This window comes from Streptomyces sp. NPDC051664 (genome assembly GCF_044453545.1).
GTDB lineage: Bacteria > Actinomycetota > Actinomycetes > Streptomycetales > Streptomycetaceae > Streptomyces.
In genome coordinates this window covers 56,649-111,799 of record NZ_JBITCU010000006.1, presented here as the reverse complement: position 1 = coordinate 111,799, position 55,151 = coordinate 56,649, and the positions used below count along the sequence as shown (strand labels likewise).

The following is a 55,151-nucleotide window of genomic DNA, read 5'->3' as shown; positions in this document are numbered from 1 at the left end:
AAGGTGTTCCTCGTGTCCACGGTCAGGTTCCTGGTGGCCGGTGACGAGCCGTGCGCCTCGGCGCGGATGCGCTGCTTCATCGTGGGTGGCAGCGCCCTGTCACGCGGAAGGGTCCATCGCACCGACGGGGTGGTCGCGGTTGCGGTGGCAGCACCCGTGTGCTCCTGGTTCGTGGCCGTCGGCTGCTGCGCGTTCGCGGCGGGGGCGCTGATGAGCCCCATCGACGCGAGAAGCGCGAAGAAGGCGGTGATGAAGGCGGTCCAGATGCTCTTGACCTTGAAGGCGCTCATGGCCCCTCGCTTTCGGGTGGTCCGGTTTGCTTACCTTTCTGATGATGTGGATCCGGCTCGCGATTTCAGGGATCGACGCCACGGATCCGCCGATCTTCAGATGAACACCACTCGTATGGTTCAACCGGGCTGGACGAGTCGGCGCGGGCCGGTCGGGATGGTCGGTTTTGCCCGGGTGCCTGCTGGGCCGCAGGGAGGTAACCGATCGATATCGGCCGGTGTGTATAGTCGGGCGGCAGAAGTCTCCTACGTCAAGGAAAGACGAGGTCGCGCGGTGAAGAAGCTTCTCCTGGTCGCACTGGCAGCCATCGGCGGGCTCCTCGTGTACCGCCAGATCCAGGCGGATCGCGCCGAGCAGGATCTGTGGACGGAGGCGACTGACTCCGTGCCCGCAGGTTCGGGTGTGTGAGACGGAACAGCCTTTTGCGGGCCCCGGTCGCTGAGCGGCCGGGGCTTCGTGCTGTTGCGGGACCGTGACACCTGTGCTCTTGAGTTCACCTACGCAAATCAATAAGTTGCGTGAGCAAAGGAGTTGGTATCTCGGTCGAGGGGGCACGGGTGAGGGGACTCAATCACCGCCGGACTGCAACAGCAGTGGGGGCATTGGCAGGCGGGGCACTGCTCGCCCTGATGGCAGGAGCGCTGCCGGTCGCGGCGGCCGGGTCCGGAGCCCTCGGCGCCCGTGGTGCAGCTGCCGCGCCGGGCACGGCTGCCCCGGACAGCAGCAGCCTCGTCATGGTGCTCGACTCGTCCGGATCCATGGCGGACGACGACGGCACCGGCCGGACCCGGATGGAGGCCGCACGTAGTGCCGTGGGCACGGTCGTGGACGGTCTCCCCGACCACTATCCGACCGGGCTGCGGGTGTACGGCGCCGATCGTCCTCAGGGATGCACGGACACCCGGCTCCTACGGCCGGTGCAACCGCTCGACCGTGCCGCCGTGAAGCAGGCCGTGGCGGGCGTGCGGCCGAAGGGCGACACACCCATCGGTCTGTCCCTGCAGAAGGCAGCGGAGGACCTTCCCGGTCCCGGCGGCGCCATGGGGACGCGCACGATCCTGCTGATCTCCGACGGTGAGGACAACTGCGGCACGCCGCAGCCCTGCGAGATGGCCGAGCAGCTCGGCAAGGACGGGGCCGGGCTGCGGATCGACACCGTCGGCTTCCAGGTGAAGGGCAAGGCTCGCGAGCAGCTCGAATGCATCGCGGAGGCGGGCAACGGCCGATACTACGACGCGCCGGACGCCAAGTCACTGGCGAGGCAGTTGCAGCGGGCATCGCAACTCTCCGCGGACCGCTACCGGTTCCGCGGCAAGCGGGTCGAGGGCGCTGCGACCGGCGACCGGGCACCCTTGCTCGCACCCGGGCAGTATCTGGACGCCATCGGCCCGGGTGAGAAGCGGTACTACGCCGTCGATCTGGACGCGGTGTCCACGGCGGACTTCTCGGCGACGGCTGTGCCGCAGCCCGGCGCGGCTGTCGACACCTTCGATGCGCTGCGTACCAGCCTTGCGTACGGCGCCGACAGTTCCTGCGTGACGAACACCGAGCACTTCGACCAGAAGGAGGGTGCGGCCCCGCTGACCTCGGCGGTTGCCCGCATCCCCGCCCCGGAGGGAACCCGCGTCTGCGACAGGGCGGGCCGCTACTGGCTGGTGGTGGAGCGGGAGAGCAAGAAGGGCTCCGATGCCGCGCGTTGGCCGCTGGAGCTTGTCCACGGGGTGGAGGCGCCGCTGAAGAAGGGTGTCACGCCCGCCGCCTCGGAGCCGGAGTACGGCGTGGGTGGCAGGAGCGCCGCGGTGCCCTCCGGTGACCCCCGTGATGTGCGGGGCGGCACCGGATTCAACGATGCCAAGGAGCTCGGCCGGGGCGTGTGGCGCGACCGGATCCTGCCGTCGCAGACGCTCTGGTACAAGGTTCCGGCCGGCTGGGGCCAGCAGGTGCGCTACGACGTCGAGTTCGCCAACGAGCCGACCGTGGAGCAGGTCTCCTCGTACTCGTACGGGGCGACGCAGCTGTTCACGCCGGCCCGCTTCCCGGTCGGCGGTGGCAGCGAGTTCACCTCGACGGCCATGTACAACGGCCGTCCGGCCGCAATCAGGATGGGGTCGGTTCCGGTCGCCTGGACCAACCGCTACGAGTACCGCTCCACGGTCCAGCCGGTGCACACCAGGGGCGAGTTCTACATCTCCGTGACGCTGGGTGCGCGGGCCGCCGAGATCGCCGAGAACCCGCAGATCGGTGTGGTGCTTCGGGTGTCGGTGCTCGGCGACGAGTGGGCCGGACCGGAGCACGGTGCGCCCGCCCTCGGGAAGAAGACGGACAACGAGGCGGACAAGAGGGGCAATTCGCCTGCAGCCGCAGACAGCGATGGTACGGGCGGGGCAGGATGGACCGGCATCGCGGCCGCTGCCGGGGCGGGCGCCGTGGTGGCTGTGATCGCGGGGCTGGTGTTCGTGCGCAGCCGCCGCAGGGTGGCCACCCAGACGACGAGGGGAAGCGCGTGATGAGGCAGCGCAACAGGGGCCGGGCGACGCTGGCCGCGTTCGCGGCGATGTGCGCGGTGGCGGCGCTGCCGGGGCAGGCGTACGCGGCCGGGGAGCCCGCTCCGTACACCTTCGACCCCGAGGCCAGGACGGTCCGGGGCGCGGAGGTCAGCACCGACGCGTCGGCGCTGACCCCCGGATCCGTGTACAAGAGCTCGATCAAGCCGGGTGAGAAGCTCTACTACCGCCTCGACCTCGATGCCGGCACGAATGCATATGTCTCGGCGGTGGCGGTGCCCAAGCTCGGCGGCCAGGTCGCGTACGGGGACGGCATCACGGTCAGCATCCGGGACAGCACGGACCTGCAGTGCAGCTCGGAGGATGCCAGGTTCGAGTCGGCGGAGTTCCCCCGTCCGATCGCCGCGTACGCCTACCGGGTCCCGGAGAAGGGCAGCACCACCTGCGACGAGGCCGGTACGTACAACGTGCTGGTCGAGCGGGAGGGCAAGGAGACCTCGACTCCGGAGGAGTGGGACCTGGAGCTCCGCTACGAGTCGGAGCCGAAGCTGAAGCAGAGCGGGTCGGTACCGACCGAGGCGCCGGAGAACTGGCCGTCGGCGTCACCGTCACCGCCCACCCAGGCCGCGCAGAAGCGGCCGGGCGGCACCAGCTATTACGACGCCACCAGCCTGGAGACCGGCGAGTGGGATGACAGCATCGAGCCGGGGCAGACCCGCTTCTACCGGGTGCCGGTGGACTGGGGACAGCAGATCTTCGCCACCGTCGATCTCGGCAACAGCGTCGACGGCTCGGACGAATACGTCGGCAGCGCGCTCGCACTGTCCCTGGACAATCCGGCGCACGGCCATGTCGACGAGGCCTCGCCGCTGTCGTACTCGGGTAGGCCGGCCTCCGTGTCACTGGATCCGCTGCCTCCGGTGGCGTACGAGAACCGGTTCGCCTCCAGCGCCGATGTCAGCGCCATGCGGTTCGCGGGCTGGTACTACCTGTCGGTGACGCTGAGCCCGGAGGTCGAGAAGGCTTACGGCAAGAAGGCGATCCCGATGACCCTCAAGGTGAAGGTCGAGAACTCCGCGGGTCCGTCGCCGTATGGGGGTTCCGCCGGGGTCTTCGGTGTCACACAGGATGACAAGGACATGGCCAGGAACGGGCAGAGCGCCCCGCAGGCCGCCAAGAGCGACACGATGGAGGTGGTTGCCGCCGCCGGGATCGGCGCGGGCGCCGTGCTCGTGCTCGCACTCGGGGCGTGGACGCTGCTCGCGCGGCGACGCGTGGCGACCGTCGCGGGCGGGCAGGCAGCCGTGGGCACGGCCGGGCAGCCGCCGTACGGAGGACCGCCGCAGGCCTGGTGATTCCGGGGGCGGGCCTGGCGGGCCGGAGCCGTCAGCGGCCGAGGCCGGTGAACTCAGGTCTGAGTCAGTGCCCAGATACCTACGGCGAAACAGATCAGCGCCACCAGCAGGACCGGGACCGCCACCTTCGGGGGCGGTCCCGGACGCTTCTGAGGAACGTGCGCGGGAACTCCCGCTGTGGGATGGGGAACCTGCGGCTGCTGAGCGGTGTAAGCACGAGTGAGAGCTTGTTCGTGCTGCACCGCGGCTGTCGGGGCCTGGGAGGGATCCGGTGCGGCGGCAGGGAAGGGGGAACCAGTATGCGCCGGGAGCGGATGGGGGAAAGCGGCCGGTTGCACCGGATGGGGCTGGGGCTGAGTCCGGGCCTGTGGCTGGGGGGTGGGTGGCTGCTGCGGAGGCGGGGCGAGGTGGAAGCTGCCCGTCTCCGACATCGGGGAGGGCGACGGGGTGTGCGGCTGCTGTACGGACGGCTGTCCGGGCAGGTGGGCGTCCTGCTGGAGTGCCTGGCCCGCGGGTGTGATCTGTGGGTGCTGCGCGGCATGCGCGGGTTGGGCGGGAGTCCGGGGGGCCGCGAGGGGGCCTGCGGGACCGAATCCGGCGGGCAGCGGGCCGATCTGGTCGAAGACCTCCACCGGTTCGTCGTCGACGCGGGGCTCCGGCAGCATCTCGACGGCGGCGGTCAGGGCCTTGCGCGCGCCCGTGGCCGTCCGGAACCGGGCCTGGGGATCCGGCTGGAGCAGGCCTGCGAGGACCTGCCACAGCGGTTCCGGGATGCCTTGCGGGGCGCTGGGTGTGCCGTGCGACGCGAAATGCTCGACGAGAGCCCTGGAGTCGGGCTTCTGACCCTGCAACAGATACAGCGCGACGAGACCGACGGCGAAGAGGTCGGCGGGGAAGTCGGGCTCCGCACCCATCATCTGCTCGGGCGCGAAGTAACCCGGCGTTCCCACCACATAGTTGGTCTCGGTGAGGCGCGGCTCGCCCTTGCGCATGGAGATGCCGAAGTCGGAGAGCCGCAGATGCGGCCGGCCGGTGCCGGTGGCCTCCATCAGGATGTTGGCGGGTTTGATGTCGCGGTGCACGACCCCCTCGGCGTGCACCGTCGACAGCCCGGACAACAGCTGGTCCAGCAGCGTGCAGACGAAGCGCGGGGGCAGCGGGCCGTAGTCGCCGATGACATGTGCCAGCGAGCCGCCGCTGACCAGATCCATGGTGAACAGGACCTTGTCGTCGTCCGCAGCCCAACTGGCCGGGGCGAGCACATGCGGATGCTCGATCCGCAGCGCCTGCTCGCGGACGAAGCGCAGCAGCGTGTGCGCGTCGCTCTGCTGGAGCACCTTGGCCGCCACGTACCGGCGGCGCCGGTGGTCCCAGGCACGCCACACGGCGCCGACGCCACCACGTCCGATCGGATCGATCAGCTCGTACCGACCCGCGAAGACCTCACCCATTGCGCTGCGCCCGCTCCCAGTTCCTGTTTCGGCTCGTGCCCGGCTCTCGGGGGTAGTGCCCTAGGACTTGTCGGACAGGCCCTAGCCCTGGTGTCCCTCGTAGTGCGCGACCGCGTCCGCGGTGCGCCCTGCCCCGTACACCTTGAGGAACTCTGCCAGTTCCGGGTGGGTCGGGGCGAGGGAGTCGGCGGCATCGATGATGTCCCCGGCGGCCGCGACCGACCGCAGCAGCGACTGGATCTCGCGGACCACGCGTCGGACGGTGGGCGCCCCGCCCGTGGTCGAGGTCTGACCGGTGCCGGTGAGGACGGAACCACCCTGGGACTTCTTGATCTCTTCCATGCGGTCGGTGGCCTCCCCCGCGCTGACGCTGCCGTCGGCGACATGGCCGGCCAGCTCCTGCAGGGCCTGGACACGCTGGACGACCGCCGGGTTGCCGATCTTCGCCCGCTGGCCGCTCATCAGCTGGGAGAGCATGGGGGCGGACAGACCGAGTACGGCGGCGAGCCGGGCCTGATTCAGGCCGAGATCATCGATCAGCCGACGGAAGAGCGCCCCCAGTGGCTCTCCGTACCAACTGCGCTGAAGCTCCCTGGCTCTTGCCGTTGCCTCTTGCTGAGCTGCGTCCATTGCGTCTCCCCTTCGCTGCGGCTTCGCTGCTGCGAACCTCGACGAGCATCTTACGGAGAGTGGTTGCTGACGGGGAGCCCCAATCTTTTTGGAAGTTTCAGGGGGTCACCCGGTACTCTGGTCTGCGGCGGTGACCGAGACGCTGATGCGTCCATTGCTGTCCATTTTTTGGGGCCTTAGCTCAGTTGGTAGAGCGCTGCCTTTGCAAGGCAGATGTCAGGAGTTCGAATCTCCTAGGCTCCACATCTGTAGAGACTCCCCCGGCCTGTGGAAACGCAGGCCGGGGGAGTCTCTGTGTTTCTGACGCCAGCGCCGTGTCAGTGCGGTTCTGCTGTAGCGCCGCCGTATGGCATCCATCGGCGCGCGGGACAAGAGTGAGTCCGCGGCAGCGGGTGACGCGGACCGCACGAGGCCGGCTACGCGAGTCCGGCGTCCGCGTCGCTCCAGCGCCGCTGGATCAGCCTCGCCTGTTCCGTGAGGGCGTCCACCAGCTCGCGAATGCTGCGCGCGGCGGTGGTGCGGAGTACGGCAACGCTGATCTCCCGTGCCAGTGGGGCGCCCTTGAGTTGTCGTACGGCGACGTCCTCGCGCGGGCCGAGGGCGAGCCGGGGGATGAGGGCCACGCCCGCGCCGGCGGCGACAAATCCCTGGACGACTGCGTAGTCGTCCGTACGCAGGGTGTGCACAGGTTCGAAGGAGTGCTGGGCGCAGGCCCAGGACAGGAGGCGGTCGCACGGGTCGCGGGGGTCGGCCGCGCCGATCCAGTCGTCGTCCCTGAGTTCTTCGAGGGTTACGTGTGTCCGGTCGGCGCACCGGTGGTCCTCGGGCAGAACCAGCTGCAGTGGATCGTGCAGCAGTGGATACAGCTCGAAGTCGTCGTCGAGATCGAGTCGGTCACCCGGCTGGGAGAAGACGAGCGCGGCGTGGAGCTCCCGTGCGCGCAGTCCTTGCAGCAGGGTCGGCAGTTCGCCTTCGGTGAGCGAGATGTGCACCCCGGCGTAACGGAGAGCCTTCACCGCGGGCGGCAGCAGCAGTGCGCCGGCCGTGGGGAACGTGCCGATGTGCAGCGTGTGCGCGCCCCGTTCGGCGAGGTCCCGGACTTCCCTCTCGGCGAGTCTCAGCCGTTCGAGCACTGCCTCCGCGTGCGGCAGCAGTGCCACGCCGAGCTCGGTCAGTGCGGCCCCGCGCGGCCCGCGCTGCACGAGACGTGCGTCGAAATGAGACTCGAGCACCGCGAGGTGGTGGCTGATCGTCGGCTGTGTGTAGTGGAGGGCGCGGGCGGCTGCGGCCAGGGAGCCCTCCTGCGCGATCGCCTTCAGTACGTGCAGCTGACGGAGCTCAAGCATATAGACATTATATGGAGGGCTGCAGGGAACTCATGTATTCCTCGATAGCTCGGGGGGTGCGACGCTCACCGGCGTGAACAGCACAACCACCACATCCACTGATGCGCGACGGCCGACCGGATCCGGACAGCACCGTGCTCCGTACGCCGAAGCCCTACGGGCCCACGCACGCCGCAGCTGGGTTCGACTGAACGTCCCCGGACACGCGGCGGACACGCTCAGCTTCGAACCTCTGACCTCCCTCCTGGGGGCCGAGCCGCTCCGCCTGGACTTCCCGCCGCTCCTCGACGGGATCGATCTCGGCGCCAAGGCTCCGCTGCAGGAAGCACTCGCCCTGGCCGCGGACGCCTGGGGCGCCCGGCGTACGTGGTTCCTGACCAACGGCGCCTCGCAGGGCAACCAGATCGCGTCCCTCGTGGCACCGGCACTCGGCCGCGTTCTGGTCGTGCAGCGCAGCGTCCACTCAAGCGTCATCGACGGGCTCGTGCTGTCGGGGCTGGACGCCGCCTTCGTGCAGCCGTCGGTCGACACGGACCAGGGCATCGCTCATGGAGTCACCGCCGGGGACCTGGCCAAGGCCCTCGCCGCGCACCCGGACGCGGCGGCCGCGTACGTCGTCACACCCAGCTACTTCGGCGCGGTCGCCGATGTCCGCGCCCTGGCCGAGACGGCCCACGCCGCAGGCGTTCCACTGATCGTGGACGAGGCGTGGGGCTCGCACTTCGGCTTCCACCCCGGCCTCCCCGACAACGCGCTCTCCCAGGGCGCCGACCTGGTCACGTCCAGCACACACAAGCTGGCGGGCAGCCTCACCCAGTCGGCGATGCTCCATCTCGGCCACGGCCCGTTCACCGACCGCCTGGAGCCGTTCGTGGACCGTGCCTTCCGCATGGTGCAGTCGACGAGCGCGAGTGCGCTGCTGATGGCGTCGCTCGACGTGGCGCGGGCGAGCCTGGTGACCAACCGCGAAGGCGTCGGCGCATCGGTGGAGGCGGCCGAGAGCGCCCGCCGGGTGATCCGGAGACTCGGCCGGTACGCGATCGTCAGCGACACCTTCGAGCTGTTCCCGGACATCGTCGCCGCCGATCCTCTGCGGATCGCCATCGACACCCGCAGTGGCGGCATATCCGGGCACGAAGCACGTCGGCTCCTGGCACGCGACCACCAGATCATGGTGGAGGTGGCGACCGATTCCGCGGTCGTCGCCGTGGTGGGCGCGGGCGCCGTGCCCGACATGGACCGCTTCATCGAAGCCCTCCACTGCCTTCCCACCCCTCTGGTCGGCGTTGGCGAGGGCGACTGGCGCCGCCTGCGGCTGCCGTCTCCCGGCCCGGCCCGGCTCACCGCCCGCGATGCCTTTCTCAGCCCCTCTCGGTCCGTGCCGGCCTCGGATGCGGTCGGCATGATCTCGGCGGACACCCTGGCGGCCTACCCCCCGGGCATCCCCAACGTGCTGCCGGGCGAGGTCATCACGACCGAAGTGATCGATTTCCTCCAGCGCACCGCCACGGCTCCCAGCGGTCATGTACGCGGAGCGCTCGACCCCGCCGTCTCGCGCCTTCGTGTCGTCGACCCCGACGCACGTCTCCCGCACTGAGCCGACTTCCCCTCCCGGTCCGAATCCACGGAGAAAACACCATGACCAGACCACTCGCCGCACGCCGAGCCGTGGCAGCCGTCGCCACGGCAGGACTCCTCTCCCTCCTGGTCGCCTGTGGCAACCAGACGAACGACGAGTCCGACGACTGCGTCCCCGGCGTCACCTCCGCGGCCCCGCTCGCGGACAAGCTGCCCCCGGCGATCCGCGACAAGGGCGTGATCAAGGTCGGATCGGACATTGCGTACCCGCCGGTCGAGTTCAAGGACAGCTCCGGCAAGGTCGTCGGGATCGACCCGGACATCGCGGACGCCCTCGGCAAGCAGCTGGGTGTGAAGTTCGAGTTCGAGAACGGCACCTTCGACGCGCTGATCACCGGTCTGCGCGCGAAGCGGTACGACCTCGCCATGTCGGCCATGACGGATACCAAGGACCGGCAGAACGGCGTCGACCCGGAGACCGGGAAGAAGGTCGGCGAGGGCGTCGACTTCGTCGACTACTTCACCGCCGGTGTCTCGATCTACACCAGGAAGGACGACGACCAGGGCATCAGGACCTGGGCCGACCTGTGCGGCAAGAAGATCGTCGTCCAGCGCGGCACGGTCTCCGAGGACCTTGCCGAGCTCGAGAACGCCAAGTGCGTGAAGGCCAAGAAGGGCAAGATCGCGATCGAGGCCTTCGACAACGACCAGCAGGCCCAGACCCGGCTGCGGTCCGGCGGCACGGACGCCGGGGTGTCCGACTTCCCGGTGGCGGCGTACGCGGCCAAGACCTCGGGCGGCGGGAACGACTTCCGGATCGTCGGCGATCAGGTCGAGGCTGCCCCGTACGGCATCGCCGTCGCCAAGGGCAACACCCAGCTCCGCGAAGCGATTCAGGCCGCGCTCGACGCCGTCATCAAGAACGGCGAGTACAAGAAGATCGTCGCCAAGTGGCGTGTCGAGGCCGGCGCGGTGACCGAGGCAAAGATCAACGGCGGCACATGACCGGCGAAGAAACGTCATCGAGCCGTTGAGAGGCAGCACTCCCATGTCTGTTGAGACCACAGCCCCGCCCGGCGAGCGGGAGGTCATCAGAGCCGTTCCGGTCCGGCACCACGGCCGGTACATCGCCGCCGTCATCGCGATCGCACTGTTCACGGCGATCGTCTACGCCTTCTCACAGGGAAAGATCAACTGGGCCGCCGTCCCCGACTACTTCCTCGACCGCCGTATCCTCGACGGCGTCGGCCAGACCCTGATCCTGACCGTCCTATCGATGGCCATCGGAATCATCGGCGGCATCATCCTCGCGGTCATGCGCCTGTCGAAGAACCCGGTGACCTCATCGATCTCCTGGTTCTACATCTGGTTCTTCCGCGGCACCCCGGTTCTGGTCCAGCTCTTCGTCTGGTTCAACCTCGGCCTCGTCTTCGAGTACATCAACCTCGGCCCGTTCTACAAGGACGAATGGTCCGACTTCATGACGCCGTTCCTCACCGCACTCCTGGGGCTGGGGCTGAACGAAGCGGCATACATGGCCGAGATCTGCCGCGCCGGTCTGCTCTCGGTCGACGAGGGCCAGACCGAGGCCTCCCACGCCCTCGGCATGAGCCACGGCAAGACCCTGCGCCGCGTCGTCATACCCCAGGCCATGCGCGTCATCGTGCCCCCCACGGGCAACGAGGTCATCAACATGCTCAAGACGACCTCCCTGGTAGCCGCGGTGCAGTACGACGAACTCCTTCGTCAGGCCCAGGACATCGGCCAGACCTCCGGTGCGCCGGTGGAGATGCTGTTCCTGGCAGCCGTCTGGTACCTCGTCCTCACCTCGGTCCTCAGCGTCGGCCAGTACTGCCTGGAACGGCACTACGCCCGCGGTTCCAGCCGCAGCCTCCCGCCGACTCCGCTGCAGAAGATCAGAGCCACCCTGCTTTCCGTGCGCCGCCCGAAGGGAGTCACGGCATGACCGCGATGGTGAAGGCGGAGGGCGTCCACAAGTCCTTCGGCCCGATCGAGGTCCTCAAGGGCATCGACCTCGAAGTCGCCCCCCGCGAGGTGTTCTGCCTCATCGGCCCCTCCGGCTCCGGCAAATCGACCTTCCTGCGCTGCATCAACCACCTGGAGAAGATCAACGCAGGCCGCCTCCACGTCGACGGCGACCTCGTCGGTTACCGGCAGAACGGCAACAAGCTCCACGAGCTCAGGGACAGCGAGGTCGCTCTCAAACGCCGTGACATCGGCATGGTCTTCCAGCGCTTCAACCTCTTCCCGCACATGACCGCCCTCGAGAACGTCATGGAAGCCCCCGTCCAGGTCAAGGGTGAAACCAAAGCCGTCGCCCGCGAACGCGCCGGAAAACTGCTGGACCGCGTCGGCCTGGCCGACAAGGCCGGCAACTACCCCTCCCAGCTCTCCGGCGGGCAGCAACAGCGCGTCGCCATCGCCCGCGCCCTGGCGATGGAACCCAAGCTGATGCTCTTCGACGAGCCCACCTCCGCCCTCGACCCCGAACTCGTCGGCGACGTCCTCGACGTCATGCGCGGCCTCGCCGAAGAAGGCATGACCATGGTCGTAGTCACCCACGAAATGGGCTTCGCACGCGAAGCCGGCGACTCCCTCGTCTTCATGGACGACGGCGTGGTGGTCGAAGCCGGCAACCCCCGGGACGTCCTCACCAACCCGCAGCACGACCGCACCAGGACCTTCCTCTCCAAGGTCCTGTGAGCGGACTTCGGCGCATGCCCGTGTGCGAAGAGGCGGTTCGGATTCCGTACCGCCTCTTCCCGCGTGCCCGTCCCACGGGAGTGGCTGTCCGGCCGGGGCCGGCGGCACGGGGCTACTGCCAGACGCGGATGTAGTCGACGTACATCGTGGAATTCGAATCGAGCGGAGCGTTGGCCAGTTGGCCGTCGGCGAACTGCAGACATTCGTGGGAGAGGATCGGGAACTCCCTGACCAGGCTGACGAGCTTCGGGTCGGTGAGGGTGCGGACGACGGCGCCGTCAAAGGTGAACTGGATCCGGGTGGGCGTCCAGCTCATGCCGTAGGTGTGGTACCAGCTGCTGTGCAGTCCGGGCGCACCCACCATCGCGGAGGACGACTTGTGGTCGGCGTCGTAGCCGTCGTAATGAACGGTGACGGGGTACGTGTCGGCCTGGTCGGCGGTCTCCACGATGTCGTACTCGGCACCGTCCGCGGCCGTTCCCAGGACCGAGCCGTGTCCGGCGCTCGCCTGCAGCCAGACCGCGGCGAGATGGCCGTCGGTCGCGTACGACGTGTGGACGCGGGCTTCGAGGGTGCCATGGGTGTAGTCGAATTTGCCCTGGCTGTCGACACGGCCGCCCGCGTACTGCTTGTCCGCGAGCTTGGTGAGGTCGATCGCGAGGTTTCCGCCGTTGTCGGTGATGACGCGCACGTTGCCGGGTCTGTACCACCAGCGGTTCCCGTCGGTACGGGAGGATTCGGTGCGCTCCTGGTCACGGGCGGTCCACTTCGAGGTGTCCAGGGCGGTTCCGGTGAATTCGTCGCTGAACACCAGGGCCTGGGCCGCCCGGGGTCCGGCGCCGAGCGGCTGGACTCCGGCAGGGGTGGCGGGGTCGACGAGGGGTGGTGGCTCCTCGGCACCGGCCGGGGCGATGGCGAGAACCGCGTACGCGGCCAGTGCCGCGCACGTTGCGGGGAGGCGGCGGAGTGCGGTGCGGTGCCGGACCATGGGCTTCTCCTGACACGGACGCCATGCATGGATTGCGATGCACGCGACAAGATCTGTCAGGATGCGCCGGTCCGGAAGGTATGCGGACGGAACTCGGCACAGAAGTCCAACAGCGGAAGCGGAAAGTCCACTCTTCTCCTCTGCCGATGGCTCTCCATGAACAACGCAACGGGCGCCGGAAAACCCCAGGGTTTTCCCGGCGCCCGTTCTGTCGGGCCGGTGGCTCAGCGGCGGTCGTCGAGGTCCGTTCCGTCCACCTCGTCCGTCCCGTCGGGGCCGGCGTCGTCCTGCTTGGCACGGACCTCGGGGTCGAGGACCGTCGGGCCGCTGCCGTCGACCGAGGTCAGCGGTGCGCGGTCGGAGACCTCCGTGGGGGCGGGCGGTTCGACCAGCCAGTCCGGGTTGGCCTGCTTGTCCCACCACCGCCAGGCGGCATAGCTGCCGGCCGCCACCAGGGAGACCACGGCGAAGCCCTTCAGCGCGCGGCCGGCCTTGGCCCGCCTTCTGTGCTTTCTGGCCAGCTGCTGGATCTCCTTCGGCGTGACCTGACCGCGCAGGGCGGCCAGGGCCGCGATGCTGCGGGACGTGGCCTCCTCGGCGACGGGCTGCGCGGCGGCCACCGCGGACCCGACGCGGGGCACGGTGTACTCCGCGGCGTACTTGGTGGCCTGGCGGGTGCGGAGCGCGGCGCGCTGAGCGGCCTCGTCGACCTTGGGCGGCACATGAGAGCGGGCCAGTTCGATATGCGGTGCGAGATATGCGTCGTACTGGACGCGGGCCTGTTGGGCTGCTTTCGACGCCTTCGGCGCGAGCCGCGTACGGGCCTCGTGCGCATAACGTGCGGCCTGGTCCTTGGCCGTTCCGGCGTAGGGCGCCACCACTTCCGCGGCGTGCTGCACGCTCTCCTTCGCCGAGTCGGTTGCGGCGCGCACGCTGTCGATGCGGGTCACGGGATCCTCCTCCTTGGTGGCGGGTAGGTACTCCGCCTTTCCACCCATTTCGAGATCATGCCTGCCGGTGGCCCAAGTGGCATGTGGGGCGGGCATCCGGGTCATGAGCGACGGTCGTGAGGGACGGTCATGAGAGACGTCCTCGGGCAATGCGGTGCAAGGGGAGCTTGCCGACGACAATGCCACGGTTCAGCTCAGTACGCGCCGGTTCGTCACGCGCTTGGCCTCATTTGTTCCTGCGGGAAGCGGCAGGCGAGCGGCGTGAAATCAGGCAAGAAGGTGAGGGATGTCCGTTCGCGGGTGGCGGTCGGGCGACCTGAGGGATGGTCCGTGCGAGGATCGGTGGACGTCAGCGAAGACTTACGGAAGGCAGATCGTGGCCGAGCAGCTTTACGCCACCTTGAAGACCAACCAAGGCGACATCGAGATCCGGCTTCTGCCGAACCACGCGCCCAAGACGGTCAAGAACTTCGTCGAGCTCGCCACGGGCGAGCGCGAGTGGACCCACCCCGCGACCGGCAAGAAGTCCAAGGACCGGCTGTACGACGGCACCGTCTTCCACCGTGTCATCAGCGGCTTCATGATCCAGGGCGGCGACCCGCTGGGCAACGGCACCGGTGGCCCGGGCTACGAGTTCGGTGACGAGTTCCACCCGGACCTCAGCTTCAACAAGCCGTACCTGCTGGCCATGGCCAACGCCGGCCCGGGCACCAACGGCTCGCAGTTCTTCGTGACCGTCTCGCCCACCGCGTGGCTGACCGGCAAGCACACCATTTTCGGTGAAGTGACGGACGAGGCCAGCAAGAAGGTCGTGGACGCCATCGCGGGCACCCAGACCAACGCCCGCACCGACCGTCCGGTGCAGGACGTGGTGATCGAGTCGGTCGTCGTCGAGACCCGATGATCTCCGGTGGTCACCGGATGATCACTCTCTGATTCCTCCGTCGGGAACCAACCGCCCTGCTTGTCCGTACTGCTTACATAGCGGATGAGCAGGGCGGCTTTGTGCGCGCTGCCGCTCACGAGATACCAAGGGGACCAGGAAGTGATGGGACCGATGGACGAGCAGCCGCCCGGCACCCGGGACCAGTCCGGCGCCACCGACGGCCCGCTCGGCTGCTACCGCCACCCGGGCCGTGAGACAGGGATCCGCTGCACCCGCTGCGACCGCCCGATCTGCACCGAATGCATGGTCAGCGCCTCGGTCGGCTTCCAGTGTCCGGACTGCGTCCGCCAGGGATCCGGCACGGGGCACGGACCGGCGGCCAATCAGCCGCGCACCCTCGCCGGCGGCACCGTCGCAGCCGACCCCCGGCTGGTCACCAAGATCCTGCTCGCTCTCAATGTCGCCCTGTTCATCGTGGTGCACGTGAAGTCGGCCCTGCTCCCGGATCTGACGCTGTTCGGCCGGGCCAACCTCTACTACGGCGGCCCGCCGGAGGGTGTTGCCGAGGGCCAGTGGTACCGGCTGGTGACGTCGATGTTCTTGCACCAGGAGGTGTGGCACATCGCGTTCAACATGCTGGGCCTGTGGTGGCTCGGCGGCCCCCTGGAGGCAGCGCTCGGGCGCGCCCGCTACCTCGCGCTCTATCTGCTCTCCGGCCTGGCGGGCAGCGCTCTCACCTACTGGCTCGCAGCACCGAATCAGCCCTCGCTCGGTGCCTCCGGCGCCATCTTCGGCCTGCTGGGCGCCACCGCGGTGCTCATGCGCCGCCTGAACTACGACATGCGGCCGGTTCTCGTGCTCCTCGCGCTGAACCTGCTCTTCACCTTTACCTGGGGCGGAATCGCCTGGCAGGCGCACGTCGGCGGTCTGATCGCGGGCACGGTGATCGCCATCGCCCTGGTGCATGCACCGCGCGGACGGCGTGCACTGGTGCAGTACGGCACCTGTGCGCTGGTCCTGGCGGCGGTGATCCTCATCGTGGTCGCCAGAACGGCCGCGCTGACCTGATCACAGAGTGATCGCAGACCGGCTGACGTCGCCCTTCGTGCAGTTGTCCACAGCCGGGGTGTGATCTTGTGCATTTCTGTGGGTACAACTGTGCCCCTTGTCGCTGAGCTGGGTTTTTCCAGTCCGGACAAGGGGCGTGCCACCCCTTGATGGGGGAGGCTGCAGTCACACCGGCGTCAACATCCAAGGAGTTATCCACAGATCGTCTGACCTTTTCCCCCACCTGTGGATAACGCTGTGGGTAACTCAGGGCAAGGGTTGCACTACCGGGGTCAGCTGTGGTGCCAGGTACGAGGTGGAGCTACTTCCACTGTGTGGAGACGCCGAAGCCGCCGGCGATGAAGCCGAAGCCGACGACGATGTTCCAGTTCCCGAGCGCGTCGACCGGCAGATCGCCGTCGGTCACGTAGAAAACGACGATCCAGGCCAGACCGATCAGGAAGAACGCCAGCATCACCGGCGCCACCCAACTGCGGTTGGTCAGCTTTATGTTGGTTGCCTGCTTCGCCGGAGGCGGCGTGAAGTCGGCCTTCTTGCGGATACGTGACTTCGGCACGAGGAACTCTCCTGTCGATGCGCTGCGTGACCGCGCAGGGAACTATGGCTGGCGCCGGGGCGCGAGGGGGAATGCTGCCTCCCCCGGGCGTCCGTTAGCGTAGTGCTTCCGTGGCGCCGAAGGAGATAAGGGTACGTTGAGCAATTCTGCCGACTCTCCCCAAGGGCCGGTCCGGCGCCCCCTCAGGCACCCGGTCCGGGTGCTCACCGCTGCCGTCTTCGCCCTCGCCGGACTGATCTTCGTCACCAGTGCCAACACGGCCAAGGGCACCAACATCCGCACCGACTCCTCGCTGCTGAAGCTCTCCGACCTGATCCAGCAGCGCAGCGGGAAGAACGCGGCGCTCGACGACTCCAACGCATCCCTGCGTGACGACATCGACTCCCTCGCCCAGCGCGACGACGGCAGCACGAAGGCGGAGGACGCCAGGCTCAAGGCGCTGGAGCGGGAGGCAGGCACCGCGAAGCTCTCCGGCCGGGCCATTGCCGTCACCCTCGACGACGCCCCGCCGGACGCCACCGCGAAGCCCGGCTACCCCGACCCGCAACCCAATGACCTGGTCATTCACCAGCAGGATCTGCAGGCGGTCGTCAACGCTCTCTGGCAGGGTGGGGCCCGCGGTATCCGGGTCATGGACCAGCGGCTGATCTCCACCAGTGCCGTGCGCTGCGTCGGCAACACCCTGATCCTGCAGGGCCGGGTCTACTCACCCCCGTACAAGATCACCGCGGTCGGTGACCCGGACAGCCTCAAGAAGGCCCTCGACAACTCCCCGGCGATCCAGAACTACCTGCTGTACGTGAAGGCGTACGGGCTGGGCTGGAAAGTCGACGAGCGCGAGGCGGTGACTCTTCCCGGCTACTCGGGCACAGTGGATCTCCACTATGCGAAGCCGGTGAAGTAGCGAGCAGTTCCGGGGAGGCCGACCGGTGTCGGTGCGACTGATCGTCAGGACGTTCAGCGAACTGTGCATCACCGTTGGCGCCCTGATCATCCTCTTTGTGGTCTACGTGCTGTTCTGGACCGGAGTGAAGGCCGCAGGCGCTACCGAGGGGCAGATCGACGGCCTTCAGGACCGGTGGGCTCGCGGGGCCGTGTCCGCACCCGCGTCGGCCGCGTCGCCCTCGCCCACCGCCGATGCGCCCGCTTCCACCGCGTCCGCGCCGCCCACACCCGCCGCGTACCCGGACGGGAAGGCGTTCGCGATGCTGTACATCCCCCGCCTCGGCAGGGGCTGGGAGTGGCCCATCCTGGAGAACACCAAGGTCAGAACGTTACAGAAGGGCCTCGGTCACTACCGGGGAACCGCCTCCCCCGGCGCGACGGGCAACTTCGCCGTGGCCGGACACCGACGCACGTACGGGGATCCCTTCAAGGATTTCCCGAAGCTGCGTGCCGGTGACGCGGTGATCGTGACGGACGGCACGACATGGTTCACGTACCGCATCGACAAGAAGCCCTACCGGACCGTGCCGAGCGACACCGGTGTGATCGACCCCGTCCCCCGCAAGTCCGGCTTCGACGGCCCCGGACGCTATCTGACGCTGACGACCTGCGACCCCGAATGGGGCAGCAGCCACCGGCTGATCGCCTGGGCGCACCTCGACGCGACCCAGCCTGTGACCGACGGCAGACCCGCAGCTTTCCACAGCTGACCCACGCCCCGGCCCCGGCCCTTTAGTCTGGTCCCGTACCGAATGGAGGGGACAGCATGTACGGCTGGATCTGGAAGCATCTGCCGGGCAATGTGTGGGTGCGCGGGCTCATCTCGCTCGTCCTGGCGCTCGCCGTCGTCTATGTGCTTTTCCAGTACGTCTTCCCGTGGGCCGAGCCGCTGCTTCCGTTCGGGGACGTGACGGTCGACGGCACGAGCGGAAGGGGGGCCGGCCAGTGAGCGCCCGCATCCTTGTCGTCGACAACTACGACAGTTTTGTCTTCAACCTCGTTCAGTACCTCTACCAGCTCGGCGCCCAGTGCGAAGTGCTGCGCAACGACGAGGTGACCACGGACCATGCCCAGGACGGCTTCGACGGTGTCCTGCTCTCGCCCGGCCCCGGCACCCCCGAGCAGGCCGGAGTCTGCGTCGACATGGTGCGCCACTGTGCTGCGACCGGCGTTCCGGTCTTCGGTGTCTGCCTCGGCATGCAGTCGATGGCCGTGGCGTACGGCGGTGTGGTGGACCGGGCCCCGGAGCTGCTGCACGGCAAGACGTCGCCGGTGACCCACGAGGGCAAGGGAGTCTTCGCCGGACTGCCGTCCCCGTTCACCGCGACCCGCTACCACTCGCTCGCCGCCGAACCGGACACGATCCCGCAGGAGTTGGAGGTCACGGCGCGCACGGCCGACGGCATCATCATGGGCCTGCGCCACCGGGATCTGGCGGTGGAGGGCGTGCAGTTCCATCCGGAGTCGGTGCTGACGGAGTACGGCCATCTGATGCTGGCCAACTGGCTGACGCAGTGCGGTGATGCGGGCGCTGTCGCGAGGTCGGTGGGGCTCGCGCCAGTGGTGGGCAAGGCCGTCGCGTGACCGCACTCCGTCCCGAGCACGACCCCGGACAGGACGGCCCGTACGAGCAACATGCGTACGAGCCCACGGGCGCGTTCGAGGCGGCAGTCGACCAGTTGGCGGATCCGCTGAACGATCCGCTGCCGGGGCAGCACGCCTCGCCGTGGTTCCCGGCGGAGAACCCTCCGGCGGAGGGGGCGGCCACCGGGGTGGCGCAGGACGGGCAGGCGCAGGCGTCACAAGGGGCTCAAGAGCCCCAGGGGGCGCCGCGCGAGTGGTACGACCCCGAGGGGTACGAACGGGACTGGTACGGGCAGCAGGAGCCCGTCACGGCGTCTTCGCCTCAGCCGCTCCCCCTCCACGAAGAGACGGTCGGTCTGCGGACGGCCGACACCCGGCACATGGCCGATCGTGCGGTGACTCCACCCGAACCCGCGCTGCGACCGGAGGCGGAGCCGCGGTACGCGCCCGAGCACGCACCGGAGCCCGACGCGGACAGCACGGTGGCCACTGGCTCCCACCCGGAACCGGCCGAACACGGACCGCGGACGGACCCGCCTGCCGGCGGCCGCGCCGAGCGTCGGCGCGCCGCCAAGGGGCGCGGCCGTCGACGCGCCGACCCGCGGCCGGAAGCCCGGTCGGAATCGACGGCGCCGGACGGGAGACCGCTGACGCGCGTCGAGGCGAGGCGCGCCGCCCGCGCGGCCAAGGACAGCCCCGCCGTCGTCGCCAGCAGGGTCGTCGGCGAGCTGTTCATCTCGCTCGGTGTGCTGATGCTGCTGTTCGTCACGTACCAGCTGTGGTGGACGAATGTGCGCGCGGAACAGATCGCGGGCAACGAGACGCACAAGATCCAGGACGACTGGGCAAAGGGCGACCGCAAGCCCGGAGCGTTCGAGCCGGGGCAGGGCTTCGCCATCATCCACATCCCGAAACTCGACGTGGTCGCGCCGATCGCCGAGGGCACCAGCAAGGAGAAGGTCCTCGACCGCGGGATGGTCGGTCACTACGGCGACGGCGCGCTCCGTACGGCGATGCCGTCGGCCGCGCAGGGCAACTTCGCGCTGGCCGGTCACCGCAACACGCACGGCGAACCGTTCCGCTACATCAACCGGCTGAGCAAGGGTGACCCGATCGTGGTCGAGACACAGGACGCGTACTACACGTACGAGATGACCAGCGTCCTTCCGCAGACGTCGCCGTCCAACGTCTCGGTGATCGGACCGGTGCCACCCGGATCGGGTTTCACAAAGCCCGGCCGCTACATCACTCTGACGACCTGTACGCCCGAATTCACGAGTACATACCGGTTGATCGTCTGGGGCAAGATGGTCGACGAACGGCCGCGCAGCAAGGGGAAGCCCGACGCGCTCGTCGGCTGAACATCATCACAACAGGGACGGGTGCGGTGGCAGCGAGGACCCAGCAGCAGGAAGAACAGACCGACGAGTCCGCGCCCCCGGTGCGGAGCAGGGACCGTCATCCCGTGGCGACCGCGGTCAGTGTCTTCGGTGAGCTGCTGATCACTGCGGGCCTGGTGCTGGGCCTGTTCGTCGTCTACTCCCTGTGGTGGACCAATGTGCTCGCCGACCGCGAGGCCGCGAAGCAGGGCCACACCGTCCGCGACCACTGGGCCGACGGGCCCGGCGCTCTCGACACCAAGGACGGCATCGGCTTCCTGCACGTACCCGCGATGAAGAACGGCGAGGTGCTGGTCAAGAAGGGCACCGACACCAAGAACCTCAACGACGGCATCGCCGGCTATTACTCGGACCCGGTGAAGTCGGCTCTCCCCTGGGACAAGCAGGGCAACTTCACGCTGGCGGCGCACCGCGACGGGCACGGGGCGAAGTTCCACAACATCGACAAGGTGAAGACGGGGGACGCGGTCGTCTTCGAGACCAAGGACACCTGGTACGTCTACAAGGTCTTCAAGGAGCTCCCCGAGACCTCGAAGTACAACGTCAAGGTGCTCCAGCCGGTCCCGAAGGAAGCGGGCGTGAAGAAGCCCGGCCGCTACATCACGCTGACGACGTGCACGCCGGTCTATACGTCGAGGTACCGGTACATCGTGTGGGGCGAGCTGGTGCGGACGGAGAAGGTCGACAAGGACCGTACGAAGCCGGCGGAGCTGCGATAGCGTGACAGGCTGTCACGCCAAGCTCCGATCCGGAGGGACACACTGTCTCTCCTCCGGGAGCGACATGCTGTCACTCTCGCACGAACGAACTGGGCCCGAAGCCGCAACCATCTCTTGCGGCTTCGGGCCCTTTCGCGTCTACCGGTTGCTGACGGCTACCGCAGGATCGGGAGAGTTACTCCGGCGCTCCACTTTTCGAGGTGGGCGCGGTCGACGAGGGTGATGCCGTAGGTCTCGGCAATGGTGCGTGCGTCGGGTGCGAAGGAGGTCGTGGCGACGAAGAGAGCCACATCGGCCCCGTGCTGGACGAAAGAGGCGCCGAGGAACTTGTGCAGCTCGCCGCTCCACACCGGACGGTAGGGCGCAAAGCTCTTGCACTGCACGACGATGCTGCGGCCGTCTGCGGTCACTGCTGTGACATCCACGCCTCGGTCGCCGGGGCCGCCGTGCACCACGACGTCCGTGCAGCCGTCGCGGCGGAGCAGTACGGCGATGTGGTGCTCGAACTCCCGCCAGTTCATGGCGTCGATGGAGGCCATGATTCCGGTATACGGGCGCGGGCCCTGGGCGTGCTCAAGGTGTCTCAGCCGGTGGTGGTGGTTGCAGAGCTTCCGCTCGATCTTCTCGACGTCGTCCCGGAGCGATATCAGCTCCTTGCGGTGCTCACCGGAGGCCTCTATGAGGGCGTTGAACATGGGGACGATGGTCCTTCCGTTCGCTCCACGATGCTTGCTCGTAGAGACCTCGACTCCAGCAGTACTGCATCGTTGATCACGTTCATGTCCTTTCGGCTCGTCTCGGATGCCGGTGCGAGATGGGTGAGGTCTGATCCCCACGCCACCCCAACGGTCCAACGGGTCGGGACATATGAAGACACGATCGGTTTGCGACTGCATGTGCGGTATGCCGGGCAGGAGGCATCGCGGCAGGTACCGCAAAGGGCCCCGGTCACCTTTGAGGTGCCGAGGCCCGATGAGTGGTGCGGTTCGGGGTCAGTCCTGTGAGCCGGACGGGCCGCCGAAGACGTTCCCGTTCCCGTTCCCGTTGCCGGGCATGGTCTGAATGTTGACCGCGCTGTTCTTGGCGACCGTCTCGCCAGTATTCGGCTGGGAGATCACGATCCGCGCATTGTCATCCGTCGGGCCGTTGACCTGGCCGAGCTGCAGTCCGGCCTGGGCGAGCATTGCCTTGGCCTCCGCGAGTGTCCTGCCCTGCAGGTTCGGGACCGTTGTCTGCTCCGGCTGCGCTGGGCCCTTGGAGACCTTCAGGACGATCGGGGTGTCCAGCGGCTTCTTGCCGTCCGTCGGCGAAGGGGTCTGGTCGATGACCTCACCGGCCGGCTTCTGCGAGTCGACGGGGGTTTGTGAAACGTTCTGGAAGCCCGCACCGTTGAGCTGGGTCACCGCCTCGTCGTACGACCTGCCGATCACATTGGGAATGTTTTGGGTCTTCTCCCTGGCGACCGTGATCTTGACCTCGGACTCCGGCTCGGCCTTCGTGCCGCCCTTGGGGTCCTGGTCGAGTACGGTGCCGGGTTGCGCGTCGGAGGACTCGGACGCGACGACCGTCACCTTGAAGCCCTTCTCCTCCAGGTTCTTACGGGCGCTCTCCTCGGACTTCTCCGTGACGTCAGGGACCTCGACCTTTGGTGCACCGGTGGAGACGACGACCGTGACGGTTTCGTTTTCCCGCATCTGGCGGCCGTCCTTGGGGGTCTGGCTGCAGATCTTGCCCTTGGGCTGGTCCGCGCAGGGTTCCTTGGAGCCGACCTTGAGGATGACGCCGGCGTTCGTCGCGAGATCCTTCGCCTCGTCCACGGTCGACCCGACCATGTTCGGTACGTCGACCTTGCCGTTGTCGCTGTTGTCGCCGTTGAAGACGGCTCTGCCGATCAGGATCGCGCCGATCAGCACCAGAATGCCCGCGGCGATCAGCAGGATCGTCGAGGTGTTGCTCTTCTTCTGGCGTCGGCGGTCGGGGCGGTCGTCGTATCCGTAGCCGCCGTCGTCCGGGTTGACCGGGGGCAGCATGGAGGTCTGGGCGCCGTGCTGGTCGGCAGCGCGCAGCGCGGTGGTCGGCTGGTCCTGCCCGTACCCGTCGTAGCCGCCGTAGCCGGCCGCGCCCATCGCCGCAGTGGCGGCGACCGGACGGCCGTCGAGGCAGGCCTCGATGTCGGCGCGCATCTCGTCGGCCGACTGATAGCGATAGTCGGGGTCCTTGACCAAGGCCTTCAACACGATCGCGTCCATTTCGGGCGTGATCTCGGGGTCGAAGTTGCTGGGGGCCTGCGGCTCTTCCCGTACGTGCTGGTAGGCAACCGCGACGGGTGAGTCGCCGATGAACGGCGGCCGGACCGTCAGCAACTCGTAGAGCAGGCAGCCGGTCGAGTACAGGTCGGAACGCGCGTCGACCTGCTCGCCCTTGGCCTGCTCCGGGGAGAGGTACTGGGCGGTGCCGATGACGGCCGACGTCTGGGTCATCGTCATGCCGGAGTCACCCATGGCACGGGCGATACCGAAGTCCATGACCTTGACCTGGCCGGTGCGCGTCAGCATGACGTTCGCCGGTTTGATGTCGCGGTGGACGATGCCTGCCCGGTGCGAGTACTCCAGCGCCTGGAGGATCCCGACCGTCATTTCGAGGGTGCGCTCGGGCAGCAGTTTGCGGCCGGAGTGCAGAAGTTCTCTGAGCGTCGACCCGTCGACGTACTCCATCACGATGTACGGGATGGAGACCCCGTCGACGTAGTCCTCGCCGGTGTCGTAGACGGCAACGATCGCCGGGTGATTGAGCGAGGCGGCGGACTGGGCCTCACGGCGGAACCGGGCCTGGAAGGACGGGTCGCGGGCGAGATCGGTCCGCAGCGTCTTCACAGCGACGGTGCGGCCGAGCCGGGTGTCGTGAGCGAGGTAGACCTCGGCCATGCCACCACGGCCGAGCACCGAGCCCAGCTCGTACCGGCCGCCGAGGCGACGCGGCTCTTCCATAACTGTTCCAGCCCTCTCCGTCAGTCCCGACCACACCGGTGTGTGGTCCGGCGGTGTGCTGCTCGCGCATACGCTACCGGCCACGCACTACCTGATCGGCCCAGAGCCGTCACCTGATATCTGACCGGTATCCCAATGTGCAGATATGGCGCCCCATGTGATGGGCGTCACTACTTGTTGTCGATGACCGCCTTCATCACATCCCGGGCGATCGGAGCAGCGAGGCCGCCACCGGAGACGTCGTCCCTGTTGGCCTGGCTGTCCTCGACCACTACGGCCACTGCGACCGGGGAGCCACTGTCGGTCTTCGCATACGAGATGAACCAGGCGTACGGCTTCTCGCTGTTGTTGAGACCGTGCTGGGCGGTACCGGTCTTGCCGCCGACAGTGACGCCGTCGATGAGGGCGTTGGTTCCCGTGCCGCTCTTGACGACGGTCTCCATCATTTGCTGGAGCTTCTGCGCGTTCTCACCTGAGAGGGGCTGGCTGAGCTGCTCCTTCTCGTGGGTGTAGATGGCGTCGAGGTTAGGAGCCTGCCGCTCGGCGACCATGTACGGCTGCATGAGCTTGCCGTCGTTGGCGACCGCAGCGGCGACCATGGCCATCTGCAGCGGAGTGGCGCGGTTGGACGCCTGGCCGATACCTGCCATGGCGTTCTGCGGCCGGTTGTCCTTCGGGTAGATGCTCGCGTCGGCGCGGACCGGGGTGAAGATCTCCTTGTTGAAGCCGAACTTGCCGGCCTCGTCCATCATCTTCTGGTTGCCCAGGTCATCGCTGATCTTGCCGAAGACGGTGTTGCAGGACATCCGCAGCGCTTCCCGGAGCGAGGCGTTCTCGCACGGGATGTTGCCCTCGTTCTGCAGGACGGTGCTCACCTGCGGGAGCCGGTAAGGCAGCGGGGAACGCGTCTTGCCGTCGATGTCGGTGTAGAGGCCGTTCTCCAGGGCCGCGGCGGCGGTGACGACCTTGAAGGTCGAGCCGGGCGGGTAGGTCTCGCGCAATGCCCGGTTGAGCATCGGCTTGTCCTTGTCCTTCAGGAGCTTCTGCCAGGCCTTGGTGTCCGTGTCGGAGTTGCCCGCGAAAGTCGAGGGGTCGTACGAGGGGGTGCTGGCGAGGGCCAGGATGGCGCCGGTCTGCGGGTCGAGCGCGGCGACGGCACCCTTCTTGTCGCCCAGCCCCTGGAAGGCGGCCTTCTGGGCGGCTGCGTTGAGGGTGGTGACGACGTTGCCGCCCTGCTTCTTCTCGCCCGTGAACATCGACAGGGTGCGGTCGAAGAAGAGCTGGTCGTCGTTGCCGGTGAGGATGCCGTCCTCAAGGCTTTCGAGCTGCGAGGCGTCGAACGCCTGCGACGAGTACCCCGTGACGGGCGCCCACATGGGGCCGTTCTTCCAGGCCCGCTTGTACTTGAAGTCGCTGCCCTTGGTCTCGACCGAGCCGGTCACGGGGTTGCCGTCGACGATGATGTTGCCGCGCTCATGGGCGTACCGCTCGATGCGGACGCGGCGGTTCTCGTCGCGGGTGTTCAGCTCGTCGGCGCGGACGTACTGGAGGTAGTTGGTCCGCACGAGCAGGGCGAGGATGAGGACGCCACAGAAGATCGCGATCCGGCGCAGGGGCTTGTTCACGGTCGGACCACCTGGGTCATCTCGGCATCGGAGGAAGGAGCGGGGGCCGGTGCGGGGCGGCGTGCGGTGTCGCTGATCCGGATCAGGATGCCGATCAGAGCCCAGTTGGCGATCACGGACGAACCACCGGCGGCGAGGAACGGCATCGTCATACCGGTCAGCGGGATGAGCCCCATGACACCGCCGGCGACGACGAAGACCTGGATCGCGAAGGCGCCGGAGAGGCCGATCGCGAGGAGTTTGCCGAACGGGTCGCGGGCGGCGAGTGCGGTGCGCACACCGCGCTCGACGATCAGACCGTAGATCAGCAGGACGGCCATCATTCCGGCGAGGCCGAGCTCTTCGCCGACGGTGGAGAGGACGAAGTCGGCGTTGGCGGCGAAGCCGATCAGGTCGGAGTTGCCCTGGCCCCAGCCGGTGCCGAGGGTGCCGCCGGAACCGAAGGACATGATGGCGTTGGCGATCTGCTCGCAGGCGCCGCTCGTGTCGGTCGTGTAGCACGCGAACGGGTCCATCCAGGCGTTCACACGGGACTGGACGTGCGGTTCAAAGGTGGCAACGCCGACCGCGCCGGCTGCGGACATCAGCAGACCGAAAACGATCCAGCTGGTCCGCTCCGTGGCGACGTACAGCATGATCACGAACAGGCCGAAGAACAGCAGAGACGTACCGAGGTCGGTCTCGAAGACCAGGATCAGGATCGACAGCCCCCAGATCACGAGGATCGGTCCGAGATCACGGCCGCGGGGCAGGTACAGGCCCATGAAGCGGCGGCTGGCGAGGGCCAGGGCATCGCGCTTCACCATCAGATAGCCGGAGAAGAACACCGCGATGATGATCTTGGCGAACTCGCCGGGCTGGATGGAGAACGGGCCGAGGCTGATCCAGATCTTGGCGCCGTTCACCGCCGGGAAGAACATCGGCAGGATCAGCAGTACCAGTGCCACGGCCATGGAGATGTACGTGTAGCGCTGCAGGATGCGGTGGTCCTTGAGCACCATCAGTACGACGACGAACAGGGCGACGCCGATCGCGGAGTACATCAGCTGCTTGGGCGCGTCGGGGCTGAAGGCGCCGAAGAGCGTCTTGGCCCGCTGGATCAGCCGAGGTGACTGGTCCAGTCGCCAGATCAGCACCAGCCCCAGCCCGTTGAGCAGGGTCGCCAGTGGCAGCAGCAGCGGATCCGCGTACGGGGCGAACTTGCGCACCACGAGGTGGGCGACGCCGCCGAGCAGGATCAGGCCGAGGCCGTATCCGAGCATGCCGGAGGGCAGATCGCCGTCCATGGCAAGGCCCACATTGGCGTACGCGAATACCGAGATGCCGATGGCGAAAGCCATCAGGCCCAGCTCGGTGTTGCGACGGCTCGGCGCGTCGATCGCGCCGATCGTGGTCGTATTGGTGACAACGCTCATGGTGCTGAAGGCTCCCCTACGGCTTACTGCTTACCGCACTGCGGGACCAGCCTCTGCTCTTCCTCCGAGAGGCTGGGGCCGGGAGTGGGAGTCGCTGTGGTCGGCTTGGTCTTGGTGGCGTCGGACCGGGCGGACGTCTTGGTGACCTCCGAGCCCGTGCCGCCGGCTTCGCCCTCGCTGGTGCGGGCCTTGCTCTCCGCCTCGGCCGCGCGGCGCTGCGCGTCCTTCTTGCAGGCGGATGCCTGGGTCGAGAGCTCGCTGATCTTTTCGCGGGCGTCCGCCAGGTTGCCCTCGGCGATGGTCGCCTCGACCTGCTTGCGCTGGTAGGGCGGGAGGTACTTGAGTTCGATCTCGGGGTGGTCTTTCTCGACCTTCGAGAGCGAGACCCACGCGAGGTCCTGGCTGATGCCGCGGAACAGCGCGACGTGTTCGTTCTTGGCGCCCACGTAGAACTGGTTCTGGGTCCAGCGGTAGCCGCCGTACACACCGCCGCCGATGACGGCCAGCGCGAGCACGATGTACAGCGATCTTTTCAGCCACTTGCGGCCGCCGCCGGGCTTGATGAAGTCGTCGTCGGTGTACGCGTCGAAGGAGCCGTTCGGCATTCCGCCGTAGCCGAGGCCGTCACCGCTTCCGGGTGGGCCGAAGCCGCCCGCAGGCGGTGGGACGGGTCGGCCGAGGCCGGCCGCGCGTCCGGCGGGGGTCTCCATCGCGCCGCCGTCGTTGAGCTGGGCGGCCTGGTTCTCGGCGACCGCGCCGACGATGACCGGGGTGTCGTTGAGCTGCCCGGCCAGGGTGTCGTTGCTGTCGACGTCGAGGACGTCGGCGACGATGCAGGTGATGTTGTCCGGTCCACCGCCGCGCAGGGCGAGCTGGATGAGCTCCTGGATCGTCTCCTGCGGGCCCTGGTAGCTGGCGAGGGTCTCTTCCATCGTCTGGTGCGAGACGACGCCGGAGAGCCCGTCGGAGCAGATCAAATAGCGGTCGCCGGCCCGGACTTCACGGATGGAGAGGTCGGGTTCGACGTGGTCGCCGCTGCCCAGCGCGCGCATCAGCAGGGAGCGCTGCGGGTGGGTGGTGGCTTCTTCCTCGGTGATCCGGCCCTCGTCGACCAGCCGCTGCACCCAGGTGTGGTCCTGGGTGATCTGGGTGAGTACGCCGTCGCGCAGCAGGTACGCGCGGGAGTCGCCGACGTGGACCAGGCCCAGGCGCTGACCGGTCCAGAGCAGGGCGGTGAGCGTGGTGCCCATGCCCTCCAGCTGGGGGTCCTCCTCGACCATCATGCGCAGTTGGTCGTTGGCCCGCTGGACCGCCGTACCGAGCGAGGTGAGGATGTCCGAACCAGGCACGTCGTCGTCGAGCTGGACGAGCGTGGAGATCACCTCGGAGCTGGCGACCTCACCGGCCGCCTGACCGCCCATGCCGTCGGCGATGGCGAGAAGGCGCGGACCGGCATAGCCGGAGTCCTCGTTGCCCTCCCGGATCATGCCCTTGTGCGATCCGGCGGCGAAGCGCAGGGACAGACTCATGCGCACCTCGCCCGTCGGCTCGGGGTACAGCCGGTCTCGAGCCACACTGCCCACCCTCCGGTCGGGAGCCGGGCCGGGTCCGTTGCCCGGACGGCCGCGGCTCGCTCGCTCCGCTCGCTCATTGTCGTACTACTTCCGCAGCTCGATGACGGTCTTGCCGATCCGGATCGGCGCGCCCAGCGGAACAGGCGTCGGGGTGGTGAGACGGGTCCGGTCGAGATACGTGCCGTTGGTGGACCCGAGATCCTCGACGATCCACTGGCCGTCACGGTCGGGGTAGATCCTGGCATGCCTGCTGGACGCGTAGTCGTCGTCCAGCACGATCGTTGAATCGTGGGCCCGTCCCAGGGTGATGGTCTGCCCCTGGAGTGCCACCGTGGTGCCGGTGAGGGTGCCCTCGGAGACGACCAGCTTTGTCGGTGCCCCCCGGCGCTGGCGGCCGGGCTGCTGGCGTTGCTGCGGCGGTGCCGCGGCAGATTGGCGTGCCTGTTGCGGACGTGCGTCGCTCGCACTGCGGCGTGAGCCGCGTTGCGTGACGCGCGTTCCGAACAGGTCGCTGCGGATGACCTGGACGGCCACGATCACGAACAGCCACAGAACGGCCAGGAAACCTAGCCGCATGACCGTCAGGGTCAGCTCTGACATTGCCCCCGCTTCACCCTTCGGCTTGCCGGTAAACGATGGTGGTGCTGCCCACGACGATCCGCGAGCCGTCGCGGAGCGTAGCGCGGGTTGTGTGCTGCCCGTCTACCACGATGCCGTTGGTAGACCCGAGATCCTGGATCGTCGAGGGCGTTCCGGTCCGGATCTCACAGTGCCGGCGGGATACGCCGGGGTCGTCGATCCGCACGTCGGCTTCGGTGCTGCGTCCCAGCACCAGCGTCGGGCGGGAGATCTGATGGCGGGTGCCGTTGATCTCGATCCAGCGTCGCACCTGCGCGCTCGGCATGGCGCCGGGCGCGGCCGGCGGGCGCCGGTCGGTGGTGGGTGCTCCGGGACGGCCGCCGCCCGGCGGCGGGGCCGCGGGCATGGGCGGGACGGAGCTGGGCGGGTAGCCGTAGCCGCCGGTGGGCTGGGGGGCGGCGGGCCGCCCCTGGCCCGGGTGGCCGGACTGTCCCAGGTGGCCCTGAGGGGCCTGCTGGCCCTGCTGTGACGAACTCGACGCAAGCGTGCGGCTCCGTACGCGGTAGAGCCCGGTGTCGAGGTCGTCGGCCTTCTCCAGGTGGACCTTGATGGGTCCCATGAAGGTGTAGCGCTGCTGCTTGGCGTAGTCCCGGACCAGGCCGGAGAGCTCGTCGCCGAGTTGGCCGGAGTACGGGCTGAGGCGCTCGTAGTCCGGGGCGCTGAGCTCGACGATGAAGTCATTGGGAACGACGGTTCGTTCGCGGTTCCAGATTGTTGCGTTGTTGTCGCACTCGCGCTGGAGGGCACCCGCGATCTCGACCGGCTGGACCTCTGACTTGAACACCTTGGCGAAGGTGCCGTTGACCAGACCTTCGAGACGCTGCTCGAAACGCTTCATGACTCCCATGGGGCACCTCCTCCGGTGTTCTCGTCCCTGTACTGCTTACTGATCGTATCCACGCGTCGGGAAATCGGCTGGTTCCCCTTGTCTGCCCTGTGGATGAGTGTCACCTCTCACACGGATCGTAGAGGTGGTGTCCTGACAGTGTCCCGCACCTGGGGTGCACTGAGGAGGAGTGGGGGGCGGTCGTCGCGCGTTCCCGCTGTCCGTCATTCGTTCTGCATCCGTCTGCGAAACAACGGATGTGAATCCACCCTTTCCAGCGTGCTAATCTTCCGGATGTCGCCAGGCGCTCGCACCAACAGGTGAGAGAGTCTGAAAACACCACTCATGCGCGAGTGGCGGAACGGCAGACGCGCTGGCTTCAGGTGCCAGTGTCCTTAGGGACGTGGGGGTTCAAATCCCCCCTCGCGCACAAGAGAGAAGCCCCACAGGCCAACGGCCTGTGGGGCTTCTTCGTTCCCCGGCGGATTCGGTGCGTTGTTTCACGTGAAACACCCGATTCGGGGTGGTACGGGTAGGTGTTCCGATGTGCGCGAGCGTGACGAAGGGCTGGGGCCCGCGGAGGTCGACCACTCCGCGGGCCCCGGCCCTTCGTCATCGCATGGCTCAGGCCGCGAGGCGGGCGGCGAGGGCCTTGGCCTTGTCCGCAGCATCGGTGAACGCCTTGGCGCGGGAGGCCTCGGCGAGGGGGATGAGCTCGGCCATCGCCGGCTGGGAGTGGGCCAGCGTCAGCTCCGGAACGATGAAGTCGACCTCGGCGCCGAACATGCTCGTCAGCAGCTTCTCCAGGTAGTTCTGGACGAACTCGGAGTCTGCGCGCGGCGTGCCGGGGGCGTACGAACCGCCGCGGCTGGCGACGACGGTGACCGGGGTGCCGGCCACAGGGCTGTCGGGGCCCGCGTTGTGGCCGACGATGATCACCTGGTCGAGCCAGGCCTTCAGGGTGGACGGAATGCTGAAGTTGTACATCGGCGCGCCGATCAGGACGGCATCCGCCGCAGCCAGTTCGGCGGCGAGCTCGCTGCGCAGCGGGTCCCCGGCGCCGGCGGCGGCCGCGGCGGCGTCCAGGTGGGGCAGCGGGTTCGCGGCGAGGTCGCGGTAGACGACCTGGCCGTCGGGGTGCTGCTCGAGCCACGTCTGGACGAACGTGGCGGTGACCTCGCGCGACGCGGAGCCCTGGGGGAAGACGGCGGAGTCGAGGTGCAGGAGCGTGGCCATGGGGGGTCTCCACGGATATCTAGGGATGGCGCCCGGCCGGATGGGAGGGCGTCTTTTTCGTGCGTACCTAGTAATAGCATAGGTGCTTACTATTCGTAAGTCCCGCACGGCGACGCAGTACCCTGGGTGTATGGCGGACCACAGCGAACAGGCGTGTCGGCGGGTCGACGTGGGCATCACGCGCGTTTTCGAGCTGTTCGGGAAGCGCTGGACAGGCCCGATCGTCTCCGTACTCATGCAGCATCCGGTGCACTTCGCCGATCTGCGGCGGGCGATTCCGGGCATCAGTGAGCGCATGCTCTCGGACCGGCTGTCCGAGCTCGGTGCTGCCGGGCTGGTGGTCCGCGAGGTCGACGAGGGGCCGCCGCTGCGGGTCTCGTACCGCCTGACGCAGGCGGGCGCCGCGATGGAGCCCGCGCTCAAGGAGCTGGCGCTCTGGTCGGAGACGTACCTCGCGGACGACGGTGGCTGCTAGCGGCTCAGGCTCCTGCGGCTACAGCCTCTGTGGTCAGGGCTGTGGCTATGGCTGCTGGGGTGCGTCCTGGGCGGTCGCCCCGCCCGACGAGTTGTAGCGCAGCAGATACTCCGCGAACCGGGCCAGATCGTCCGCCGTCCATTCCGCGAGGCGCTCCTGATAGGCCGCGCGACGGCTGGCCTGCGTCGAGGAGAGGGCCCGGGTTCCGGCCTCGGTGGGATGCAGCACCTGGATGCGGTGGTCCGCGGGGTCCGGGTGGCGCTCGACCAGGCCGAGCTTCTCCAGGGTGCCGATCTGTCGGCTGACCGTCGACTTGTCCAGCATGTAGTGCGCCGCCAGGTCTGTCGCGCGGCAGCCGTGCTGGTCGTCGATGTGTGCCAGCAGCGTGTACGAGACCAGGGGCAGCTCGGGATGGAGAAGGGCTGCGGCGGCGCGCGCTCGGCGTGCGAACGCGGTCAGTTCCCGCTGAATGACATCCAGTGACTCTTCGCGTTCCCGGGGGGTGCCTGTCACGGAGCTCACCTTTCTGAATTTTCAGTTGTATAGTACAACAGATAGAGGAGTTGTAAAAGCCAACCATTGGAGTTCCGATGTCCACAGGCCAGAGTGCCGCCGCCGGCTCCACCGCAGGCGTCCTGCGTCACGTGCTGAGCCATCTCGTCACTCCACTGCTGATGTGCATCGGTATGGGGCTCGCCTACCTGGGGGCGTTCCACGCTCCGGAACCGCACGACCTGCGCGTGGACGTGGTGGGGTCGGGGCCGAGGGCCCAGGTACTCGCACAGACGCTGCAGGACAAGGGCGACGGGGCGCTGAGCGTGCGTACCGTCGCCGATCGGTCCACTGCGGTGAACCACCTGAAGACCCAGAAGAGTTACGGCGCCTACCTGCCGGGGAGGCACCCCGAGCTGTTGGTGGCCACCGCCTCCTCGGACACCAGTGCCACGGTGGTCGAGAAGGTCTTCACGAAGGTGGCGGCCGCGCAGGGCGATCCGCTGAAGGTGACGGACACGGCGCCGACCGCGGACGGCGATCCGACCGGCCAGGGAATCTTCTTCCTGCTCGTCGCGGTGAGCATCGGGTCGTACGCATCGGTCGCGGTGATCGGTGGCGCGGGCGCGGCGCTGGCGCTACGCATCAGGGCGGCGCTGGTCGTCGGTGCGTCGGTGGTGGTGAGCGCGATCGGTGCGGCGTTCGCGGGGCCGCTGTTCGGACTGGTGGATCACGGGCTCGGCGGTGTCTGGGCGATGACGTGGCTCTACTCGGCGGGCATCCTGATGGTCGGGGTCGGGCTGCACACGTTCCTGAAGCGGTGGACGACGCTCGGCTTGATGGTGCTGTTCGTGATGCTCAACTTCACCAGCTCCGGCGGCATCTTCCGGCCCGAACTGCAGCCCGGCTTCTTCGGTTCGCTGCACGCCTTCTGGAACGGTGCGGGCTTTGTCGAGGGTGTGCGCAGCCATGTGTACTTCGGCGGGTACGCGCTCGGCGGACATGTGCTGATGCTCACACTGTGGTTCGTGGCGGGTCTGGCCGCGATGGGCGTGGCCGGGCTGGCCGAGGCGAAGCGGCGGAGCGTCGCCGCGCATGCTCAGGGCGCGGCCGGGTCCCGGCACCGGGCCGGGGCGGAGAGCCGGTCGGTGGCAACGAGCCGCTTCGGGGCGGAGGGCCTGTCCGAGGCCGAGGCGGGCGAGGAGCTGGAGGAAGAGCTCGAGGAGACCGTAGGCGTCTGACCACGACAGGGCGTTGTCCACAGGCGTCTGCCTCGGTTTTCCACAGGGGCAGACGCCTGTCGGCGGACGGCGGTACCGTCGTCGCCAGTTGATGTTGGACAAGGACGCCGGTCGAGGGCGGGGGAGGCTGCGTGCCATGGATCAGTTCGAGGCGACGGTGCCGGTGCAGCGGGCTGTGACGGATGGTCCGCGCATTCCGGTCGTGCCCGGGTTCGCACGGCGCGCGGCCGTGGTGGAGCAGAGTGCGCCGCAGTCGCCCCGAGCGGCGGGCAAGGCGTTGCGTGACCGTGTGCCCAGGGCCTCGCACGACTCCCTTGTCCTTCCGGTCGGCCGGCCCGACGCGGTGCAGGCGGTCGAGGAGTCGAACCGGGGCCGCGTTTCCGGCCTCGCGCCGATCCGGGTGGGGCGGATGGCTGCCACGCCGTTCGCGTTCTTGCGGGGTTCGGCCGGGCTGATGGCCCATGACCTGATGGGCACGCCCGCGACGGGGGTGGGCGCTCAGCTCTGCGGCGATGCGCATGCGGCGAACTTCGGTCTGTACGGCGACGCGCGGGGCAGCCTGGTCATCGATCTGAACGACTTCGACGAGACCGTGTTCGGTCCGTGGGAGTGGGATCTGAAGCGGCTCGCCACGTCGTTGGTGCTCGCGGGGCGCGAGGCCGGGGCGGACGAGGACACCTGCCGCCAGGGCGCTTACGACACGGTGGGCGCGTACCGGCGGACGATGCGACTGCTGGCCAGACTTCCCGCTCTCGATGCCTGGAATGCCATCGCCGATGAGGAGCTCGTCTCGCACACGGATGCGCGGGATCTGCTCGGCACACTGGAGCGGGTCTCGCAGAAAGCCCGTAACAACACCAGCGCCCGCTTCGCGGCCAAGTCCACGGAGGAGTCCGAGGACGGCGGACGCCGCTTCGTCGATGCACCGCCGGTGCTGCGCCGGGTGCCGGATGTGGAGGCCGCCGCAGTGGCGGCGGGGCTCGGCGACTACGTGAGCACGATCTCGCAGGACCGGGTGCCGCTGCTCGCCCGGTACGCGATCCACGATGTGGCGTTCCGGGTGGTCGGCACGGGGAGCGTCGGCACCCGGTCGTACGTTGTGCTGCTGCTCGACCACCGGGGCGAGCCGCTGGTGCTCCAGGTGAAAGAAGCACGGCCGTCCGCGCTGGCGCCGTATCTGCCGGCTGTCGGGTTCGACGTGCCGGAGGTGGCGCACGAGGGACGTCGGGTCGTCCTCGGGCAGAAGCGGATGCAGGTCGTCAGCGACATTCTGCTGGGGTGGGCGACCGTGGACGGCCGGCAGTTCCAAGTGCGGCAGTTCCGGAACCGCAAGGGCAGTGTGGACCCGGTGGCCCTGACAGCCGATCAGGTCGACGACTACGGGCGGATGACGGGTGCGCTGCTGGCGCGGGCCCATGCACACAGCGCCGACCCGCGGCTGATCGCGGGGTACTGCGGGAAGAACGACGAGCTGGACGAGGCGATGGCGGACTTCGCGGTGACGTACGCGGACCGTACGGAAGCGGACCATGCGGAGTTGGTGCGGGCCGTCGGTTCGGGTCGAATAGCGGCCGAGCTCGGGGTGTGAGGCGCGGTTCCGCCGACCGCGCGTCTTCGGGGCGTGGGGCGGGACCATACGCTGGACGGGTGACCCACGAAGCCGCCGGGGTGCCGACCACCCGGAACGACGATGACCGGCAGGACAACGACCGGCAGCACGAGCAGCAGGTGCCGTACGAGCAGCATGTGGCGGACGCGCAGCCTGGCCGCAGGGCCGACGAGGGCGCCGGCGCGGATGCCGATGCCGGCAGTGCTGCCGATGGGGCGCGCCCCGAGGCGCGGCTGGCGAAGGCTGTGCGGGTGGCGGAGCAGGCGCTGATCGAGTTCGAGATCGCTGTGGAGACCTTCCGGGTCGAGGTCGAGAACTTCTCCCGGCTGCACCACCAGAAGCTCGGCCCGATGTACGCCCGCCTCGACGAGCTCGATGCGCAGATCGCGGAGGCCCGGGCCGTCAGGACCGGTGACCCTGAGGACCTGCGCAAGGCGCACGAGGCGCGGGCGCTCGTGATGCCGATGCCGGGTGTCGAGGAGCTCTTCCACGACTGGATCGACTCCGATGGGCTGTCCCCGGAGGCGGCGGCCATGCTGACCGAGCAGCCGGTCCGGCCGCCCAAGCGGGTCCGGCCGACCGAGGAGGCGCGCAAGCTCTACCGGGAGCTGGCGCGCAAGGCCCACCCGGATCTGGCCCAGGACGAGACGGAGCGGGCGCGCCGGGACGAGTTCATCACGCGCGTCAATGCCGCTTACGGGCGCGGGGACGAAGCGCTGCTGAAGGAGCTGGCGCAGGAGTGGGCTGCCGGACCGGCCACGCAGCGGGCGGAGCTCAGCGAGAGCGAGGAGCTCTACGCCCGGCTGGACTGGCTGACCCAGCGCAAGGAGCTGCTGACGGTCCTTGCCCAGGAGCTGGAGGAGAGCGCGATCGGGGCCATGCTCCGGATGGCGCCCGACGATCCGGACCGGCTGCTCGACGAGATCGCCGAGCAGCTGCTGGGGGAGGTCTCGCAGCGCGAGTCGGAGCTTGCGGGGCTGGTGCAGTAGCGTTTCCGGTGACTCTGGAGCGTGACTCCGGAGCGTACGCACGAGAGAAGGCATGACCCATGAATTTCGCTCCGCTGCCCTCGGTGGATGTCGCGGCGGTGCCGTCGGACGGCCTGGTGCTGGACGTCCGGGAGAACGACGAATGGGCTGCCGGGCATGTCGAAGGTGCCCTGCACATTCCGATGAGTGACTTCGTCGGCCGCTTCGGTGAGCTGACCGAGGTGGCCGAGGACGGTCGGCGCGTGCATGTGATGTGCCGGGTCGGCGGCCGGTCCGCCCAGGTCACCCAGTACCTGGTGCAGCAGGGCATCGACGCCGTGAACATCGACGGCGGAATGCTCGCCTGGGACGGTGCCGGACGTCCGATGGTCACCGACAACGGCACCTCGGCCTTCGTTCTCTGACCCGGCCGGGGTCCCGTTGGGTCCGCCCCGGATGGTCCGGGGCCGGGCCCGTGGTTCTCAGCTGAGGAGATGAGCGGCCAGCAGGTCGCCCAGTGCTTCCTCATGCGCCGCCGCCGGGCGGAGCGAGAGCTCGATCTGCTTTGCCCACGCGTGGAAGCGGTGCAGCGGGTAGTCGGTGTCCGCACCGAAACCGCCATGCAGATGCTGTGCCGTCTGCACGATCCGACGGACGCCGTCCGAGGCCCAGATCTTCGCCACGGCTACATCGCCCGCGACGGGCAGCGCGCCGGCTGTACCCGTGGAGATCCGCCAGGCCGCCTGCCAGAGTGTGACTTCCATGGCCCGCAGGTCGATGTACCGGTCGGCCGCCTGGACAGCGACGGACTGGAACGTCGCGATGGGGAACCCGAACTGCTCGCGCTTTCCCGTGTATGCGCTCGTCATGGACAGCACCGTCTCGCCAAGTCCCAGTGCGAGCGCGCAGGTTCCGGTGGTGAGCAGGGCGCGGAGCCACTCCCAGGCCCCCGGGGTGCCGATCAGCGCGCGGTCGTCGATCCGTACCCCGTCGAGCCGTACCTCGGCGAGCAACTCGCCGCTGGTGGAGACCTGTTCGACCAGCGTGACGCCTTCGGCGGTGCGGCATACCAGGGCCAGGACGGCGCAGTCGTCGGCTGTGTGGGCGGGCACGGCGATCCAGTCCGCGGAGTGGGCCCACGGCACGCCTGACTGCACCCCGTCGAGTACCCAGGCCGAGCCGTCGCTGTCGTGGCCGACGCTGGACCGGTCGTTCTTCCCGTTGCTGTCCCGGAGGGCGGTGACGGCGAGCTCGGCCGGGTCGTGGCCGGTGCGGCCGTTGGCCCCGACGGTGAGGACCAGCTCTCCCCGGCCCACGCGGGGCAGCAGTTCGGCGGCCAGACCGGGATCGCCGTCGCGCTGGAGTGACATCGCGACCGCACAGGTCTCCAGCAGCGGTACTCGGGCGAGTACCTTGGCCGACTCCCGCAGGACCAGGCAGAGCGCGACTGGATCGAGCCCGGCCCCGCCGTGTTCCGGCGCCAGCGTCAGGCCCAGCAGGTCGCCCGCGGCCAGCTGGGCCCAGAGGAGGCGGTCGATGTCCTCGGCCACCGCGCCCGGGGTGAGAGCGGGGCTGGGCACTCCGTCGGGCTCGACGCCCGAGAAGACCGCCCTCGCTGCCTCGACGGCTGCCTGCTGCTCCTCGGTGAAGGTGAAGTCCACTGCCCTGGCCTCCTGCGAACCGCTGCGCTCGTACTCGGACCTGACGGATCGTCAAGATAGAACAGGTTCTACAAGAAGGGAACAGTGGAGAGGAGGAGGGCAGATGGAGAGGGCGGCAGGCTGGGGGATCCGCTGGTGTCAGCGGTCGAAGTCGAGCTCCACCTCCGGTGTGACCGGATGCGACTGGCAGGCCAGCACATAACCCGCCCCTGTCTCTTCCGGTTCCAGCGCGAAGTTGCGGTCCATCCGGACCTCGCCGGAGACCAGGAAAGCCCTGCACGTCCCACACACCCCGCCCTTGCAGGCGTACGGCGCGTTGGCACGGCTGCGCAACACCGTCTCCAGCAGTGATTCGCCGTCCTGGACCGGCCAGCTGCCTGAGCGGCCGTCCAGCCTCGCGGTCAGTGTGCTGTGTGCAGGCGCCTCGACGCGGGTGCGGGCGGTCGCGGCCGGCCCGTCGTCGACGTGGAAGATCTCCTGGTGGATACGGGCCCGGTCGACACCGAGGCCGTGCAGCGCGCCTTCCGCAGCCAGGACCAGACCGAACGGCCCGCACAGGTACCAGCCGTCCACCTCTCCCACCGAGAGCAGCGCGGGCAGCAGCCCGGTCAGTCGCTCCCGGTCGAGCCGGCCGGACGGCAGACCGGCCTGCTGCTCCTCGCGGGAGAGCACCGTCACCAGCTGAAAGCGGTCCGGGTAGCGGTCCTTGAGGTCGGCGACCTCGTCCAGGAACATCGTCGAGGCCGCGGTCCGGTCGCTCCGGATCAGACAGAACCGGGCCGCGGGCTCCCGCGCCAGCAGTGTCGACGCGATCGACAGCACCGGGGTGATGCCGCTGCCGCCGACGATCGCCGCGTAATGCCCGGCGCGCGGCGTGAGCACGAAGCGTCCCATCGGAGGCATCGCATCGACCTGGTCGCCGACGGCGAGCTCCTTGAGGGCGTATGTGGAGAACGCACCGCCGTCGACCAGCCGGATGCCCACCCGCAGAGCCGGATCGGCCGGCGCCTCGGTGGCCGGGGCGCAGATCGAGTACGAACGCCGGATCTCCTCGCCGTCGACCGTGTAACGCACGTTGAGATGCTGGCCGGGCTTGTGGCGGAATGTCTCGCGCAACTCGGTCGGCACCGTGAAGGTGACGGCCACCGAGTCGTCGGTCAGCCGCTCGATCGCGCGGACCCGGAGCGGATGGAACATCTACAACTCCTTGAAGTGGTCGAACGGTTCGCGGCAGCTCACGCAGCGGCGCAGCGCCTTGCAGGCGGTGGAGGAGAACCGGCTCAGCAGCTCCGTGTCCGTGGAGCCGCAGTGCGGACAGCGCACGGACAGGGCGAGCGGCACCGGACCGCCGGACGGGCCGGCCGCGTCGTGCGGGCGCGGCGGCGCTATGCCGAACTCGGCGAGCTTGCGCCGCCCTTCCGCGCTGATGTCGTCCGTCGACCAGGCCGGTGCGAGGACGGTGACCACGGAGACCTCCGGTATCCCGTGGTCGTGCAGCACCTGCTCGATATCGGCGGACATGGTCTCGATCGCCGGGCAGCCGGTGTACGTCGGGGTGAGGCGGACCGTGACCTTGCCGGGGGCGAGCACCTCCACCCCGCGGAGCACGCCCAGCTCCTCCAGGGTCAGGACGGGCAGCTCGGGGTCGGGCACGGACCCGGCGAGCCTGCGCACCTCCTCCTCCAGCAGCGTCCCGGTCACCATGACGCTCCCGGGTGGCTGCGGTGCAGATGCTGCATCTCGGCGAGCATCCGGCCGAAGGGTTCCGTGTGGATGCCCTGCCGTCCCGCCCCGGCCGTCCAGGCCCCGGACTGCGGGCCGGCCGGCACGGTCAGCGTTGCCTGCTCCAGCACGCCGGTGACGGTCGCCAGCCAGCTGTTCTGCAGCGACTGCCAGTCGATCTCCACGCCCTCGACCGGCTGGAACAGCTCACCGGTGAACCGCCACAGGGCGTCCACCCCGCGCTGCATCCGCTCGTGACTCTCCGCCGTACCGTCGCCGAGCCGCAGTGTCCAGTGCTCGGCGTGGTCCTGGTGGTAGGCGACCTCCTTCACGGCCTTCGCCGCCAGCCCGGCGAACTCTCCCTCACCGGCTGCCAACTGCTCGTACAGCCCCCGCTGATAGACGGAGAAGTAGAGCTGACGGGCGATGGTGTGGGCGAAGTCGCCGTTGGGCTGCTCGACCAGCTGGAGGTTGCGGAACGCCCGCTCCTCGCGCAGAAACGCCAGCTCGTCCTCGTCCCCGGCGAGCGAGAGCAGCACCCGGGCCTGCCCCAGCAGATCCAGGGCGATGTTGGCGAGGGCCACTTCCTCCTCCAGCACGGGCGCGTGGCCCGCCCACTCCCCCAGCCGGTGCGAAAGCACCAGCGCGTCGTCGCCGAGGGCGAGGGCCGCGGTCACAGGTGCTTCACCCCGTCCGGGATCTCGTAGAACGTCGGGTGCCGGTAGGGCTTGTCGCCGGCCGGTTCGAAGAACGAGTCCTTCTCGTCCGGCGAGGAGGCCGTGATCTCCTTGGACGGCACCACCCAGATGGAGACGCCCTCGGAACGACGCGTGTACAGATCGCGGGCGTTGCGCAGGGCCATCTCGGCGTCCGGGGCGTGCAGGCTGCCCGCGTGGGTGTGGGAGAGGCCGCGCCGAGACCGCACGAACACCTCCCACAGCGGCCAGTCCGTCGAGCTGCTCATGCCGTCGCCTCCGCGGTCGGTGTCGGTGTGGTGGGCTTTTCTGCGTTGTGCTTCACGGCGTACGCAGCCGCCGCGTCCCGTACCCAGGCGCCCTCTTCGTGTGCCCGGCGCCGCTGGGTGAGGCGCTGCTCGTTGCACGGGCCGTTGCCCTTCAGGACCTCCTGGAACTCTGTCCAGTCGATCGACCCGAAGTCGTGGTGTCCACGCTCCTCGTTCCACCGGAGGTCCGGGTCCGGGAGGGTGAGCCCCAGCGCCTCGGCCTGCGGGACACAGATGTCGACGAACCGCTGCCGCAGCTCGTCGTTCGAGTGCCGCTTGATCTTCCAGGTCATCGACTGCTCCGAGTGCGCCGACGCGTCGTCCGGCGGGCCGAACATCATCAGGGACGGCCACCACCAGCGGTTCACCGCGTCCTGGGCCATCTCGCGCTGCGCCACGGTGCCGCGACCGAGGGTGAGCAGCAGCTCGTACCCCTGGCGCTGGTGGAAGGACTCCTCCTTGCAGATGCGGACCATGGCCCGGGCGTACGGACCGTACGAGCAGCGGCACAGCGGCACCTGGTTGGTGATTGCGGCGCCGTCCACCAGCCAGCCGATCGCGCCGACATCCGCCCAGGTCAGCGTGGGGTAATTGAAGATCGACGAATACCTCTGGCGGCCCGCGTGGAGCTTGTCGAGCAGCTCTTCGCGGCTCGTCCCGAGGGTCTCCGCCGCGCTGTAGAGATACAGCCCGTGTCCTGCCTCGTCCTGCACCTTGGCCATCAGGATCGCCTTGCGGCGCAGCGAGGGGGCGCGGCTGATCCAGTTGGCCTCGGGCTGCATGCCGATGATTTCGGAGTGGGCATGCTGGGCCATTTGCCTGACCAGCGAGGCCCGGTAGGCGTCCGGCATCCAGTCGCGCGGCTCGATGCGCTCGTCGGCTGCCACCGCGGCGTCGAACGCGGCCAGCTGGGCACCGTCAGCCCCGTCGGGGCCGCCTGCTGTCACCTGCACCGTCCCTTGCGCCTTCGCCTGCGCTGTCTGGTCCGCAGTCACTGCCGCCATCCCGGGCTCCCTACCGACCGATCGTTCGGTTCAATGACTTCAATGGTGAGTCGGCGGCCCGTAGGGTGTCAACCCTGTGGATAACTGACCGGGGATCGACGGGGATCGGGGCGGGATGGATTCGTACGACGACAGGGGTGTCGGAGGCGGGAACGGAAGCGTCGGGCCAGAGGCGGAGCAGCGCGCGGACGCGCCGTTCGGCACCGGCCGGGACGCCGGTTCCGCCGCGGCGCCCGCGCCGCTCCGTGCCGGTATCTCCGGGCTGTCTCTTCCGTATCAGATCGGTGCCGTGGTCGCGCTGTTGATCATCGGGCTGATCGCCTGCACTCACCTGGCCATGGTGTTTCTGCACGTCGCCCCCTCCAACACTCTGACCAAGCAGCACGGCAAAGTGGTCGACGACTGGGTCTATCCCGAGTTCGAACAGAACTGGAAGCTCTTCGCGCCCAATCCGCTCCAGCAGAACGTCGGCGTGCACGTCCGGGCCGAGATAGCCGGCGCCGACGGACGCCGCACGACTCCCTGGATGAGCCTCTCCGGCGAGGACGGCAAGGCGATACGCGGCAATCTCCTCCCCAGCCACGTCGATCAGAACGAGCTCCGCCGTGGCTGGGACTTCTATCTCAACTCCCACGACACCGAGAACCGTCCGAACGGTCTGCGCGGCGATCTCGCCGAGCGCTACATCCGCCGCATCGTGATGCTCCGCCTGAGTGAGCACGACTACGGCGGCTCCGTCGAGCGCATCCAGGTCCGCTCCGAAGTGCGATCCGTCGCGGCGCCGCCGTGGAGTACGGAGAAGATCAGTACCAGGCCGAACTATCGGGTGCTGCCGTGGTGGACCGTCACCCCCGCCGACCTTCCCGAGAGCGCCAAGGAAGCGGACAAGTGAGCACGCCTTCCCCCGACCGCAGGCTCGCCCGCGGTGTCCAGCGCATCACGTCCTCGGCCCTCGGGCCGTACCAGAGCGCCGTCATCCGGATCGGTTTCTCTGTCACTTATCTGTTGTTCCTGCTGCGCGAGCTGCCGCACCGCCACGAGATGTACGGCCCCGACTCCCCGTGGAGCTGGGATATGGCGAAGCAGCTCATATCGGGCAACGAAGCCTTCTCCGCCCTCCTGTGGTCGGACAGCACGATCTGGTTCGAGCTCGTCTATGCGGTCGCCCTGCTGTCCGCCGCGCTGCTGATGGTCGGCTGGCACACCCGCGCGATGTCTGTCCTCTTCATGGTCGGTGTGCTCTCGCTGCAGAACCGCAGCATTTTCTTGGGCGACGGTGGCGACAACGTCATCCATCTGATGGCGATCTATCTGGTGCTGACGCGCTGCGGGCAGGTCTGGTCGCTGGACGCGCGGCGAGCGGCGCGGGGAGCGGCCTCTGAAGGGACGGGCGCCGGTCGGCCGGTGCGGAATGTGGCCGGGGCGGTCCTCTGGGTTGGGCTCGGCCTGGTTCTCGTGGCGGGCTCGGTCGCCGACGGCTTCGGCGGCACCTGGTGGCTGCCGGCACTGTTCTGGGTGCTGTGGATCGGCCACGGGGTCTGGTGGGCCGTGAACCGCTACGCACCGCAGAGCGAGCCGCGCACTCTGCTCGACGTGATCGCTAACCTCGTCCACAACGCGACGCTCGTCGTGATCATGGCCGAGGTCTGTCTGATCTACGCGACAGCGGGCTGGTACAAGATCCAGGGGTCGCGGTGGCAGGACGGCACGGCGCTGTACTACCCGCTCAAGCTCGACTACTTCACGCCCTGGCCCGAACTGTCCGACATCCTCGCGTCCAGCGGGGTGATGGTCATGATCCTGACGTACGGCACGGTCATCGTGCAGGTTGCCTTCCCCTTCACCCTCTTCAACCGGCGCGTCAAGAACGTCCTGCTCGTCGCCATGATGTGCGAGCACGCCGGCATTGCCCTGCTGCTGGGTCTGCCCTTCTTCTCGATGGCGATGATCGCCGCAGACTCCGTCTTCCTGCCGACGGTCTTCCTGGTCTGGCTGGGCGGCCGGGTGACGCTCAGGCGGCAGCTGCTGTTCTCGCGCGCGAACCGGGTGCCTGGGCAGCGGCGCAGCGGCGAGGAGGAGGCCCCGCAGCACAGCGGAAGCGGTGGCCATACGCTCGTCGGGTGAGCAGCGATACCGGCAGCACCGGCCGTACCAGCAGTAGCAGCAGTCCCAGCAGCGAGGATCCGTCGAACGCAGCCCTTGCCGCGGGTGAGCCGTCCGTGGAGCCGATGCAGTACGACGACGGATTCCGGGCGGAGATCGGTGTCGGGCCGCATGCGCTGCCCTGGCCCGAGGGCGAGCGCTACGACCCGGAGCTGCTCGCCCACGGCGACCGTCGCAATGTCGGCGACGAGTACCGCTACTGGACGCGGGAGGCGATCGTCGCGGATCTGGATCTGCGTCGGCACGACTTCCATGTGGCGGTGGAGAACTGGGGCCACGACTTCAACATCGGGTCGGTGGTGCGCACCGCGAATGCCTTCCTCGCCAAGGAGATCCACATCGTGGGTCGGCGGCGCTGGAACCGGCGCGGTGCGATGGTCACCGACCGGTACCAGCATGTGCGGCACCATCCCGACACGGCGGATCTGACCGCCTGGGCGGCGGCCGAGGGGCTGCCGATCATCGGGATCGACAATCTGCCGGGGGCGGTGCCGCTGGAGCGGACCGAGCTGCCGCGCCGGTGTGTGCTGCTCTTCGGGCAGGAAGGGCCGGGGCTGACGGAAGAGGCCCGCAAGCACGCGGCGATGGTCTGCTCGATCGCGCAGTTCGGCTCGACGCGGTCGATCAACGCGGGGGCTGCGGCGGCCATCGCCATGCATGCGTGGGTGCAGCGGTACGCCGATATTCCGGAGGCCGGGGTCTGAGGGGGCGGGGACACCGGAGCCAGGGGGTTCTGCCTGCCCCCTGGCTCCTGCTCCTGCGCCCCCGGCGCCGGAAGGACTGGTGCGGCCCCTTGCTAGGCCTGGCGGCGGACCTCCACCATGCGGAAGCGGTTCGATACGAATGCCCCGTCGCACAGGGCGGAGTTCGCCGCAGGGTTGCCGCCCGAGCCGTGGAAGTCGGAGAAGGCCGCCGTCTGGTTGACGTACACCCCGCCCGTCAGGTTCAGCGAGAGCTGGGCCGACTCTTCCAGGCAGACGTCCTCCACCGCGCGCTCCACCTCCGGTGAGGTCGTGTACGCACCGACCGTCATCGCGCCCTTGTCGCGGATCGTGCGGCGCAGCAGCTCCACCGCGTCCGCCGTCGAGTCGACCGCGACCGCGAAAGCGACCGGTCCGAAGCACTCCGAGAGATAGGCCGCCTCGTCGTCCGGCTTGGTGCCGTCGAGCTTGACGACGAGCGGGGTGCGGACCACCGCGTCCGGGAACTCCGGGTTGGCCACCTCACGCGACGCCAGGGCGATTTCGCCCAGTCCGGCCGCCGCCTCCAGCCGGGCCTTCACCTCAGGGTTGACCAGCGCACCGAGCAGTGGGTTGGCCCGGGCGTCGTCTCCGAGCAGGCCGGTGACCGAGGCGGCGATGTCACCGACCACCTCGTCGTACGTCTTGTCGCCGGCGTCCGTCGTGATGCCGTCGCGGGGGATCAGCAGGTTCTGCGGGGTGGTGCACATCTGGCCGCTGTACAGGGAGAGGGAGAAGGCCAGATTGGCCAGCATGCCCCGGTAGTCGTCGGTGGAGTCGACGACGATCGTGTTGACCCCGGCCTTCTCCGTGTAGACCTGGGCCTGGCGGGCGTTGGCCTCCAGCCAGTCGCCGAAGGCGGTGGATCCGGTGTAGTCGATGATCCTGATCTCGGGTCGGACCGCCAGGGTCTTGGCGATGCCCTCGCCCGGCCGCTCGGCGGCCAGACAGACCAGGTTGGGGTCGAAGCCCGCCTCACTCAGCACGTCGCGGGCCACCTGCACCGTGAGCGCCAGGGGAAGCACGGCGCGCGGATGCGGCTTCACCAGGACGGGATTACCGGTGGCGAGGGAGGCGAAGAGGCCCGGATAGCCGTTCCACGTGGGGAAGGTGTTGCAGCCGATCAGCAGCGCGATGCCGCGGCCCGCCGCGATGAACGACTTGTGGAGCTGGAGCGGGTCGCGCTTGCCTTGGGGCTTGGACCAGTCCGCGGTCCGCGGGGTGCGGATCTGCTCCTCGTACGCGTACGTCACCGCTTCCAGGCCGCGGTCCTGGGCGTGCGGGCCGCCCGCCTGGAACGCCATCATGAAGGCCTGCCCGCTCGTGTGCATCACGGCGTGGCCGAACTCATGGGTGCGGGCGCTGATCCGCGACAGGATCTCCAGACAGACCAGGGCCCTGGTCTCGGGCCCCGCCTCGCGCCAGGCGGCCATCCCCGCACGCATCGCCGGAAGCAGCACGTCCAGATCGGCATGCGGATATTCGACGCCGAGCTCCGGACCGTAGGGAGAGACCTCCCCGCCCGTCCAGCCGTCGGTGCCCGGCTGGCCGAGGTCGAGCCGGGTGTGCAGCACGGCGTCGAACGCGGCCTTGCCTTCGGCAGCGCTCAGGCTGCCCGGGGCGCCGCCGTCGCCGTACGCCTTCGGATGTTCGGGATGCGGGGACCAGTAGGCGCGCGTACGGACCGCGTCGAGGGCCTGGTCGAGCGTGGGGCGGTGCTTCTCGGACAGCAGTTGCGGGGAGAGCTCGGCGGCCATGACGGACCAACTCCTCATCGAGCTGGGCAGGGACGGGCGGACAGAGTTAGAGTAACCGAACGATCGGTCGGGACAAGGGGGCCCACGGAACCTGTGGACAACTCGTAGGGGAGGATCGCGGACATGACCACGGCCAAGCGGGACACGTACACCCCGGAGACTCTCCTCACCGTCGCCGTCCGTGTCTTCAACGAGCGCGGTTACGACGGCACGTCCATGGAGCACCTGTCCAAGGCGGCGGGCATCTCCAAGTCGTCCATCTACCACCATGTCGCGGGCAAGGAAGAGCTCCTGCGGCGTGCGGTCAGCCGGGCGCTGGACGGACTCTTCGGGATTCTCGACGAGTCGGGGGCGAGTCGGGGGCGCGCGATCGAGCGGGTCGAATACGTCACTCGCCGTACTGTCGAGGTGCTGATAGCCGAACTGCCCTATGTCACGCTGCTGCTGCGCGTGCGGGGCAATACGGCGGCCGAACGCTGGGCCATGGAGCGAAGGCGCGAGTTCGACCAGCGGGTGGCCGAGCTGCTGAAGGCGGCGGTCGCGGACGGTGATCTCCGCTCCGACGTGGACATAAGGCTGGCGACGAGGCTGCTCTTCGGGATGGTCAACTCCCTGGTGGAGTGGTACCGGCCGTTGCCGGGCGGCGGCGCCGAGGGGGAGCAGCTGGCGGACACGGTCGTTCAGCTGGCATTCGAGGGCATGCGTTCCAGCCGCTGAACCGCCCACGGCCGGACGGGGAGGACCTCCACCCTGCTCAATGGCCGCCCTCCTGCGGACGCCTGCCTTCCTGAGCGCTCCAGCGATGCTCGCCGCCGTGCCGCCGACCGGCGGCGGCACGGGCGCGGCTGCGCGTGATCCGCGCTAGCTGAGTTCGCTGGGACGGTCCGGGCCCGGGCCCAGGTCGGTCTCCTCGAACACCAGGAGCGTGCGGGTGGAGAGCACCTCCGGGATGGCCTGGATCCTGGTCAGGACCAGCTCGCGCAGCGACCGGTTGTCCGGGGTGTGCACCAGCAGCAGTACGTCGAAGTCGCCGCTGACCAGCGCGATGTGCGTCGCGCCTGGCAGCGCCTGGAGCTGCTCGCGAACCGTCCGCCAGGAATTCTGGACGATCTTGAGCGTGATGTATGCGGAGGCGCCCTGCCCCGCCCGCTCATGGTTCACGCGCGCGCTGAAGCCGCGGATCACTCCGTCGTCGATGAGCCGGTTGATCCGGGCGTAGGCGTTGGCGCGCGACACATGTACGCGGTCGGCCACCGACCGTATCGAGGCACGGCCGTCCGTCTGGAGCAGTCGGAGGATGTCGCGGTCGATGGCGTCGAGCGGGCGCGCGGGCGGAACCTGGCCGGGGTCCTCGACCCCGTCGGCCATTTGTTCAGCTGCCATGTCCCCGTGCCTCCCTGCCTTGGACGACCTGTCCCTATCCCAGGCTGTGGAGAACCGTTTGTCCACAGGCTGACGGTGCCTGTAGCCAAAATGCGCTCGCGACCGAACAATCGGTAGGTGAGGCACACCACATCCGCGCCTCGGCCAGTGCTCGACATTTCGACGTATTCAGCCACCCCTCGATATCGGGCGACCCCTCGATATCGCCAGACGCTGCTCGATATCCCTCGATGCCAGGAGGTGCTTGTCATGACGGTCCAAGAGCTGCCCGGCGCGGCCGCCTACCGGCCCACGCCGCCCCCGGCCTGGAAGCCGCTCACCGACCCCGCGCCGCTGCTCCCGGACCCCGAGCCGTACCGCGTGCTCGGTACGGACGCCGTGGCCGACGCAGACCCCGAGCTGCTGCTGCGGCTCTACGCCGAGCTGGTGCGCGGTCGGCGGTACAACGCCCAGGCCACCGCCCTCACCAAGCAGGGCCGGCTCGCCGTCTACCCGTCCAGCACCGGACAGGAGGCCTGCGAGATAGCTGCGGCGCTGGTGCTGGAGGAGCGCGACTGGCTCTTCCCCAGCTACCGCGACACGCTCGCGGCGGTGGCGCGCGGCCTCGACCCGGTCGAGGCACTGACCCTGCTGCGCGGTGACCGGCACACCGGTTACGACCCGCGCGAGCACCGCATCGCCCCGCTCTGCACCCCGCTCGCCACCCAGCTGCCGCACGCCGTGGGTCTGGCCCACGCGGCGCGGCTCAAGGGGGACGACGTGGTGGCGCTCGCCATGGTCGGCGACGGCGGGACCAGCGAGGGCGACTTCCACGAGGCGCTGAACTTCGCGGCCGTCTGGCGGGCCCCGGTGGTCTTCCTGGTGCAGAACAACGGATTTGCGATCTCCGTACCCCTGGCCAAGCAGACGGCGGCGCCGTCGCTGGCGCACAAGGCGGTGGGGTACGGCATGCCGGGCCGGCTGGTCGACGGCAATGACGCGGCCGCCGTGCACCAGGTGCTCGGCGAAGCGGTGGCGCGGGCCCGGGCGGGTGGCGGCCCGACCCTGGTCGAGGCCGTGACGTACCGGATGGACGCGCACACGAACGCTGACGACGCCACGCGCTACCGCGGCGAGAACGAGGTGGAGGCGTGGCGGGCGCACGACCCGATCCAGCTTCTGGAGCGGGAACTGACCGCGCGCGGGCTGCTCGGCGAGGACGGTATCGAGGAGGCGCGCGCGGCTGCGGAGCGGATGGCGGCCGGGTTGCGTGAGCGGATGAACGCCGATCCGGTGCTCGACCCGATGGACCTCTTCGCCCATGTCTATGCGGAACAGACCGCGCAGCTGCGGGAGCAGGCGGCCCGGCTGCGGGTGGAGCTGGACGCCGAGCAGGGCCAGGACGGTACGAGCGGTGCGGGGGACGGCCGATGACCACGGTGGCGATGGCCGGCGAGCAGACGGACAGGGCCAAGCCGGCCACCATGGCGCAGGCTCTCGGGCGTGCGCTGCGTGACTCGATGGCCGAGGACCCGACGGTGCACGTCCTCGGTGAGGACGTCGGCACGCTCGGCGGGGTCTTCCGGATCACCGACGGGCTGGCGAAGGAGTTCGGCGAGGACCGCTGTACGGACACGCCGCTGGCCGAGGCGGGCATCCTCGGTGCGGCCGTCGGCATGGCGATGTACGGGCTGCGGCCTGTGGTGGAGATGCAGTTCGACGCATTCGCCTATCCGGCGTTCGAGCAGCTCATCAGCCATGTCGCCAAGATGCGGAACCGGACCGGGGGCGCCATGCCGCTGCCGATCACGGTGCGGGTGCCGTACGGCGGCGGGATCGGCGGGGTCGAGCACCACAGCGACTCCTCGGAGGCCTACTACATGGCGACGCCGGGCCTGCACGTCGTCACGCCTGCGACGGTCGACGACGCATACGGGCTGCTGCGGGCCTCGATCGCCTCCGACGATCCGGTGGTCTTCCTGGAGCCGAAGCGGCTGTACTGGTCGAAGGCGGCATGGTCGCCGGACGCGCCGGTGGAGGTCGAGCCGATCGGGCGGGCCGTGATCCGCCGTCCCGGGCGCAGCGCGACGCTGATCACGTACGGGCCGTCCCTGCCGGTCTGCCTGGAAGCCGCGGAGGCGGCCGTCGAGGAGGGCTGGGACCTCGAAGTGGTCGACCTGCGTTCGCTGGTGCCGTTCGACGACGAGACGGTCGCCGCTTCCGTGCGGCGTACCGGTCGAGCGGTCGTCGTCCATGAGTCGTCCGGGTTCGGCGGCCCCGGTGGGGAGATCGCAGCTCGCATCACCGAGCGCTGCTTCCACCACCTGGAGGCGCCGGTGCTGCGGGTCGCCGGGTTCGACATCCCGTATCCGCCGCCGATGCTGGAGCGGCACCATCTGCCGGGCGTGGACCGGGTGCTCGATGCGGTCGCGCGGCTGCAGTGGGAGGCGGAGAGCTGATGCCGCAGGTGCTCGAATTCAAGCTGCCCGACCTCGGCGAGGGGCTGACCGAGGCGGAGATCGTCCGGTGGCTGGTGGAGGTCGGCGACGTGGTCGCCATCGACCAGCCGGTCGTCGAGGTCGAGACGGCCAAGGCGATGGTGGAGGTGCCGTGCCCGTACGGGGGCGTGGTGACCGCACGCTTCGGTGAGGAGGGTACGGAACTTCCGGTCGGTGCACCGTTGTTGACGGTGGCTGTGGGGTCCACGGAGGGTGACCTTCCCGGGGATCTCTCAAGTACGGGAGCCGCCGGGGCCGAGTCGTCCGGCAATGTGCTGGTGGGGTACGGGACGGGGGCGCCGGCGGCGCGACGCCGGCGGGTGCGGCCCGAGGCGATTTCGGCTGCCGCAGCGCCGGCGGCGGAGTCGGCCACGGTGCCTGTGATGGCTTCTGCTCCGGCCCCGGAACCGGTCCCTGGGCCGGTTCCCGATGTGGCGTCGGGGCCCGTGGCGGTCGTCTCCCCCTTGGTACGGAGGCTGGCGCGGCAGCACGATCTCGATCTGCGGCAGCTGACGGGGTCGGGGCGCGACGGGCTGATTCTGCGGTCCGATGTCGAATCCGCGATCAGGGCTGCGGTGAACGGGACGGCGGTGGTGCCGTCGGTGCCGATCCCGGTCCCGGTCCCGGTGTCGCCCACTGCCTCGGGGCCGGCGCCGGTGTCGGCCCCGGTTGCCGGGGAGCGGATTCCGTTGCGCGGTGTACGGGGCGCGGTCGCCGACAAGCTGGCGCGCAGTCGGCGCGAAATTCCCGATGCCACGTGCTGGGTCGACGCGGATGCCACCGAGCTGATGGCTGCCAGAGCCGCGATGAACGGCGCCGGTGGTCCGACCGCGGGCCCCAAGGTGTCGGTGCTTGCCCTGCTGGCCCGTATCTGCACGGCGGCCCTGGCCCGGTTCCCCGAGCTCAACTCCACGGTGGATCTGGAGGCCCGGGAAATCGTGCGGCTGCCCGCGGTCCATCTCGGCTTCGCGGCCCAGACGGAGCGAGGGCTGGTCGTCCCTGTCGTACGGGATGCGCAGTCCCGTAACGCGGAGTCGATCGGCGCCGAGATCGGTCGGCTGACCGAGGCGGCCCGGACGGGCACGCTGACGCCGGCGGAGCTGACCGGCGGCACGTTCACGCTGAACAACTACGGGGTGTTCGGGGTCGACGGGTCCACGCCGATCATCAACCACCCCGAGGCGGCGATGCTGGGTGTCGGCCGGATCGTGCCCAAGCCGTGGGTGCACCAGGGCGAGCTGGCCGTGCGCCAGGTCGTCCAGCTCTCGCTGACCTTCGACCACCGGGTCTGCGACGGCGGCACGGCGGGCGGATTCCTGCGATACGTGGCCGACTGCGTGGAACAACCGGCGTTGCTGCTGCGCACGTTGTAGGAGGAAGACGGGAGGGAGAGGGCGGGGAGGTTCAACGGGGGCGTATGGCACGCATACTCGGGGCATGACCGCGTATGACGCCATCGTTCTTGCCGGAGGGGCCGCAAAGCGCCTCGGGGGTGCCGATAAACCGGCCGTTCGGGTCGGTGGCCGGGCACTGCTCGACCGGGTGCTCGCGGCCTGCACCGATGCCGCCGGCACCGTCGTGGTGGGCGGTCGGCGGCCCACGCCGCGCGCTGTGACCTGGACGCGCGAAGAGCCGCAGGGCGGTGGCCCGTTGGCGGCACTCGGCGCCGGGGTACGGCATACGAGTGCGGAGCGCGTGCTCGTACTCTCCGCCGACCTCCCGTTCCTGGGGGAGAGCACGGTCGAGGCGCTGCTGGCCGCCGCCGGGCACGGGGACCGCGACGGGGCCCTGTGCGTCGATCAGGACGGCCGGGACCAGCCCTTGGTCGCGGTCTACCGCGCCGAACCGCTCCGCCGCGAGCTGGCTCTGCTCGCCACGGAGCACGATGGTCTGGCCGGCCTGCCGCTGCGGTTGCTGACACACGAACTGGACCTCGCCCGCGTCGAGGCGGGTCCGCTCGCCTCGTTCGACTGCGACACCTGGGAAGACATTGCCGCGGCCCGGGCCCGTATCAGAGAGCATGGGACCGTGCTGGACGAATGGATCACCGCAGTCAAGAACGAACTGGGCATCGAACTCGACGTCGACACCGGCGTCCTGCTCGACCTCGCCCGCGATGCCGCCCACGGTGTCGCCCGGCCCGCCGCGCCCCTGACGACGTTTCTGGTCGGGTACGCGGCGGCGAAGGCGAGCAACGGCGGGGGCGGTCCCGAGGCGGTGGCCGAGGCTGCTCGCAAGGCGGCCGCGCTTGCCCTCCGCTGGGCGGACGAGGCCGAGACGCCATGACGGCGTACCAGCCCAATGCCGAAGGCGGCCCGGCGGCGGAACGGGCACCGGGGCCTCCACCGGATCCGGGGAGCAGGCCGCCGACGGCTGAGCATGCCGCCGCGGCTACTCCGTCGGAAGACGCTGCGGTCCGGGCGGTCGGGGTGACCAGCGCCGAGAAGGAAGCCGGTGCCGTCGAGCGGGCCTGCTCGACGGAGGCCGGCCGGGTGGCCGGGGTGGCTCACGGCGATGAGCAAGCCCCGGTAGCGGAAGTGACCCGAGCTGCCGATGTGCCCCGGGCGGCCGACGTGGCCAGCGCCGCCAAGCAGGACCGCGCCGCCGGGCAGACCCGCGCCGCCGAGGCAGCCCATGCCGCCGAGGAGGACCGCGCTGTCGATCAGGCTCTCGCGCTGGTTGCGGGGCAGTCCTCGCGTGAGCCTCGATTCGTGGCTCAGTCGCAGCCCCAGGTCAGGGCCTCGGTGCAGAGCCCCCAACAGAGCGCTGGGCGCAGTTCCGGTCAGAGCACCGAACACGGACCCAGCCCCAGCCTCAGCGCCGGTGGTTCCGGGGTCAGTCCTCGCCGGAGTTCTGACCGCAGTCCTGGGCACAGCGATGACCGGAGCCCCGGTCACAGCCCCGACCGGAAGCCCGGCAACGGTCCTGCCAACGGTTCCGGTCACGATTCCGGCCGGAGTTCCGGTCAGGCCCCCGCTCGAGACCGGCGCGGACAGGCCACCGCCTGGCGTGAGGCCCGTGCTCTTGCCGCGCGGGCCGGGCACGGCGCCGCCCCCCGTACCCAGCGGCTTTCCCTCGACCGGACCCTCGGACACGTGCTGGCTGAACCCCTGGCCGCACTCACCGATCTGCCGTCGTTCGACACGTCCGCCATGGACGGCTGGGTCGTCGCCGGACCCGGCCCCTGGGCTCTCGGCAGGAGCGAAGGCGGGAGCGGAGAGCTGGGCATCCTCGCCGGGCACAGCGCCCCGGCCCCGCTCCCCGACGGTGAGGGCGTACGGATTGCCACAGGCGCCCGCATCCCGGCGAATGCCACTGCCGTGATCCGTAGCGAACACGCCCATGTGGACGAGGCCAAGGGGATGTTGCACGCACAACGGCAGGTGGTCCCCGGGCAGGACATCCGGCCGCGCGGCCAGGAGTGCCGTTCCGGCGATCAACTGCTGCCCGCCGGAACCCTGGTGACGGCCGCTGTCCTCGGTCTGTCCGCCGCTGCCGGATACGACGACTTGGTGACGGTCCCCCGCCCGCGTGTCGACGTCCTCGTCCTCGGGGACGAACTGCTCACCGCCGGTCTGCCGCACGACGGGCTGATCCGGGACGCTCTGGGCCCCATGATCGGACCCTGGCTGCGGGCCCTGGGCGCCGAGGTCTCCGCCCCGCGCCGTCTCGGCGACGACGCGGAGGCTCTCCAGCACGCCCTCACCACCTCAGACGCGGACCTTGTCATCACCACCGGAGGCACTGCGGCGGGTCCGGTCGACCATGTCCACCCGGTCCTCGCCAAGATCGGTGCCGGGCTGCTGGTCGACGGCGTCGCCGTACGCCCCGGCCATCCGATGCTGCTGGCCCGGCTGCCCTCCGATGGCCCGTATCTCGTCGGACTGCCCGGCAATCCGCTCGCCGCCGTCTCCGGTCTCGTCACGCTCGCCGAGCCTCTCCTGCGTGGGCTGGCCGGCCGCGCGCCGGAGGAGCCGTACCGGGTCGTCGTACGCGACGAGGTGCACGGCCACCCGCACGACACCCGCTTGGTCCCCGTCGTCCATCGGGTCGGATCGGCAAAGGGCGCCGGCAGCCCGGCAGGTAACGGGGCAGGTGCCGGCGTCGAGCACGTCGTACCTCTGCACTACAACGGCCCGGCCATGCTCCGCGGGATCGCCGCCGCCGACGGCCTGGCCGTCGTACCACCGGGCGGGGTACGGTCCGGCACCGAGGTGGAGATCCTCGATCTGCCGTGGGCCTCGGCGACGCCGTGGACGGAAGGGTGTTTCACGTGAAACTTCCCGGCCACGACGCGATGGCCCGGCGGGTCGACGAGCACCTCGTGCCCACCCGGATCCTGCTTCCGCGCCGAGTCGTCGACCGGCCTCTCCGGCAGGTCGCCAAGCGGCTGTTGATGGCGATACTGGTCCTGGCCGCCACGGTGCTGATCGTCTGGCTCGACCGTTCCGGCTACCACGACGACGCCGATGGCTCGGTGGATCTGCTGGACGCCGTCTACTACTCGACGGTCACCCTCTCCACCACGGGGTACGGCGACATCACCCCGTACAGCGACAGCGCACGGCTGACCAATGTGCTGCTCGTGACACCGCTGCGCGTGCTCTTCCTGATCATTCTGGTCGGCACCACCCTGGAGGTCCTGACGGAGCGGACCCGGGAGGACTTCCGGCTGAACCGTTGGAGAACCAACTTGCGTGACCACACAGTTGTCGTCGGCTTCGGCACCAAGGGCCGGTCGGCGATCCAGACGCTCTGTGCCACCGGGCTGAAGAAGGAACAGATCGTGATCGTCGACCCGGCGACCAAGGTGATCGAGTCCGCCAACGCCGAAGGGTTCGTGGGTGTCGTCGGCGATGCGACGCGCAGCGATGTGCTGTTGCGGGCCGAGATCCAGAAGGCGCGGCAGATCATCATCGCCACCCAGCGCGACGACACGGCGGTGCTGGTCACGCTGACCGCGCGGCAGCTCAATCGCGGCGCGAAGATCGTCGCTGCGGTCCGCGAGGAGGAGAACGCTCCGCTGCTGCGGCAGTCCGGCGCCGACGCCGTGATCACCAGCGCCAGTGCGGCAGGCCGGCTGCTCGGCCTCTCCGTCCTCAGTCCCAGTGCGGGCACGGTGATGGAGGATCTCATCCAGCAGGGCACCGGCCTCGATCTTGTCGAACGGCCGGTGATA

General features: G+C 69.0%; 54 protein-coding genes and 2 tRNA genes (2 of these 56 cut by a window edge). 32 read left to right on the top strand and 24 right to left on the bottom strand.

Features of this window, described 5'->3' with window-relative positions; all coding sequences use genetic code 11:
* Positions 1 to 290: the 5' portion of a DUF6344 domain-containing protein gene (locus tag ACIA8E_RS14020; RefSeq protein ID WP_399297777.1), read on the bottom strand. Its footprint begins 79 nt before the window's first position; 290 of the gene's 369 nt are visible here — the first part of the coding sequence; its start codon is at positions 288 to 290; its stop codon lies beyond the left edge, outside the window.
* Positions 291 to 564: 274 nt separating this feature from the next.
* Between ACIA8E_RS14020 and ACIA8E_RS14015 the strand changes: the two genes are divergently transcribed.
* The 3 genes from ACIA8E_RS14015 (at position 565) to ACIA8E_RS14005 (ending at position 4,150) form a co-directional block, all read left to right on the top strand.
* Positions 565 to 699 (top strand): DLW-39 family protein, encoded by a 135-nt coding sequence (locus ACIA8E_RS14015; RefSeq protein ID WP_003958712.1) that lies wholly within the window; start codon positions 565 to 567, stop codon positions 697 to 699.
* A 221-nt stretch (positions 700 to 920) separates the two neighbouring features.
* Positions 921 to 2,798 carry a VWA domain-containing protein gene (locus ACIA8E_RS14010; protein WP_399298139.1) on the top strand — a complete coding sequence of 626 codons (1,878 nt, stop codon included), beginning with the start codon at positions 921 to 923 and terminating at the stop codon, positions 2,796 to 2,798.
* On the top strand, positions 2,798 to 4,150 hold the full coding sequence (locus ACIA8E_RS14005; RefSeq protein ID WP_399297775.1) for a hypothetical protein: 1,353 nt from the start codon (positions 2,798 to 2,800) through the stop codon (positions 4,148 to 4,150). Before ACIA8E_RS14010 ends, ACIA8E_RS14005 begins: the two co-directional genes overlap by 1 nt.
* A 53-nt stretch (positions 4,151 to 4,203) precedes the next feature.
* Here the strand turns inward: ACIA8E_RS14005 and ACIA8E_RS14000 are convergent, their stop codons facing one another.
* Positions 4,204 to 5,601 (bottom strand): serine/threonine protein kinase, encoded by a 1,398-nt coding sequence (locus ACIA8E_RS14000; protein ID WP_399297773.1) that lies wholly within the window; start codon positions 5,599 to 5,601, stop codon positions 4,204 to 4,206.
* A gap of 81 nt (positions 5,602 to 5,682) precedes the next feature.
* Positions 5,683 to 6,231, bottom strand: coding sequence for a DNA-binding protein (locus ACIA8E_RS13995; protein WP_030930454.1), 549 nt, complete (start codon positions 6,229 to 6,231; stop codon positions 5,683 to 5,685).
* Positions 6,232 to 6,401: 170 nt separating this feature from the next.
* Between ACIA8E_RS13995 and ACIA8E_RS13990 the strand changes: the two genes are divergently transcribed.
* Positions 6,402 to 6,474 (top strand) — tRNA-Ala (locus ACIA8E_RS13990).
* 173 nt (positions 6,475 to 6,647) lie between these two features.
* Here ACIA8E_RS13990 and ACIA8E_RS13985 read toward each other — a convergent pair.
* Positions 6,648 to 7,577 (bottom strand): LysR family transcriptional regulator, encoded by a 930-nt coding sequence (locus tag ACIA8E_RS13985; RefSeq protein ID WP_399297771.1) that lies wholly within the window; start codon positions 7,575 to 7,577, stop codon positions 6,648 to 6,650.
* A gap of 73 nt (positions 7,578 to 7,650) precedes the next feature.
* Here ACIA8E_RS13985 and ACIA8E_RS13980 point away from each other — a divergent pair, with 73 nt between their 5' ends.
* From ACIA8E_RS13980 to ACIA8E_RS13965, 4 genes are read left to right on the top strand one after another with little or no spacing between them, the layout of a single operon-like run.
* Positions 7,651 to 9,174: an aminotransferase class I/II-fold pyridoxal phosphate-dependent enzyme gene (locus ACIA8E_RS13980; RefSeq protein ID WP_399297769.1), complete on the top strand. Its 1,524-nt coding sequence runs from the start codon at positions 7,651 to 7,653 to the stop codon at positions 9,172 to 9,174.
* Between the two features lie 41 nt (positions 9,175 to 9,215).
* Positions 9,216 to 10,160 carry an ABC transporter substrate-binding protein gene (locus ACIA8E_RS13975; RefSeq protein WP_399297767.1) on the top strand — a complete coding sequence of 315 codons (945 nt, stop codon included), beginning with the start codon at positions 9,216 to 9,218 and terminating at the stop codon, positions 10,158 to 10,160.
* Positions 10,161 to 10,203: 43 nt separating this feature from the next.
* Positions 10,204 to 11,121, top strand: coding sequence for an amino acid ABC transporter permease (locus tag ACIA8E_RS13970; protein ID WP_399297765.1), 918 nt, complete (start codon positions 10,204 to 10,206; stop codon positions 11,119 to 11,121).
* The gene (locus ACIA8E_RS13965) at positions 11,118 to 11,879 is read left to right on the top strand and encodes an amino acid ABC transporter ATP-binding protein (RefSeq protein WP_399297763.1); all 762 of its coding nucleotides are present in this window, start codon (positions 11,118 to 11,120) and stop codon (positions 11,877 to 11,879) included. Before ACIA8E_RS13970 ends, ACIA8E_RS13965 begins: the two co-directional genes overlap by 4 nt.
* Before the next feature lie 112 nt (positions 11,880 to 11,991).
* Here the strand turns inward: ACIA8E_RS13965 and ACIA8E_RS13960 are convergent, their stop codons facing one another.
* Both ACIA8E_RS13960 and ACIA8E_RS13955 read right to left on the bottom strand, forming a co-directional pair.
* Complete coding sequence (locus ACIA8E_RS13960; protein WP_399297761.1) at positions 11,992 to 12,867, bottom strand: family 16 glycosylhydrolase; 876 nt, start codon at positions 12,865 to 12,867, stop codon at positions 11,992 to 11,994.
* A 224-nt stretch (positions 12,868 to 13,091) separates the two neighbouring features.
* Complete coding sequence (locus ACIA8E_RS13955) at positions 13,092 to 13,817, bottom strand: DUF5324 family protein (RefSeq protein WP_399298137.1); 726 nt, start codon at positions 13,815 to 13,817, stop codon at positions 13,092 to 13,094.
* A 376-nt stretch (positions 13,818 to 14,193) separates the two neighbouring features.
* On the opposite strand from ACIA8E_RS13955, the gene ACIA8E_RS13950 reads away from it, so the two are divergent.
* Both ACIA8E_RS13950 and ACIA8E_RS13945 read left to right on the top strand, forming a co-directional pair.
* Complete coding sequence (locus ACIA8E_RS13950) at positions 14,194 to 14,721, top strand: peptidylprolyl isomerase (protein WP_030972436.1); 528 nt, start codon at positions 14,194 to 14,196, stop codon at positions 14,719 to 14,721.
* A 153-nt stretch (positions 14,722 to 14,874) separates the two neighbouring features.
* On the top strand, positions 14,875 to 15,771 hold the full coding sequence (locus ACIA8E_RS13945) for a rhomboid family intramembrane serine protease (protein ID WP_399297758.1): 897 nt from the start codon (positions 14,875 to 14,877) through the stop codon (positions 15,769 to 15,771).
* Positions 15,772 to 16,072: 301 nt separating this feature from the next.
* Here the strand turns inward: ACIA8E_RS13945 and crgA are convergent, their stop codons facing one another.
* A complete protein-coding gene (gene crgA / locus ACIA8E_RS13940; protein WP_030972440.1) occupies positions 16,073 to 16,327 on the bottom strand; it encodes a cell division protein CrgA in 255 nt (84 codons plus the stop codon).
* Between the two features lie 136 nt (positions 16,328 to 16,463).
* Between crgA and ACIA8E_RS13935 the strand changes: the two genes are divergently transcribed.
* Genes ACIA8E_RS13935 through ACIA8E_RS13910 form a run of 6 tightly spaced genes read left to right on the top strand, consistent with a single transcriptional unit; the run spans position 16,464 to position 20,975 of the window.
* Positions 16,464 to 17,231: a DUF881 domain-containing protein gene (locus tag ACIA8E_RS13935; RefSeq protein WP_399297756.1), complete on the top strand. Its 768-nt coding sequence runs from the start codon at positions 16,464 to 16,466 to the stop codon at positions 17,229 to 17,231.
* Positions 17,232 to 17,256: 25 nt separating this feature from the next.
* Positions 17,257 to 17,982 carry a class E sortase gene (locus tag ACIA8E_RS13930; protein ID WP_399297754.1) on the top strand — a complete coding sequence of 242 codons (726 nt, stop codon included), beginning with the start codon at positions 17,257 to 17,259 and terminating at the stop codon, positions 17,980 to 17,982.
* 56 nt (positions 17,983 to 18,038) lie between these two features.
* Positions 18,039 to 18,221 (top strand): hypothetical protein, encoded by a 183-nt coding sequence (locus ACIA8E_RS13925; RefSeq protein WP_399297752.1) that lies wholly within the window; start codon positions 18,039 to 18,041, stop codon positions 18,219 to 18,221.
* The gene (locus ACIA8E_RS13920) at positions 18,218 to 18,856 is read left to right on the top strand and encodes an aminodeoxychorismate/anthranilate synthase component II (protein WP_330245481.1); all 639 of its coding nucleotides are present in this window, start codon (positions 18,218 to 18,220) and stop codon (positions 18,854 to 18,856) included. The genes ACIA8E_RS13925 and ACIA8E_RS13920 overlap by 4 nt, the downstream gene beginning before the upstream one ends.
* Entirely contained in the window at positions 18,853 to 20,217 is a 1,365-nt protein-coding gene (locus ACIA8E_RS13915) for a class E sortase (protein WP_399297750.1), read from the top strand. Before ACIA8E_RS13920 ends, ACIA8E_RS13915 begins: the two co-directional genes overlap by 4 nt.
* Positions 20,218 to 20,243: 26 nt before the next feature.
* Positions 20,244 to 20,975 carry a class E sortase gene (locus tag ACIA8E_RS13910; RefSeq protein ID WP_399297748.1) on the top strand — a complete coding sequence of 244 codons (732 nt, stop codon included), beginning with the start codon at positions 20,244 to 20,246 and terminating at the stop codon, positions 20,973 to 20,975.
* Positions 20,976 to 21,130: 155 nt separating this feature from the next.
* Here the strand turns inward: ACIA8E_RS13910 and ACIA8E_RS13905 are convergent, their stop codons facing one another.
* From ACIA8E_RS13905 to ACIA8E_RS13875, 7 genes are all read right to left on the bottom strand, one after another.
* Positions 21,131 to 21,670 (bottom strand): restriction endonuclease, encoded by a 540-nt coding sequence (locus ACIA8E_RS13905; protein WP_399297746.1) that lies wholly within the window; start codon positions 21,668 to 21,670, stop codon positions 21,131 to 21,133.
* Positions 21,671 to 21,967: 297 nt separating this feature from the next.
* Positions 21,968 to 23,962: a Stk1 family PASTA domain-containing Ser/Thr kinase gene (pknB, locus tag ACIA8E_RS13900; RefSeq protein ID WP_399297744.1), complete on the bottom strand. Its 1,995-nt coding sequence runs from the start codon at positions 23,960 to 23,962 to the stop codon at positions 21,968 to 21,970.
* A 170-nt stretch (positions 23,963 to 24,132) separates the two neighbouring features.
* The gene (locus ACIA8E_RS13895; protein WP_399297742.1) at positions 24,133 to 25,587 is read right to left on the bottom strand and encodes a penicillin-binding transpeptidase domain-containing protein; all 1,455 of its coding nucleotides are present in this window, start codon (positions 25,585 to 25,587) and stop codon (positions 24,133 to 24,135) included.
* Complete coding sequence (locus ACIA8E_RS13890) at positions 25,584 to 27,002, bottom strand: FtsW/RodA/SpoVE family cell cycle protein (RefSeq protein ID WP_399297740.1); 1,419 nt, start codon at positions 27,000 to 27,002, stop codon at positions 25,584 to 25,586. Before ACIA8E_RS13890 ends, ACIA8E_RS13895 begins: the two co-directional genes overlap by 4 nt.
* Before the next feature lie 23 nt (positions 27,003 to 27,025).
* Positions 27,026 to 28,531, bottom strand: a complete 1,506-nt coding sequence (locus ACIA8E_RS13885) for a Stp1/IreP family PP2C-type Ser/Thr phosphatase (RefSeq protein WP_399297738.1) — start codon at positions 28,529 to 28,531, stop codon at positions 27,026 to 27,028.
* Between the two features lie 129 nt (positions 28,532 to 28,660).
* Positions 28,661 to 29,176, bottom strand: a complete 516-nt coding sequence (locus ACIA8E_RS13880) for an FHA domain-containing protein (protein WP_030930391.1) — start codon at positions 29,174 to 29,176, stop codon at positions 28,661 to 28,663.
* 10 nt (positions 29,177 to 29,186) lie between these two features.
* A complete protein-coding gene (locus tag ACIA8E_RS13875; RefSeq protein ID WP_384108896.1) occupies positions 29,187 to 30,062 on the bottom strand; it encodes an FhaA domain-containing protein in 876 nt (291 codons plus the stop codon).
* A gap of 326 nt (positions 30,063 to 30,388) precedes the next feature.
* Between ACIA8E_RS13875 and ACIA8E_RS13870 the strand changes: the two genes are divergently transcribed.
* Positions 30,389 to 30,471: transfer RNA gene (locus ACIA8E_RS13870), tRNA-Leu, on the top strand.
* Between the two features lie 194 nt (positions 30,472 to 30,665).
* Here the strand turns inward: ACIA8E_RS13870 and ACIA8E_RS13865 are convergent.
* Entirely contained in the window at positions 30,666 to 31,277 is a 612-nt protein-coding gene (locus tag ACIA8E_RS13865) for an FMN-dependent NADH-azoreductase (protein ID WP_399297736.1), read from the bottom strand.
* Between the two features lie 130 nt (positions 31,278 to 31,407).
* Here ACIA8E_RS13865 and ACIA8E_RS13860 point away from each other — a divergent pair, with 130 nt between their 5' ends.
* A complete protein-coding gene (locus ACIA8E_RS13860; RefSeq protein ID WP_399297734.1) occupies positions 31,408 to 31,752 on the top strand; it encodes a winged helix-turn-helix transcriptional regulator in 345 nt (114 codons plus the stop codon).
* A 45-nt stretch (positions 31,753 to 31,797) separates the two neighbouring features.
* Here the strand turns inward: ACIA8E_RS13860 and ACIA8E_RS13855 are convergent, their stop codons facing one another.
* Positions 31,798 to 32,265 carry a MarR family winged helix-turn-helix transcriptional regulator gene (locus ACIA8E_RS13855; RefSeq protein ID WP_399297732.1) on the bottom strand — a complete coding sequence of 156 codons (468 nt, stop codon included), beginning with the start codon at positions 32,263 to 32,265 and terminating at the stop codon, positions 31,798 to 31,800.
* A 77-nt stretch (positions 32,266 to 32,342) separates the two neighbouring features.
* Between ACIA8E_RS13855 and ACIA8E_RS13850 the strand changes: the two genes are divergently transcribed.
* The 4 genes from ACIA8E_RS13850 (at position 32,343) to ACIA8E_RS13835 (ending at position 36,487) form a co-directional block, all read left to right on the top strand.
* Positions 32,343 to 33,485 carry a hypothetical protein gene (locus ACIA8E_RS13850; protein WP_399297730.1) on the top strand — a complete coding sequence of 381 codons (1,143 nt, stop codon included), beginning with the start codon at positions 32,343 to 32,345 and terminating at the stop codon, positions 33,483 to 33,485.
* Between the two features lie 136 nt (positions 33,486 to 33,621).
* Entirely contained in the window at positions 33,622 to 35,073 is a 1,452-nt protein-coding gene (locus tag ACIA8E_RS13845) for a DUF2252 domain-containing protein (protein WP_399297729.1), read from the top strand.
* A gap of 59 nt (positions 35,074 to 35,132) precedes the next feature.
* Positions 35,133 to 36,083, top strand: coding sequence for a hypothetical protein (locus tag ACIA8E_RS13840; RefSeq protein WP_399297727.1), 951 nt, complete (start codon positions 35,133 to 35,135; stop codon positions 36,081 to 36,083).
* 59 nt (positions 36,084 to 36,142) lie between these two features.
* Positions 36,143 to 36,487 carry a rhodanese-like domain-containing protein gene (locus tag ACIA8E_RS13835; RefSeq protein ID WP_399297725.1) on the top strand — a complete coding sequence of 115 codons (345 nt, stop codon included), beginning with the start codon at positions 36,143 to 36,145 and terminating at the stop codon, positions 36,485 to 36,487.
* A 57-nt stretch (positions 36,488 to 36,544) separates the two neighbouring features.
* Here ACIA8E_RS13835 and ACIA8E_RS13830 read toward each other — a convergent pair whose 3' ends face one another.
* From ACIA8E_RS13830 to paaA, 6 genes are all read right to left on the bottom strand, one after another.
* Entirely contained in the window at positions 36,545 to 37,723 is a 1,179-nt protein-coding gene (locus tag ACIA8E_RS13830; RefSeq protein ID WP_399297723.1) for an acyl-CoA dehydrogenase family protein, read from the bottom strand.
* 138 nt (positions 37,724 to 37,861) lie between these two features.
* Complete coding sequence (locus ACIA8E_RS13825; RefSeq protein ID WP_399297721.1) at positions 37,862 to 38,920, bottom strand: 2Fe-2S iron-sulfur cluster-binding protein; 1,059 nt, start codon at positions 38,918 to 38,920, stop codon at positions 37,862 to 37,864.
* On the bottom strand, positions 38,921 to 39,427 hold the full coding sequence (gene paaD, locus ACIA8E_RS13820) for a 1,2-phenylacetyl-CoA epoxidase subunit PaaD (RefSeq protein ID WP_399297719.1): 507 nt from the start codon (positions 39,425 to 39,427) through the stop codon (positions 38,921 to 38,923).
* A complete protein-coding gene (gene paaC / locus ACIA8E_RS13815) occupies positions 39,421 to 40,122 on the bottom strand; it encodes a 1,2-phenylacetyl-CoA epoxidase subunit PaaC (RefSeq protein WP_399297717.1) in 702 nt (233 codons plus the stop codon). The genes paaD and paaC overlap by 7 nt, the downstream gene beginning before the upstream one ends.
* Positions 40,119 to 40,409, bottom strand: a complete 291-nt coding sequence (gene paaB / locus ACIA8E_RS13810) for a 1,2-phenylacetyl-CoA epoxidase subunit PaaB (RefSeq protein ID WP_399297715.1) — start codon at positions 40,407 to 40,409, stop codon at positions 40,119 to 40,121. The genes paaC and paaB overlap by 4 nt, the downstream gene beginning before the upstream one ends.
* Entirely contained in the window at positions 40,406 to 41,452 is a 1,047-nt protein-coding gene (gene paaA / locus ACIA8E_RS13805; RefSeq protein ID WP_399297713.1) for a 1,2-phenylacetyl-CoA epoxidase subunit PaaA, read from the bottom strand. Before paaA ends, paaB begins: the two co-directional genes overlap by 4 nt.
* Before the next feature lie 115 nt (positions 41,453 to 41,567).
* On the opposite strand from paaA, the gene ACIA8E_RS13800 reads away from it, so the two are divergent.
* Genes ACIA8E_RS13800 through ACIA8E_RS13790 form a run of 3 tightly spaced genes read left to right on the top strand, consistent with a single transcriptional unit; the run spans position 41,568 to position 44,319 of the window.
* A complete protein-coding gene (locus ACIA8E_RS13800; RefSeq protein WP_399297711.1) occupies positions 41,568 to 42,344 on the top strand; it encodes a DUF5819 family protein in 777 nt (258 codons plus the stop codon).
* A complete protein-coding gene (locus tag ACIA8E_RS13795; protein ID WP_399297709.1) occupies positions 42,341 to 43,576 on the top strand; it encodes an HTTM domain-containing protein in 1,236 nt (411 codons plus the stop codon). The genes ACIA8E_RS13800 and ACIA8E_RS13795 overlap by 4 nt, the downstream gene beginning before the upstream one ends.
* Entirely contained in the window at positions 43,573 to 44,319 is a 747-nt protein-coding gene (locus tag ACIA8E_RS13790; RefSeq protein ID WP_399297707.1) for a TrmH family RNA methyltransferase, read from the top strand. Before ACIA8E_RS13795 ends, ACIA8E_RS13790 begins: the two co-directional genes overlap by 4 nt.
* A gap of 92 nt (positions 44,320 to 44,411) precedes the next feature.
* Here the strand turns inward: ACIA8E_RS13790 and paaN are convergent, their stop codons facing one another.
* Positions 44,412 to 46,112, bottom strand: coding sequence for a phenylacetic acid degradation protein PaaN (paaN, locus tag ACIA8E_RS13785; protein WP_399297705.1), 1,701 nt, complete (start codon positions 46,110 to 46,112; stop codon positions 44,412 to 44,414).
* Between the two features lie 123 nt (positions 46,113 to 46,235).
* On the opposite strand from paaN, the gene ACIA8E_RS13780 reads away from it, so the two are divergent.
* Positions 46,236 to 46,829, top strand: a complete 594-nt coding sequence (locus ACIA8E_RS13780; protein ID WP_399297703.1) for a TetR/AcrR family transcriptional regulator — start codon at positions 46,236 to 46,238, stop codon at positions 46,827 to 46,829.
* A gap of 144 nt (positions 46,830 to 46,973) precedes the next feature.
* Here the strand turns inward: ACIA8E_RS13780 and ACIA8E_RS13775 are convergent, their stop codons facing one another.
* Entirely contained in the window at positions 46,974 to 47,480 is a 507-nt protein-coding gene (locus tag ACIA8E_RS13775; RefSeq protein WP_399298135.1) for an Lrp/AsnC family transcriptional regulator, read from the bottom strand.
* A 264-nt stretch (positions 47,481 to 47,744) separates the two neighbouring features.
* Here ACIA8E_RS13775 and pdhA point away from each other — a divergent pair, with 264 nt between their 5' ends.
* From pdhA to ACIA8E_RS13745, 6 genes are all read left to right on the top strand, one after another.
* Entirely contained in the window at positions 47,745 to 48,908 is a 1,164-nt protein-coding gene (gene pdhA / locus ACIA8E_RS13770; RefSeq protein WP_399297701.1) for a pyruvate dehydrogenase (acetyl-transferring) E1 component subunit alpha, read from the top strand.
* Positions 48,905 to 49,933: an alpha-ketoacid dehydrogenase subunit beta gene (locus tag ACIA8E_RS13765; protein ID WP_399297699.1), complete on the top strand. Its 1,029-nt coding sequence runs from the start codon at positions 48,905 to 48,907 to the stop codon at positions 49,931 to 49,933. Before pdhA ends, ACIA8E_RS13765 begins: the two co-directional genes overlap by 4 nt.
* Complete coding sequence (locus tag ACIA8E_RS13760; RefSeq protein WP_399297697.1) at positions 49,933 to 51,345, top strand: dihydrolipoamide acetyltransferase family protein; 1,413 nt, start codon at positions 49,933 to 49,935, stop codon at positions 51,343 to 51,345. Before ACIA8E_RS13765 ends, ACIA8E_RS13760 begins: the two co-directional genes overlap by 1 nt.
* A gap of 64 nt (positions 51,346 to 51,409) precedes the next feature.
* Entirely contained in the window at positions 51,410 to 52,258 is an 849-nt protein-coding gene (locus tag ACIA8E_RS13755) for an NTP transferase domain-containing protein (RefSeq protein WP_399297695.1), read from the top strand.
* A 251-nt stretch (positions 52,259 to 52,509) separates the two neighbouring features.
* Positions 52,510 to 54,249, top strand: a complete 1,740-nt coding sequence (locus ACIA8E_RS13750) for a molybdopterin-binding protein (RefSeq protein ID WP_399298133.1) — start codon at positions 52,510 to 52,512, stop codon at positions 54,247 to 54,249.
* A protein-coding gene (locus ACIA8E_RS13745) for a potassium channel family protein (protein ID WP_399297693.1) crosses the window boundary here: on the top strand, positions 54,207 to 55,151 show its 5' portion. 189 nt of this gene lie beyond the right edge of the window; only the first 945 of its 1,134 coding nucleotides appear in the window; its start codon is at positions 54,207 to 54,209; its stop codon lies off the right edge, out of view. The genes ACIA8E_RS13750 and ACIA8E_RS13745 overlap by 43 nt, the downstream gene beginning before the upstream one ends.

What these genes read in the sequence shown, in the direction of transcription:
- ACIA8E_RS13755 (WP_399297695.1), top strand. Translation starts at nt 51,410, where the DNA reads ATGACCGCGTATGACGCCATCGTTCTTGCCGGAGGGGCCGCAAAGCGC.
- ACIA8E_RS13850 (WP_399297730.1), top strand. Translation starts at nt 32,343, where the DNA reads ATGTCCACAGGCCAGAGTGCCGCCGCCGGCTCCACCGCAGGCGTCCTG.
- ACIA8E_RS13775 (WP_399298135.1), bottom strand. Translation starts at nt 47,480, where the DNA reads ATGGCCGACGGGGTCGAGGACCCCGGCCAGGTTCCGCCCGCGCGCCCG.
- paaA (WP_399297713.1), bottom strand. Translation starts at nt 41,452, where the DNA reads ATGGCGGCAGTGACTGCGGACCAGACAGCGCAGGCGAAGGCGCAAGGG.
- ACIA8E_RS13925 (WP_399297752.1), top strand. Translation starts at nt 18,039, where the DNA reads ATGTACGGCTGGATCTGGAAGCATCTGCCGGGCAATGTGTGGGTGCGC.
- ACIA8E_RS13890 (WP_399297740.1), bottom strand. Translation starts at nt 27,002, where the DNA reads ATGAGCGTTGTCACCAATACGACCACGATCGGCGCGATCGACGCGCCG.
- ACIA8E_RS13865 (WP_399297736.1), bottom strand. Translation starts at nt 31,277, where the DNA reads ATGGCCACGCTCCTGCACCTCGACTCCGCCGTCTTCCCCCAGGGCTCC.
- ACIA8E_RS13765 (WP_399297699.1), top strand. Translation starts at nt 48,905, where the DNA reads ATGACCACGGTGGCGATGGCCGGCGAGCAGACGGACAGGGCCAAGCCG.
- ACIA8E_RS13780 (WP_399297703.1), top strand. Translation starts at nt 46,236, where the DNA reads ATGACCACGGCCAAGCGGGACACGTACACCCCGGAGACTCTCCTCACC.
- paaB (WP_399297715.1), bottom strand. Translation starts at nt 40,409, where the DNA reads ATGAGCAGCTCGACGGACTGGCCGCTGTGGGAGGTGTTCGTGCGGTCT.
- ACIA8E_RS13760 (WP_399297697.1), top strand. Translation starts at nt 49,933, where the DNA reads ATGCCGCAGGTGCTCGAATTCAAGCTGCCCGACCTCGGCGAGGGGCTG.
- paaN (WP_399297705.1), bottom strand. Translation starts at nt 46,112, where the DNA reads ATGGCCGCCGAGCTCTCCCCGCAACTGCTGTCCGAGAAGCACCGCCCC.
- ACIA8E_RS13905 (WP_399297746.1), bottom strand. Translation starts at nt 21,670, where the DNA reads ATGTTCAACGCCCTCATAGAGGCCTCCGGTGAGCACCGCAAGGAGCTG.
- ACIA8E_RS13975 (WP_399297767.1), top strand. Translation starts at nt 9,216, where the DNA reads ATGACCAGACCACTCGCCGCACGCCGAGCCGTGGCAGCCGTCGCCACG.
- ACIA8E_RS13835 (WP_399297725.1), top strand. Translation starts at nt 36,143, where the DNA reads ATGAATTTCGCTCCGCTGCCCTCGGTGGATGTCGCGGCGGTGCCGTCG.
- ACIA8E_RS13845 (WP_399297729.1), top strand. Translation starts at nt 33,622, where the DNA reads ATGGATCAGTTCGAGGCGACGGTGCCGGTGCAGCGGGCTGTGACGGAT.
- ACIA8E_RS13875 (WP_384108896.1), bottom strand. Translation starts at nt 30,062, where the DNA reads ATGGGAGTCATGAAGCGTTTCGAGCAGCGTCTCGAAGGTCTGGTCAAC.
- ACIA8E_RS14005 (WP_399297775.1), top strand. Translation starts at nt 2,798, where the DNA reads ATGAGGCAGCGCAACAGGGGCCGGGCGACGCTGGCCGCGTTCGCGGCG.
- pknB (WP_399297744.1), bottom strand. Translation starts at nt 23,962, where the DNA reads ATGGAAGAGCCGCGTCGCCTCGGCGGCCGGTACGAGCTGGGCTCGGTG.
- ACIA8E_RS13880 (WP_030930391.1), bottom strand. Translation starts at nt 29,176, where the DNA reads ATGTCAGAGCTGACCCTGACGGTCATGCGGCTAGGTTTCCTGGCCGTT.
- ACIA8E_RS13800 (WP_399297711.1), top strand. Translation starts at nt 41,568, where the DNA reads ATGGATTCGTACGACGACAGGGGTGTCGGAGGCGGGAACGGAAGCGTC.
- ACIA8E_RS13995 (WP_030930454.1), bottom strand. Translation starts at nt 6,231, where the DNA reads ATGGACGCAGCTCAGCAAGAGGCAACGGCAAGAGCCAGGGAGCTTCAG.
- ACIA8E_RS13945 (WP_399297758.1), top strand. Translation starts at nt 14,875, where the DNA reads ATGGACGAGCAGCCGCCCGGCACCCGGGACCAGTCCGGCGCCACCGAC.
- ACIA8E_RS13860 (WP_399297734.1), top strand. Translation starts at nt 31,408, where the DNA reads ATGGCGGACCACAGCGAACAGGCGTGTCGGCGGGTCGACGTGGGCATC.
- ACIA8E_RS13825 (WP_399297721.1), bottom strand. Translation starts at nt 38,920, where the DNA reads ATGTTCCATCCGCTCCGGGTCCGCGCGATCGAGCGGCTGACCGACGAC.
- paaD (WP_399297719.1), bottom strand. Translation starts at nt 39,427, where the DNA reads ATGGTGACCGGGACGCTGCTGGAGGAGGAGGTGCGCAGGCTCGCCGGG.
- ACIA8E_RS13985 (WP_399297771.1), bottom strand. Translation starts at nt 7,577, where the DNA reads ATGCTTGAGCTCCGTCAGCTGCACGTACTGAAGGCGATCGCGCAGGAG.
- ACIA8E_RS14000 (WP_399297773.1), bottom strand. Translation starts at nt 5,601, where the DNA reads ATGGGTGAGGTCTTCGCGGGTCGGTACGAGCTGATCGATCCGATCGGA.
- ACIA8E_RS13885 (WP_399297738.1), bottom strand. Translation starts at nt 28,531, where the DNA reads ATGAGTCTGTCCCTGCGCTTCGCCGCCGGATCGCACAAGGGCATGATC.
- ACIA8E_RS13965 (WP_399297763.1), top strand. Translation starts at nt 11,118, where the DNA reads ATGACCGCGATGGTGAAGGCGGAGGGCGTCCACAAGTCCTTCGGCCCG.
- ACIA8E_RS13970 (WP_399297765.1), top strand. Translation starts at nt 10,204, where the DNA reads ATGTCTGTTGAGACCACAGCCCCGCCCGGCGAGCGGGAGGTCATCAGA.
- ACIA8E_RS13960 (WP_399297761.1), bottom strand. Translation starts at nt 12,867, where the DNA reads ATGGTCCGGCACCGCACCGCACTCCGCCGCCTCCCCGCAACGTGCGCG.
- pdhA (WP_399297701.1), top strand. Translation starts at nt 47,745, where the DNA reads ATGACGGTCCAAGAGCTGCCCGGCGCGGCCGCCTACCGGCCCACGCCG.
- ACIA8E_RS14010 (WP_399298139.1), top strand. Translation starts at nt 921, where the DNA reads ATGGCAGGAGCGCTGCCGGTCGCGGCGGCCGGGTCCGGAGCCCTCGGC.